The organism is Bradyrhizobium sp. 613_E4_N2_2 (genome assembly GCF_052075995.1).
GTDB lineage: Bacteria > Pseudomonadota > Alphaproteobacteria > Rhizobiales > Xanthobacteraceae > Bradyrhizobium > Bradyrhizobium barranii.
Genome location: NZ_CP197234.1, coordinates 5816403 through 5873422, shown reverse-complemented (window position 1 = coordinate 5873422; position 57020 = coordinate 5816403). Strand labels below are relative to the sequence as shown.

The window sequence follows — 57020 nt, the reverse complement described above, 5'->3', positions numbered from 1 at the left end:
CTCGTGCGCCTGGGGATAGCCGAAATAGGCAAGCACGCCATCCCCCATGTACCGCGCGATGACGCCCTCACTCCGGGCGATAACATCCGCGATGCAGTCGTGATAGGCGCCGATGACTGCGCGCAAGTCCTCTGGATCCAGTCGGGCCGCAAGTGCCGACGAGTCCACCAGATCGCAAAACATGACCGTCAGTTGGCGCCGCTCGGCGCTGTCCCGCGGCGCTGGTTTGGCGGCCGTTCGGACTGATACGAGGACTTCACTCTTGAGTTCTGCAATTGCGCGCAGAATTTTGCGCCGGTGCCCAAGCAGGACGCCAAGGTCCTTGAGGTCCTGCTCCGTGAGATCGCTAACGACCGAGAAATCGATGGCGTTCTCGGCGAAACGCTGGGCGTACTCCCCCAAACCGATCGATGCGAGCCACTCCGCAGTACCTGTCATGGGATACCTATGGCTTATGCGATAAGAATAGCACATTGGAATAGCCTGCGAAGGCGCATCTATCGCCGGAGGCGCAGATCGCCGGACCTCTCGCCCAATTGAAAGGGCTCCGGCGAAAACTGGATGCTGCCAAGCGATGTCGCAGTTGGGTCAAAAGTCGACATCAAGCAGACGGCCACGATAGGTCTGCCATGAGCCAATGGCGGTGCTCGGCGAGGCCGGACGTAATATGCACTTTGTGCCAAAATGCGGATTCAAGATGGAGCGCAACTGATGTTCGATTTATCGCGCCGATTAGAGCATCATTGATTAGCCTTTGCTGTCGCCCAAGATGTGGGCGCGCAGGCGACGCCATTTCATCGGGTGATGGTATGCTCCACCGTTCCCAATCGTCGCGGGCGGGCTTTAGCTTGCTGATCCCCTAGTAACTGGGATGTCCGAGTTGGCGATGGAAGCCATCGGCTATCCATGGGCAGCGATGATGGCATTGTGCCACTGTTTTGCCCGACGGATCAAGTTGATTTCGCTAAATCCGCAGTTGCTGGGTATCAAGCCATTGATATCGCTGTCGCCAGCTACTGTGCATGGGGTTGTTTTTCGATATTTTTGTTGTACGGCTCGCCGAGCCTGATCCGAACCAGCGCTAGTGCCCGCCGAGATAGGCCGTGATCAGCCTGGGATCGTGGATGAGGTCCTTGGCCGGGCCCGACTGCACGACCTCGCCCGTCTCGAGCACATAGCCATAGTCAGCCGTCTCGAGCGCGGCGCGGGCGTTCTGCTCGACCAGCAGGATGGAGACGCCCAAGTCGCGTAGCGACGCGATGGTGCGAAAGATCTCGCGCACGATCAGCGGCGCGAGGCCGAGGCTCGGCTCGTCCAGCATGAGCAGTTTCGGCTTGGCCATCAGCGCGCGGCCGAGCGCGAGCATCTGGCGCTCGCCGCCGGAGAGCGTGCCTGCCGCCTGGCGCTGCCGTTCCTTCAGCCGGGGGAAGCGGTCATAGACCTCGTCCAGCGTCTTCTGGACGCCCGAGCGGTCGCGCAGGCTGTAGGAGCCGAGCAGGAGGTTGTCCGCGACCGTCATGTCGGAGAACAGCTCGCGCTTCTCCGGCACCAGGCACAGCCGGCGCTCGACGCGGTCTTCGACCGACATCCTGCCGATGTCGTGACCCTGGAAGACCATGCGGCCGCGCGAGGCCAGCAGGCCGATGGCCGCCATCAGCAGCGTGGTCTTGCCGGCACCGTTCGGGCCGATGACGGTGACGATCTGACCTTCCTCGACCGACAGCGACACGTTGCGGACCGCTTCGACATTGTCGTAGCAGACCGTCACATCCGTCATGGACAGCATCTCGCTCACGCGACGCCTCCGAGATAGGCCTCTTGCACCCGCTCGTCGCTGCGGATCGCGGCTGGCGCGCCTTCGCAGAGTTTTGAGCCGAAATCGAGCACCACGATGCGGTCGACCAGCGACATCACGAACTCCATGTCATGCTCGACGATCAGGATGGTCAGATGGTCCGCCCGCAGCGACCTGAGCAGTTCCGCAAGCCGCAGCTTCTCCTGGCGGCGAAGGCCGGCGGCCGGCTCGTCCAGCACCAGCAGCGCAGGGTCAGCGGCGAGCGCACGCGCGATCTCGAGGATGCGCTGGTTGCCGAGCGGCAGATTGCCCGCGAGCTCGAACGGCTTCTCGCCGAGCCCGACCCGTTCGAGCTGCATCAGCGCCTCGTGCCGGGTACTGGCTTCCTCACGCCCGTTGAGGCGGAAGGCGCCGGCGAACAGGCCGGCGCTCGTGCGCGCATAGGTGCCGAGCATCACGTTTTCCAGCAGGCTCATGCGCGGCCTCAGCTTCACATGCTGGAAGGTTCGCGCGACGCCCGCCTTGGCGATGCGGGACTGCGCGTCATGCGTGATCGGGCGTCCCGCAAAGACGATCTCACCCTTGTTGACCCGGAGCGCCCCGGTCAGGCAGTTGAACATCGTGCTCTTGCCGGCGCCGTTGGGGCCGATGACGGCAAGGATTTCGCCGGCGCGGACCTCGAAGCTGACATTGTTGACCGCGACGAGGCCGCCGAACCGGCGCTCGGCACCATCCACTTTCAGAAGCAGCTCCCCGGGCGTCGGTTGCGCGCGACGGGGCAGGGGCGGCGCCGGTTGAGGTCGCTCGCGCCTGGCCTTGGGCAGATAGCGGGCGACGAAGGGAACGATGCCTTGCCGGGCCCATTGCAGGAACAAGATGAACAGTGCGGAGAAGGCGACGATCTCGAGCTGGCCGGAGGCACCCTTGGCGATCAGCGGCAGATAATCCTGCACGCTGTTCTTGAGCAGCGTGACGACCGCGGCCCCCACGACGCCGCCGAGCAGGCTGCCGGCGCCGCCGACCATCGACATCATCAGATATTCGATGCCCATGCCGGCATCGAACGGACCCGGGCTGATGAAGCGGCTCATATGCGCATAGAGCCAGCCGGAGAGCGAGGCGAGGAAGGCCGCGATCACGAAGGTCACGAGCTTGATGCGGAAAGCGTTGATGCCGAGGCTCTCGACCAGCGTATTGCCGCCGCGGAGCACGCGCATGGCGCGGCCGAGCCGGGAGTCCAGCAGGTTGTAGCCGAGGAAAAGCACTGCGGCGACGATGCCCCAGATCAGGAAATAGATCTGGGCGCTCGTGACCAGCGCAATGGAACCGAAGCTGATCGGCGGGATCGACGAGATGCCGTTGAAGCGGCCGAGCCCCTCGACATTGCCGAACAGGAAGCCGATCGCAAGGCCCCAGGCGACGGTCGAGAGCGACAGGAAATGGCCCTGAAGTCGCAGGGTGACGACGCCGAGAACGGTTGCGACGCCGCAGGTCAGCACCACGCCGAACACGAGGCCGAGCCACGGGGAGTACCCGTTCAACGCGGAGACCCACGCGGTTGCATAGGCCGCGACACCGACGAACGCCGCCTGTCCGAACGACACGATACCGCCGACGCCGGTGAGGAGTGCAAGACCAATGGCGACCAGCGAATAGATGCCGATATAGTTCATCAGCGTGATGCTGAACGGACTGAGCACGAAGGGAGCCACCGCGAGACACAGCACGGCGAGGACGGCGGCAAGCTGGATGTGGAGGCGCGTCATTCCTCGATCTCCTCCTCGGAATGCAGCGAGGCGAGAGATCGCCAGATCAGGATCGGGATCAGCAGCGAAAAGACGATGACGTCCTTGAGCGCGCTGCTCTCGAAGGAGGCGAAGCTTTCGAGGATGCCGACGCCGACGGCGCCGATCGCCGCACCGGGATAGCTGGTCATGCCGCCGACGATGGCGCCGACGAAGGCCTTGAGGCCGATCAGGAAGCCGGAATCGTAGAACACGGTGTTCACCGGCGCGATCAGGATGCCGGATACGCCGGCCATCAGCGATCCCAGCAGATAGGCGATCGTGCCGGCGCGGGCGGGGCGTATTCCCATCAGCCGGGAGCCGGTCCGGTTGACGGCCGTGGCGCGTAGCGATTTTCCGACCAGCGTGAAGTCGAAGAAGAGGTAGAGGAGGCCGCTGAAAACGAGGGCCGCGATCACGATCAGCATGGTCTGGCCCGAGATCAGCACGCCCGCGAACTCGGTCGAGAGCGAGGTCAGCGGCTCGGTTCGGACCCCTTCGGGCCCGAAGAACAACAGGCCGAGGCCGACCAGCGCAAAATGCAGCGCGACGGACACCGTCAGCAACAGCAGCACGGTGCCGTCAGCAATTGGACGGAAGACGATCCGATCCAGAAGCGGCGAGATCGGCGTGATCAGCATCAGCGCCAGCAGGAGCCTGACGGCAAGCGGCGGGTCCAGGCGCATGACAAGCCAGGCTGCACCGACCACGGCGAGCGGAAGCAGGAGATAGAAGGACAGCGCACGGGGCAGCAGCCGGAGTTCGCCGGAGCGCACCAGCGAGATGATCTCGATCAGGGTCGCAAGACAGGCCAGGATCACGACCAGCGCTCCCGTGCCCGGAAAGCGCTTCGCGTCGAGGGCGGCAAGCGTCAGCGCGGTGAAGGCCGCGATGTCGCCGAAGGGAATGAAGATGACGCGCGTCACCGTGAAGATCAGGACGGTCCCGATCGCCACCAGGGCATAGACGGCCCCGGTGGCGATCCCGTCGATCGCGAGAATGGCTGCAATGTCGCTCGTCATTGAGACGTCGTTGCTCCCTGTGATGCCGGGGCCATTGATCCGGTTATGGCGCGTACTTCCAGGCGCCGCCGGTCAGGCGCACCACGACGAGCGAGCGCTCGTCGACGCCGGTGACCGCACCGGGCTTGAAATTGTAGACGGCATGCACGCCCGGCAGCTCCTTGGTGCTGAGGATCGCGTCCCGCAGCGCCGCACGGAATTCCGCCGTTCCGGGCTTGGCGGTCTTGAGCGCGCGCTCGGCAGCGTTGGCGAAAATCAGCCAGGCGTCGAAGGAATAGGCGGAGAAGCCGTCGGTGGTCGGGATGTTATGGATCTTCTGGTAGACGCTGCGGAAATCCAGCGCGATCTTCTTGGCAAAGTGCTCGTCGGGAAGCTGCTCGGCGACGATCACGGGACCCGCGGAGACCTGAATGCCGTCGGCCGCCTTGCCGCCGACATTGACGAAGTCCGGATTGACGAGTGCCACCGTGCCGTAGGTGTTTCCCTTGAAGCCCCGCTCGGCGAGCGTGAGGAGCGGCAGCGCGCCTTGCGTACCCGAGCCGCCGTCCAGCACGGCGTCGGGACGCGCGGCCATCACCTTGAGAATCTGCGCGGTGACCGAGGTGTCGGTGCGGGCATAGCGCTCGTTGGTCTGAATCTTGATGTCACCGGCGGCTTCGGCGGCCTTGGCGCCGTTGTAGACGAGGTCGCCCCAGGCATCGGAGAAGCCGACATAGCCGATGTTCTTCATGCCGTCGCGCTTCATGCGGTCGGCGACGATCTTAACGAGGAGAGAGGCCGGCTGCGGCACCGACACCACCCACTGCTCCGGCGTATCCGGCAGCTTGCCGATCGGCGAGACCGCGATCATCGGCACTTTCAGCTCGCTCGCCACCGCCGCCATGGCGATGGTCGAGGGCGCCGTGGCCGTGCCGATCAGGAGGTCCACCTTCTCTTCTTCGACCAGCTTGCGCGCATTGCGGGTCGCGGCCGACGGGTCGGAGCCGTCGTCGAGCTGGATCAGGCGAATGGTCTCGCCGTTGATGGTCTTCTTGTACTCATAAGCGGCGTTGATGCCGCGCCCATAGGGGATGCCGATCGACGAGCCGTTGCCGCTCAGCGAGGTGACGAAGCCGATGGTGATGTCGGCCTGCGTAGCCGGCGCTGCGAAGAGTCCGGCGACAAGTGCGAGTAGGCTCAGAGTCTTGCGCATACGCGTTCTCCTCCGTTGGTGCTGGATAGGAATGCCTCGAAGCTGCCGTGCGGGGAGCCCGAACGACGAATGAACCGATTGAAAGCTTTGCTGCAGCGCCGAAATCCGGGCGCGACCGAAGAGGGTTTGCTCGGCCGGATCTCAGCGGCCATGGCGCTGGTTGCCGCTCGAACGACAGGCCCATCCGCAGATGCGGGCGGGACTTTCCTGAAGCAACGAAAGGCCGTTGGCCCGGCCGCGATGCGCGGCCGGCGATGCTGTTGCTGCCGGCTGTTCGAGCACGGCGACTGTCCACACGATCGAGTCTCTCAAAATCGGTGCCCTGCAACATCCACCGGTCCCTGGCCGGCGAGGAATTACTTAAAGCCTAAAGTATTGTTGGCGGAGCCGTCAACACGTGTCACGGCTCTGTCAGAAAAAATGTTGTTGCATACAATTTCGCCAGAGTGCGGCGCCTCAATGCCGATCGAGCGTACGAAAAGGCCGGGCTTCCCTTGCGGTGGCGGTGGCCGTCGGCGACGACGCCGAGCGCATTTGACGCGTGAATTAGTTTATGATTGAAATATATTTATCGGCCGTCGACGACCGATCCTCCGATCACCGCCTGAGGAGAAGGACGATGCGCATCTTCTGGCAGAGCTTCGTTGATGCGAGCGTGAACGCGCCCTACATGGCGCGGCTGTCGGAATACCTCAACAACATCGCCGCATCGGGCACGACAGTTCACGTCGAGGGCATTTCGCCGCCCGACCGGGAGTTCGGACGGCTCGCGGAATTGCGCTGCGCCGTCCAGGCGATCGACAACGGCATCGCGGCCGAGGAGGGCGGGTTCGACGCCTTCGTGATGGGACATTTCCAGGATCCCGGACTCTACGAGTTGCGTTCGACGCTCGACATTCCCGTGATCGGGACCGGCGAGGCGACATTGCTGGCGGCCTCTCAACTCGGCCGGAGGCTCGGCCTTGTGACGCTCGATCCCGTCTTCGAGGTCTGGCACTACGAGCAGGCCGAGCGCTATGGCCTCGGCGATCGCGTGGTCCATGTGACCGGCCTTGGCTGCAAGCCGGCGGATTTCGCCGATGCCTTTGACGGAGATCAGGCCGCGCAAGCCCGCATGATCAAGGACTTTGTCGCCTGCGCACGCCCGCTGATCGAGCACGGCGCCGACGTCGTGATCCCCGCCGGTGTACTGCCGGGCCTTCTGATCGGAAGGGAGCATGGCCTGAAGGTCGGGCACGCGCCGGTGGTCAATTGCGCGGCGGTGGCGCTGAAAAGTGCCGAGATGTGGGTGCAGCTCCGGCAGCTCAATGGCACCGAGCCCAGCCGCGGGCCGAGCTTCAAGCGGGCCAGCGCCCAGGCGCGCGACGATTTCCGCGCACTGCTTGCTCGCAACAGCCGCTAGGACTGGAGAATGAATGATGATGACTCCCGAAAAGATCCTGTACGAGACCGAGGTGACGGCGACCGGCGGCCGGGACGGCAAGGCCGCCAGCGCCGACGGCCTGTTGTCGGTATCGCTGTCCGTGCCGAAATCGCTGGGCGGTCCCGGGGGCGAAGGCACCAACCCCGAACAGCTCTTTGCGGCCGGCTACGCCGCCTGCTTTCTCGGTGCGGTCAAGCTCGTCGCGCGTACCCGGAAGGTCGTCCCATCCGCTGAGCCGTCAGTGACCGCGAAGGTTGCGATGGGTCCGGTTCCCGTCGGATATGCGCTCGCCGTCGAACTGAAGGTCAATCTGCCCGGTGTCGAGAGGTCGGTGGCCGAGGAGGTCGTCGCGGGCGCGCACGAGCGCTGCCCCTATTCGAATGCAACCCGCGGCAATATTGCCGTGAAGCTGACGGTCATCTGAGACAACGAACGAGGCGGACGGTTGGTGACCAATACCTTGCGCACACCGTACGACGGCGTCGTGATTGCGGCGCCCGTCACGATTCCCTATGCGCGCTACTCCATCGAGAGTGCGCAGTGGTGGATCGGCCGGGCACTGAGTACGCTCGTTGCGCAGGCCGGCATCAAGGCTTCCGACATCGACGGTCTGTGCGTCTCCAGCTTCACCATGGGCACCGACAGCGGGATCGGGTTGACGCAGCATTTCGGGCTCTGCGTGCGTTGGCTGGATACGATTCCGCTCGGTGGCGCCAGCGCCATCGCAGGCTTGCGAAAAGCGGCGCGCGCGGTTCAGGCGCGCGACGCCGACATCGTGGCGTGCATCGCCGGCGATACCAACCACGTCGATTCCTTCCGGCTGACGCTGGAGAACTTCTCGCGCTTCAACCAGGATGCCGTCTATCCCTATGGCGCCGGTGGCGCCAATGCGAGCTTCGCGCTGATCGCCCGCAACTACATGCGGAGCTTCGGCGTCACGCGTGAGGATGTCGGCAGGATCGCCGTCGCCCAGCGCGCCAATGCCCTGCGCAACCCGCATGCGCTGATGAAGACGCCGCTGACGATGGAGCAATATCTGGCGGCCCGGCCGATCTCCGATCCCATCCATCTCTTCGACTGCGTGATGCCATGCGCCGGCGCCGAAGCCTTCCTGGTGATGCGGGACGAGACCGCGGCTTCGCTCGGGCTGACGGCAGCACGGCTGCTTTCGACGATCGAGCGGCACAATGCCTTTGCCGACGATCCGATGCAGGTCCGCGGCGGCTGGGCAATGGACGTCGGCGAGCTCTACGCGATGGCCGGCGTGAGGCCCGACGATCTCGATATCGTACAGACCTATGACGACTACCCCGTCATCACGATGATGCAGTTCGAGGACCTCGGATTCTGCAACAAGGGGGAGGGGGCCGAGTTCGTGCGCCAGCACGATCTCACCATCGACGGCGACTTTCCGCACAACACGTCGGGCGGACAGCTCTCGGCCGGACAGGCCGGCGCCGCCGGCGCCTATCTCGGTCTCGTCGAGGGACTTCGACAGGTTCTGGGGACTGCAGGCCCCACGCAGGTCGAGAACGCGAGCCTCGCCTTGGCCTCGGGGTTCGGTATGATCAACTATGACCGTGGTCTCGCCTCGGGCGCCGCGATCTTTGCAGGGTCGTCGCGATGATAGAGCCGATCAAGCCGCCCCGGCGCAAGGACCCGCTGCTGCGGACGCGGCTGCCTGCTTCGCCGCCGCGACCGCGCAGCAGGACGTCGCATGGGTTTACGCGGGCAGCCGCCGAGGGCCGCTTCATGCTGCAACGCTGTGACGCCTGCGGTTCTTTTGCTTATCCGGCGCGGGAGGCCTGCCCGTCTTGCCTGTCGGCCGGCCTTGCCTTCGTCGATGCGCCACGACGCGGTGTTCTTCTTGCCGAAACGACTGCGCGCGTGCCGAGCGATGTCTATTTTCGCGAGCGGGCGCCCTGGCGCATCGGCCTCGTGAAGATGGAATGCGGTCCGACGATTGTGACGCACCTCCATGCCGACTGCGTGGAGGGGGCACCGGTCCGCATGTCGTTTCAACTCGACAAGAGCGGTCAGGCAGTGGCCTTTGCCCATCCCGAGGGGGAGACTCCCAACATGGCAGACGACAAGCAATGGCGGGAAATGACGGCCGATCCGAAATTCCGGCGCGTGCTGGTCACCAACGGTCGGAGCGTGATCGGTCAGGAGGCCGTCGCCGCCTTGAAGGCTGCAGGCGCCAAGACGGTGTTCGTCGGCATTGCCGAACCGTGGCGGCCTTTCGCCGGCGAGCAGCTGCTGCGCGGCCAGGACGGAGTCGAGATCGTGACTCTTGACGCGGCCGACGAGAAATCTGCGGCGGATCTCGCGGCCGACATCGGCGGCAAGGTCGATATCCTCGTCAACACGACGGAATATGTGCGGCCGGGAGGCCTGCTCGACCGCAGGGGCACGAGCATCGCGCGCGACGAGATCGACCAAGCCTATCTCGGCTTCATCAACCTCGCACAGGCCTTCGGCCCTGCCATGCGGATGCGGGGTGCCGATGGCATCAACAACAGTGCCGCGTGGGTCAACATTCTCTCGGTCCATGCGCTGGCGAACTGGCCTGCCTTTGGCGCCTACTCGGCCTCGCAAGCGGCGTGCCTCTCGCTCTCGCACTGCCTCCGCGCCGAGCTCAGGCCCGGCGGCGTCAGGGTGATGAATCTGTTCACCGGGCCCGTCGACACCGAGTGGTTCCAGACCGTACCGCCGCCGAAGGTCGCGCCGCGCGCAATCGCGCAGGCGATCGTGTCGGGTCTCAAAGGCGGGCTCGAGGAGATGTATGTGGGAGATGTCGCCGAAGAGATCCGGCAACGTCTCGCGGCCAATCCGAAAGCGCTCGAGCGCGAGCTCGACAGGTGACATCGGGATTTCAACCAAGCCGGAGGACGTGACGATGCAGAGCAACAATCTCCTGGAGCTGGCGGGTGCGGTTTCTTCCGGCGCGGTGCGCGTCGTCGATCTAACGTTTACGCTCAGTCCGGATTTTCCGGTCATCGTGCTGCCGCCGGAGTTCGGCCAGGCCGCGCCGGTCCGTATCCAGGAAATCTCGCGTTATGACGGTCGCGGTCCGGCCTGGTACTGGAACAACGTCACGTTTGGCGAACACACCGGCACGCATTTCGACGCGCCGATTCACTGGTTCACGGGCAAGAACCTGCCGAACAATGCCGTCGACACGATGCCGACCAAGGACATGATCGCGCCGGCCTGCGTGATCGACTGCTCCGCGCAGGCGGCGCAGGATCCCGATTTCCTGCTGACGGTCCCGCTCGTCGAGGCCTGGGAAGCAAAGCACGGCCGGATCCCCGAGCGGAACTGGGTGCTGCTCAGGACCGACTGGTCGAAGAAGGGCTGGCGCGACTACTCCAATCTCAGGGATGACGGCGCACATACGCCCGGCCCCAACGCGGCCGTCATGAAGTGGCTGGTGGAGGAGCGCGGCGTCATCGGGTTCGGCACCGAGACCATCGGTACGGATGCGGGCCAGGCCGGTCATTTCGAGCCGCCTTATCCAGCGCATCATTTCCTGCACGGCGCCGGACGCTACGGCCTGCAATGCCTGTGCAACCTGGATCAGCTTCCACCCACCGGGGCGGTCATCGTGGCCTCGCCGCTGAAGATCCAGAACGGCTCCGGCAGTCCGCTTCGCGTCATCGCGCTGGTTGCGTCAACCTGAATCCAATCCATGGCGCTTGCCAATCGGAACAAGACATCCTCACGAAAGACAGGTGCCATGAACTTGATCAAGAGCCTGCTGGCTTCCACCGCATTGCTTCTCGCCGTCCCGCAACTTGCGCAGGCCGAGATCCTCGTCGGCTTCGTCACCGGTCTCAGCGGGCCGGTATCCTCGATCGGCATCCCGAATGCGAAGGGCATCGCCGCGGGAGAGGCCTATGTCGGTGAGATCAGCGGCGAGAAGGTCCGCGTCATCCAACTCGACGACGCTTCCGATGCCACCGCCTCGGCGCGCAACGCGCGCAAGCTCGTCGAGCAGGAGAAGGTCGATATCCTGATCGGAACGTCGGGCGCGCCGCAGACCCTGGCGATGGCGACCGCCGCGATCGAGATGAAAGTGCCGATGATCGCGGTGTCACCGATCGCGCCGGTGCCGCCGGGCGACGGCGGCCCCTGGGTCGTCCAGACGCCGCAGCCGACGCCGCTTCTCGTGCAAGGCATCGTCGATCACATGAAGACGAAGGGCCTGAAGACCGTCGCGTTCATCGGCTTCTCCGATGCGTTCGGCGACCTCATGTACAACTCGCTCGAGCAGAGTGTGAAGACGACCGACATCAAGATCATTGCCAACGAACGCTACGCCAGATCGGATTCTTCGGTGACGGCTCAGGTGCTGCGTGCACTCGCCGCACGTCCCGACGCGATCATGCTCGGCGGCACTGGAACGCCCGGCGCGTTGCCGGTCATCGCCTTGTCCGAGCGGGGATATAAAGGGCCGCTATACGGCAATCATGGGCTGATCAGCGCCGATTTCCTGCGTCTCGCCGGCAAGGCCGCCAACGGCATCATCTGCCCGACTGGACCCGTGACCGCGGCGGAGCAACTTCCGTCGAGCAATCCGATCCAGAAGGTGGCCCTGGATTTCCGCACTGCCTTCGAGAAGGCGAACGGCGAGGCGCCGACGGATTCATTCTCGTCCTATTCCTTCGACGGCTGGCTCGTGTTCGCCGATGCCGCCAAGCGCGCGATGGCAACCGGTGCCAAGTCGGGTTCGCCGGAATTCCGCACCGCGCTTCGTCAGGCGCTGTTCACGACCAAGGAGGTCGTCGGGACGCAGGGCGTCTACACCTATACACCGGCGGATCGGCATGGCGTCGACGATCGCTCGCGCGTCATGGTCCAGATTGAGAACGGCAAATACAAGCTGTTGCCCTGAGACGGGAGCATGATCGTGACGGAGAACGCGCCGGTGAACGTCAGCGACGCGGTCGGCCGGGGGAACGTGACGCCGGCCTGGGCGTGTGCAGTGACGTTGTTTCCGGCGTCGGACCGCATCCTCTCAACGATCCTCACCCGGCAGGCCGAGCGCTACGGCGAGCGCGTGCTCCTCGTCGCCGGTGAGACGCGCTGGAGCTTTGGGCAGACCGCGGCGATCGCGGCCGCGTCGGCCCAGGCGCTCGTCGACGCCGGGATCAGGCCGGGCGATCGGGTCGCGCTGATGTGTTCGAACCGTCCGGAGTTCCTGCAGGTCTATCTCGGCTGCGCGTGGCTTGGTGCCATCGCGGTCCCGATCAATACCGCGCTGCGCGGCTTCCAGCTCTCCCACATCTTCCGCAACTCGCGTCCCGCGCTCCTTGTCGTCGAGACTCAGTTCGTCGACGCGATCGAGAGCGTCGAGGCGGGTGTTGAACTGCCACCCCGCACCTGGATCGTCGGAGCTGCCGCCGGTGCAGTCGATGCCCGGCTTTCCGCCGTACCGTTGCCGGCGCTGGGAGCCGCGGCCCCGGCGGGTGCCGTGCGTCCCGGCGACACCGTTGCGATCCTCTACACCTCGGGCACGACGGGGCCAGCGAAGGGTGTGTGCTGTCCGCAGGCGCAGCTGTTCTGGTGGGGCATTTATTCGGCGCGAGCGCTCGGCATCCGCGAGGGCGATGTGCTGTTCACGACACTGCCGCTGTTTCACACCAACGCGCTCAACGCGTTCTATCAGGCGCTCCTGAACGGCTGCACCTACGTGCTGGAGCCGAAATTCTCCGCGTCCGGATTCTGGGCGGCCGCGCAACGGCGCAATGCGACGGTCGGCTATCTGCTCGGCGCGATGGCGTCGATGCTGCTGGCGCAGCCGACGAATGCGAACGACAAGGCGCATCGTCTTCGCGTCGCGCTTGGCGGCGGCGTGCCGCCGCAAATCCACGGTCCGTTCCTTCAGCGGTTTGGCGTGCCGCTGGTCGACGGCTACGGGTCGACCGAGACGAACTTCGTGTTCGCGGGCACGATCCCGTCGGATCGTCCGGGAACGATGGGCTATCTGGCCTACGGAATCGAGGCGCGGATCGTCGATGAGAATGATTCAGCGCTTCCTGACGGGCAGGCCGGCGAGCTCGTGCTTCGCGCGGGAGAACCCTTTGCCTTTGCCACCGGCTATTTCGGCATGCCGGAGAAGACGGTCGAGGCCTGGCGCAATCTGTGGTTCCATTCGGGCGATCGGGTCGTTCGGGATGCTGACGGACATTATCGCTTCATCGACCGCATGAAGGATTCGATACGCAGGCGCGGCGAGAACGTATCCTCATGGGAGGTCGAGCAGACCATCCAGTCCCATCCCGCGGTCGCCGCCTGCGCGATCTACCCGCTGCCGTCGGAGCTGGGCGAGGACGAGGTTGCGGCTGCGATCCTGCTCGAACCGGGCCAATCGCTGGAGCCCGTCGATATCGTCAGGCACTGCGAAGGCCAGATCGCCTATTTCGCCATCCCGCGCTATGTGCGCATTCTGGGCCAGATGCCGTTGACTGAGAACGGCAAGATCAAGAAGGGCGTGCTGCGCGAGGCGGGCATCACCACGGATACCTGGGATCGCGAGGCGGCCGGAGTGAAGGTGCGGCGCTGACTGTCGGTCCGCTCAGGGTTTTTGCAGGGCGTCCCTGACGGCACCCTTGAGGTCGTCGAGCTCGCCGATCAATCCGTCGAACCGGTCCGCCGGGAAATCCGCCAGCAGCTCGGCAAGCCACGCGCCGTGGCTCTTTGCCATCCGTCTGAAGGTCTTGCGGCCTTCGACCGTCATGCAGACAATTTGCACGCGGCGGTCGAGGTTCGAGGGCGTGCGCGTGATGTATCCGTCCTCAACCAGGCGGTCCACGATCGGCGTGAGGTTCCCGGCCGAGACCATCAGGCGCTTGGGCAATTCTCCCAGCACAAGCCCGCTCGGTTCGCGGTCGAGCTGGGCCAGAACATCGAAGCGGGGCATCGTGAAATCGAACTCTTCGCGAAACCGGCGCCGCAACTCGCCTTCGATCAGGGTCGTGCAGGCGAGCAGCCGGAGCCAGACCCGCGTTTGAGCCCTGTACTCGGCGTCCTGATCCGCCCCATTCTTTGAAACAGGCGTGGACTCCTTCGCGAGTGCCAATCGAATCTCCCGGGCTTGGTGGCCTGACGAAAGCCGGCGCAGCTGTCGTGGTCATTGGCAAGATAGTTCGTGCCAAAAGTAAATTCAAGGCTGCGCCCGAGCGGCGCGGAATCGGCGCTGCCGTGTGTCCAATTTACACTGAATCTCCAGATCGACGCCGCGGAGACCAGCCCGTGGGCCGGGTCTTTGCAGAACCGCCTTGACAAGACGCGCGCCGAGGAAATATTTTATGCTTAAAATAATTTGGGTGAAAGCTCGGCACACGGCGCGACGCGCGAAAGCGAGGGATCATGCGCATAGTCTGTATCGGCGGCGGCCCGGCCGGTCTCTATCTGGGCCTGCTGATGAAGCGCCGGCACCCGGAGCATGTCATCACGGTCGTCGAGCGCAACAAGCCCTACGACACGTTCGGCTGGGGCGTCGTGTTCTCGGATGCCATGATGTCCGCGATGCGCCTTGCCGACCCCGAGAGCGCGGCCGAGATCGAGGACGCCTTCAATCACTGGGACGACATCGAGCTCGTCTTCAAGGGGACGCGCCAGCGCACGACGGGCCATGGCTTCATCGGTATCGGGCGCAAGCATCTGCTCAATATTCTTCAGCGGCGCTGTGAAGCGCTGGGTGTCGAGCTCGTCTTCGAGCGCGAGGTCGAATCCGATCTCGAATACCCCGACGCCGACCTGATCGTCGCCTGTGACGGCGTCAATTCCAGGATCCGCGCTCGCTATGCCGAGCAATTCCAGCCCGACATGGTGATCCGGCCCAACCGCTTCATCTGGCTCGGCACCAAGAAGGCGTTCGACGCCTTTACATTTGATTTTCAGAAGACCGAGCACGGCTGGTTCCAGGCGCACATCTACAAGTTTGATGCGGAGACCTCGACCTTCATCGTCGAGACCACGGAAGAAGCCTACAACGCCCACGGGCTTGGCGAGCTCGATCAGCAGGCCTCGATCGAGTTCTGCGAAAAAATCTTCGCCGAGACGCTCGATGGCGCGAAGCTCCTGACCAATGCGCGCCATCTGCGCGGCTCGGCCTGGCTCAATTTCAGCCGCCTGATCTGCGGCAAATGGAGCGTGTTCAACGGCAAGTCTCATGTCGTGCTGATGGGGGACGCCGCGCACACCGCACATTTCGCCATCGGATCGGGCACCAAGCTCGCGCTCGACGACGCCATCGAGCTCGCCAACCAGTTCGATCGCCATGGCCACGGTCGCGCCGGCATCGAAACCGTGCTGGACGCGTACGAGGAGGTGCGCCGCGTCGACGTGGCGCGCATCCAGAATGCGGCGCGCAACGCCATGGAATGGTTCGAGGTGGTCGGCCACCGCTATGCCGATACGCTCGAGCCGCCGCAATTCTTCTATTCGATGCTGACGCGCTCGCAGCGCATCAGCCACGAAAACCTTCGCCTGCGCGACCGCTCCTGGCTGGAAGGCTTTGAGCGCTGGTTCGCCGAACGCTCAGGGATCGCGGTCAAGGACGGCGAGCGGGTGCCGCCACCGATGCTGACGCCACACCGCGTGCGCGGCCTTTCGCTTGCGAACCGCATCATGGTTTCGCCGATGGCGATGTACTCGGCGCAGAACGGACTCATCGACGACTTCCACATCGCCCATCTCGGCGCGCGCGCCATGGGCGGCGCCGCGCTGGTCTTCGCCGAGATGACCTGCGTCTCGCCCGATGCGCGGATCACGCCGGGCTGCCTCGGGCTCTGGAACGATGCACAGGCGGCGCAGTGGCGCCGCTTGGTCGAGCTCGTCCATGGCGTCGGGCATGCCAAGGTGGGGATTCAGCTCGGCCACGCCGGCCGCAAGGGTGCGACCAGGGTGCCCTGGGAAGGGATCGATCAACCCCTTGAATCCGGAGACTGGCCGCTGATCTCCGCGTCGGCGTTGCCGTATCTGCCGCACAGCCAGATGCCGCGGGCGATGGACCGCGGCGACATGGACCGCGTGCGCGACGATTTTGTCGCGGCAACACGTCGTGCCGCTGCCGCCGGCGTCGAGTGGCTCGAGCTCCATTGCGCGCACGGTTATCTGCTGTCGAGCTTCCTCTCGCCGTTGACCAACCGGCGTACGGACGAATACGGCGGCAGCCATGAAAACCGCGCGCGCTTTCCGCTGGAGGTGTTCGAGGCGATGCGCGCGGTGTGGCCGTCCGACCGGCCGATGTCGGTGCGCCTGTCCTGCCATGACTGGACCGAGGGCGGCAACATTCCGGCCGATGCGGCGATCTTCGCCGCCATGTTCAAGGAGGCAGGGGCGGACCTGATCGATTGTTCGTCGGGGCAGGTCTGGAAGGACGAGCGGCCGATCTATGGACGCCTGTTCCAGACGCCGTTCGCCGACCTGATCCGCAACGAGGTCGGCATTGAGACCATCGCAGTCGGTGCGATCTCCGAGGCCGATCACGCCAATTCGATTCTCGCGGCCGGCCGCGCCGATCTCTGCGCCATCGCGCGGCCGCATCTTGCCGACCCGGCCTGGACGCTGCACGAAGCCGCGCGCATCGGCATCACCAAGGTCGAGTGGCCGAAGCAGTATCTGTCCGCCAAGGGACAATACGAAACCAATCTGGCGCGCGCCGCGGCTGCGGCCGGGCAATGAGCGGAGGAGGGATCAGATGAGCTCCACGGCGAAAGTGATCCGACGCGAATGGCTCGACTGGCCGTTTTTCGAGCCGCGTCATCATGCGGTCGGCGAGGCGCTCGATCGCTTCGTGCAGTCGGGGGCTCTCGACACAATCGATCACACTGATGTCGATGGCGCTTGCCGCAAGCTGGTGCGCGCGATGGGCGAGGCGGGGGTGCTCGATTGCGCCGTAGCGGCGCCCGACGGCGATGCGACGACGATCGATTCCCGCTCGATCTGCCTGTCGCGGGAGTCGCTCGCCTATGCCGATGGCCTCGCCGATTTCGCCTTCGCGATGCAGGGGCTCGGCTCCGGCGCAATCGCGCTCGGCGGTTCGGCCGACCTGCGCATGGCCGTGCTGCCGAAGGTTCGCTCCGGCGAATGGCTGGCGGCCTTCGCGCTGTCCGAGAAGGAGGCCGGATCGGACGTCGCGGCGATGTCTTGCACCGCGCGCGCCGACGGCGACGACTACGTCATCGATGGCGAGAAGACCTGGATCTCCAACGGCGGTATTGCCGACGTCTACACGCTGTTTGCGCGAACGGGCGAGGCGCCCGGCGCCCGCGGCATCTCGGCCTTTGTCGTCTTCCCGGATGATGCCGGCTTCGGCATCGCCGACCGCATCGACGTCATCGCGCCGCATCCGCTGGCGACGCTGCGCTTCACCAATTGCCGGATTCCGGCGAGCCGTCGCCTCGGCGCGCCGGGCGGCGGGTTCAAGCTCGCGATGCAGACCCTCGATATCTTCCGTGCATCGGTCGCCGCCGCAGCCCTCGGCTTTGCGCGGCGCGCACTGGACGAAGCGCTGTCGCATGCGCGCAACCGGCACATGTTCGGTGCGACGCTGGGGGATCTCCAGCTGACCCAGGCCGCGCTCGGCGACATGGCGACGGAGACTGACGCCGCCGCGCTGCTGACCTACCGCGCGGCCTGGCGTCGCGACGTCCAGAAGCTTCCGACGACGCGCGAAGCTGCAATGGCGAAGCTGACGGCAACCGAGACCGCGCAGCGCGTCATCGACCGCGCCGTCCAGATGTTCGGCGGCCGCGGCGTGCGCAAGGGTGAGATCGTCGAAAGCCTCTACCGTGAAATCCGCGCGCTGCGCATCTACGAGGGCGCGACCGAGGTCCAGAAACTGATTGTCGCGCGCGATCTCCTGAAGCCGCGCTGAGAGGATCGAGAACTCCGCATGAGTACGATGTCGAAATCAGAAGCCGCCGCTACAAGCGGCCTTCAAGTGCTTCAGCCCAGTGGCTGGCCGCAGCCGAAGGGATATGCCAACGGCATCATGGCCGATGGACGTCTCGTTGTGACGGGTGGTGTCGTCGGCTGGGATATCGCGGGTCGGTTCGCCGACGGGTTTGTCGCGCAGGTTCGGCAGACGCTCGAAAACATCGTTGCGATCCTGGCGGAAGGCGGCGCCCGGCCGGACCATCTCGTGCGCCTGACATGGTATGTCGTCGACATGGATGAATACACCGCGAATCTGAGGGCGCTCGGCAAGGCCTATCGCGAGGTGGTTGGCACCCACTACCCCAGCATGGCGCTCGTGCAGGTGGTGCGCCTCGTCGAGCCATCGGCGCGCGTCGAGATCGAAGCGACTGCCGTCGTCCCGCGCTGACGAGGGAGTGCGCGAAGGTGCTGCCGCCCATCGCGCGGGCTCATGGGCCGCTACGCGACCGGAATGAACGCATATCCTTTCGCGTCTTCGACCACTCTGCCGATGCCTGGTCGACCTAGATGAGCGCCGGCCAGCCACGTCTGCGCATTTGCTGCGTCCTGGAGCAGCCTGATCCGGCTGGCCCTCGCCACGGCTTCGTCATCGTCATAGGCCCAGGTAAGCTCGGGACGAGAAAACTGTGCGGCGGGAACGTGGATAAGGTCGCCGCAGAACAAGACATTGTCCTCGTCAGTGTTGAGGAGATAACCCATATGGCCCCGAGCGTGCCCAGGTATATCCACCGCCAGTAAATGATCGGCCAGCCGATCTCCTCCGTTAATGGGGGCAAGGAGCGAACGAAACTGCTCCAGCACGGGCTCGGCAAGAAACTCCCCGACGGCGTCTTCCCCAATCACGATCTTCCTCAGGCCATCAAACGCTCGTCGACCGTCAGGCATCAGGAGACCATTGATGTGGTCGCCATGAGCATGGGTGAGGGCGATCATCGTGATCGATGACGTGTCGATGCCTGCCTCCGCAATCGCCTCCGCGAGATGTCCCATGGACGGGTCCCAGCTCGCGCCCGCTCCACAATCGATCAAGACGCGATCCATGCCAGAGCGATCGAATAGGAAGCAGTTGACCGACAATCGAACCAGCGAAGCGTCCCGCTGAGGCGGTTCGGTCTGCCTGCCTACTTTGTCGTTTGGATATTTGAGGGCCTCGGCGGGCAGGTCGACATATCCATCAGAGAGTGACCAAATCCTCCATGATCCCGAAGCGCAGCCCAAGGTGTTGGCGCTTTGTGACAGAGCTTTCACGGACAACCTGACAAGCGTTTGATTCACTCTCTCAAAACGACAAAGAAGCCGTCAGAGCTTCGAAGTCATCACTTTCTGAGCGATCTTCCAGGTTCCGTCGACCCTCAAGCACGACAACATGTCGGTGAAGTAGCGCGGCGGAATTTGCAATTTCAGCTTCAAAAGCGCGAGCTCTCCCTCAACGTCAATTGAGAGGATCCGATCTTGGCGCTCCAGGCCCTGTTGCTTCGGAGCTTTCAAATTGCGGACAGCTGCCAGCCACGTCGCAATTGGCGTCACGCTCACGTTGCCATCGTCGCCGACCTTGGTCACGGAACTCGAGGGATGGAATATAGACGCGAATTTGTCGGCATCCATTTCATAGGCACTGTCGAAATAGGTCTGCGCCAGGGAGCGCAAGGCACGAGCATCGGTATCCATAGGCCTGTTATCCATAACGTTTGGAACGGGAAGAAACTGCGCGTGGCTGGAAAGCCTGGTCTCCGGCCGAAACCTGCAGAATGTTGCCTCAAGTCTTCCTTGCTGACCGAACCTAGGACAAAGTAGCTTATGAGGATAGGCATGTTGAACAACATGGAGTTATGAGGAATATTCATAAATCATGAGAAACGAACTGAACGAACTCGCTACGTTTGCAATCGTCGCCAGAGAACGGAGCTTTACGTGGGCTGCGGCAAAGATCGGTGTGTCTCAGTCTGCCCTGAGCCACACAATCCGGGGACTTGAGCAACGGCTCGAGCTGCAGCTTCTTGCTCGAACGACCAAGAGCGTCGCACCAACCGCCGCGGGGGCAGCTCTCTTGAAGGAATTGTCTCCGGCACTCGAGCAGATTGCTCGTGCCATCAACGAAGCCCGAAACGTTCGGCACCGGCCTGCAGGGCGCCTTCGGATTGTAATGTCCCGGTCGGCTGCCGTGATGGTATTGTTGCCGCGGCTCACGGCGTTCGCGGAAGCCTACCCCGATATCGTTCTTGACGTTGTTACCGTCACTGGCCCCGTCGACCTCGTTGCGGGTGAGTTCGACGCCGGTATTCAACTTGGCGAGTACATTCAGAAAGACATGATCGCGGTGCGGGTCACCCAGGAGTTGCGATTGGCGGTGGTCGGATCGCCCAGCTATTTTTCATCACGAAGCATCCCCCGGAAACCCAAGGATCTAAATGACCATCGATGCATAAGCCTGCGTCTTCCGGGCGGCCATACAGGTGGGAATTCGAGAAAGGACGAAAGGCGGTCACGGTCGGCGTGAATGGCCCGCTCATCATCGATGACACCCACCTGGTGATTCAGGCGGCACTCGCTGGCGCCGGCCTGGGACTCGCATTCGAAGAGCAGGTCGCGGAGCATGTTGCGAAACGTCGCCTTGTTCGTGTGCTCGAGGATTGGACGCTGCCAATTCCCGGGTTCTTCATGTATTACCCCAGTCGTCAGCATCAGCCGGCTGCGCTGTCTGCGCTAACGAACGCGCTGCGAGCCTCTTAACCATAATTCGACGCGACGAACTGTATAGTGGCGTAGATGCCGGCATGCGCGGCGTCGACGCAGGGAAGCCTGACGTCAATGCGGGCAAGCGAGCTGGCGTCAACGACCGTCGTGCTCTTTCAGGAGGCTTGCCTCGGGCTTTTGCGGTGGCTTAGGTACCGAACGGCCAATTTGATGAAATTGCGCACGACCATCGACGTCTCATCCTCTCGGAATACCAGAAACACATCGGCCGAGGGTGGCGAGGGTCTGATGGGCCGGAATACAATGTCGGCTGTCGTGAAGCGCGCAATGGACTGGGGCACCAGTGCCACGCCGAAGCCCGCCACGATCAGGCTCGGAATCGACTGGGCGTCGACGACCTGCTGGGATACCCGCGGCAAAAAGCCGGCATCGACGCAGCATTTCTGGATGTAGCGTGCGAACTCCGAGCTATTGGGGTCGAGGACGATGTGATCCTCCGATGCTAGTTCGCTAAGCGCAACCCGCTTGCGCCCGGCCAACGGGTGCGCGTGCGGCAGTGCGAGGACCACCTCTTCCCGCCAAGCAAGCTTGCTGGTCAGGCCGTGTTCGGTCGGAACGCTGCGAATGAGACAAATGTTGGTCGTGCGGTTGAGGAGTGCTGCGATCTGCAGTGCAGGCGCCTGCTCATGCACCGTGGTTTTCACCGACGGAGCAACCTTTCGGTAGGCGGCAAGCAGTTCCGCCAGCCGACCGCGCAGGATGGAGCCGGTTGCACCAACGTCAAGCGTGCCGATAAGGCCAGCGCCGATCGACTGAACTTCGTCTTCCGCGAGCTTGATTTGCTGGAGAATGGCGCGACCTCGGCCCAGCAGGGCTTCGCCGGCCTTAGTCAGTTCGACCCTGCGGCTGGTCCTGTGGAGAAGCTGCGTCTTGAGCTCGGCCTCCAGCGTCTGGATGTGCTGGCTCAGCGGTGGTTGGGAAAGGTTCAGTCGCCGAGCGGCGAGGGTGAAACTGCGTTCTTCGGCGACGGCGATGAAATATCGGAGCTGGCGGAGATCCATTTGGAAAACCTATCAATCGTGTCGTTCTATATATTGGACTTGAGATCCGCGATGGTCAACGAATGCCCGACGGAGCCCTCTGCGAGCCGGGCGCGGTCCGCGATCACGGCAAGCGCGCTCCTTTGTGCGTACGACGACACGTCACCACCAAACAACAAGATAGGCGGAGGCCTGAAGGCCCACCAAGCCGCGCCAGCCGAAGACCAGCCAAGCGAGGAAAAGCCGTGCCCAAGATCTTCAAGTCACTCTTCTTCCAGGTCGTCATTGCGCTCATGCTGGGCATCGCCCTCGGCATGGCTAATCCCGACCTCGCCCTTCAGATGAAGCCGCTCGGCGACGGCTTCATCAAGCTGATCAAGATGCTGGTGCCTGTGATCGTGTTCTGCGTCGTCGTGCACGGTATCGCCGCGGCGGGAGACCTGTCGAAGGTTGGAAGGGTTGGCATCCGCTCTCTCCTGTATTTCGAGATGGTCACCACCGTCGCACTGGTGTTCGGCATTGGGCTTGCCTACTATTTCGAGCCGGGCGCAGGAATGAACATCGACCCGAAGACCCTCGACGCCAAGGCCCTTAGCGGGTTCAGCCAAACCGCGGTTCAGGTCGCGGGAGGCGGCGTCTCCGAATTCCTGATGAAGCTCATCCCCTCGACGATTGTGGGGGCCTTCAGCTCCGGCGACGTCCTGCAGGTGCTGATCGTCTCGATCATGTTCGGCTGCGCCGTGTCCTTGTGCGGCGAGCGAGCGAAGCCGGTCGTCGAGTTCATCGAGCGCGTGAACGAGATCATCTTCAAGATGATGAATTTCGTCGTCCGGCTCGCGCCGATCGGCGTCTTCGGTGCCATCGCCTTCACGGTCGGGAAGTACGGCGTTGGTTCGCTCAAGCAACTCGGCGGGCTCGTCGGCCTGTTCTATCTGGCCGTGGTCCTGTTTGTGATCGTGGTGCTTGGCGCAATCATGCGACTGTCCGGCTTCAGCCTGTTCAAGTTGCTCGCCTACTTGCGCGAAGAGTTGATGGTCGTTCTCGGCACCGCCGCAGGCGACAGCGTTCTGCCGCAAACCATGCGAAAGCTCGAGCAGCTCGGCATCAAGCGGTCGACGGTTGGTCTGGTGATACCGACCGGATACTCGTTCAATCTGGACGCGTTCTCCATCTACTTGACCCTGGCCGCAGTCTTCATTGCACAGGCGACCAACACGCCGCTTGCGACAGGCGATCTCCTGGCGATTCTTGGCATCGCGTTGCTCACCTCGAAGGGCGCGCACGGCGTTCCGGGATCAGCCATCGTCGTGCTCGCCGCGACGCTTGCCGCTATCCCGGCTATTCCGGCGATCGGCCTTGTGCTCATCCTGTCGGTCGACTGGTTCATCGGCATTGCCCGCGCCCTCGGCAATTATGTCGGAAACTGCGTTGCCACCGTCGTCGTCGCGTCCTGGGAAGGCGACATCGACAGGGCAAAGGCGCATCGTATCCTGAACGGCGAGATTAATCCCTCAAGTGAGGCGCTGGTCGATGCCGTCGGCGGAGATGAGCCCGTCCCGAGTGCACAGACGGCGTGAAGCGCGAGTGTTGGTTGGAATATGGCGATGCTGACGCTTTCGATTGAGCCTCTAACGAGGAAGGCATTTGCGCCGTTTGGCGATGTCGTCGATACGGATGGGTTGACGCCCCTGCCGATCAACGAAGGCTTTGCCCGGCGCTTCAACGATCTCGCCACGATCGACGTCACCGCGCAAGGCGGACAGATCAACATCAGTTGGTTTGTCGCCTCCACCCGGCCTGCGCCGATCGCGATCCGGTTGATGGAGCGCCATCCGCTTGGAAGTCAATTGTTCATGCCCTTGAACCGCAAGGACTGGTTGATCGTCGTCTGCACGAATCCGCATATCGCCTCGACTTATCGGGCCTTCGCTGCAACGGGACACCAGGGCGTAAACTATGCCCGCAACTGCTGGCACCATCCGCTGCTTGTTCTGGAAGACTCCAGTCCGTTCTTCGTCGTCGACCGGAAGGGCGGGGGCGACAATCTTGAGGAATATTGGCTGGAAGAGGTGATGCAGCTCGATCTTGCGCCGGACAGCATTCTCGGAAAATGACGCGCGGCAAGCAGAGCCGCGCAACGACACACCACACGGGAAACCTATCGGAGGCCACGTCCATGCCATCGCAAACCTATCACGTGCCGCAGGGCGGCCATCCGGCCCAGACGGAGCTCTTGAGCGGCCGGGCGGTCTTCACGAACGCATATGCGGTCATACCCGGCGGTGTGCAGCGCGATATCGTCGTCAGCCATCTGCCGCATTGGGATAACACGCGTGTGTGGGTGCTGGCGCGACCGCTCTCCGGCTTCGCCGAGACATTTTCCCATTATCTTATGGAGGTGGCACCGGGTGGGGGAAGCGAGTTGCCGGAGCCGGACAAGGATGCCGAAGGCGCGCTGTTCGTCGCGGGTGGCAAATTGAGCCTCGAGGTGGCGGACAAGGAGCGGGAGCTGCGACCCGGGGGCTTTGCCTATCTTCCACCCGGCCGCGGCTGGAGCATTCGCAATCGCGGCTCGAGCCCCGCGCATTTTCATTGGATCCGCAAGCTGTATCAGGGCGTACCGGGGCTTGCTCACCCCGACGTCATCGTGACCAACGAGGACTCGGTCGCACCGACGCTAATGCCAGATGCGGATGGGAGATGGAGGACCACACGCTTCATCGATCCGGCCGATATCCGATATGACATGCACATCAATATTGTCACGTTCGAGCCGGGCGCATCTATCCCCTTCACAGAGACCCATGTCATGGAGCACGGTCTTTACGTTCTGGAGGGCAAGGCCGTCTACCGGCTCAACCAGGACTGGGTCGAGGTCGAGGCAGGAGATTTTATGTGGCTGCGGGCGTTCTGTCCGCAGGCGTGCTACGCCGGGGGCCCAAGTCGGTTCCGTTATCTCCTCTATAAGGATGTCAACCGGCACATGGATCTGCGGCCCTTCACGGCAGCGTAAGTTGGAGGCGCTTTTTGGCGAGCTATCGCGGATGGATCATCCGGACGATGCCGATAATTGCACAAAAGCTCGGGGTTACATCGGCTCGATGCCGATCTTCTTGATGACCGCGGCCCATTTCGTCGTTTCCGATGTCATGAAATCCTTCAGGCCTTGTGGGTCCATCACCATGGGCTCGGCGCCTTGCTCGACGAAGAGGGCACGCACCTTCGGATCGTTCACGGCTTCCGCCATTGCCGCATAGAGCCTGTCGAGCACGGCCTTGCCTGTGCTCGCGGGCGCGAGCAGAGCAAGCCAAGCGGCGCTCTCGTAATTCTTGAGGCCCGCCTCCGCTGCGGTCGGTACATCCGGCAGCGCGGTCATGCGCTTGTCGCTGGCCACCGCGAGCGGGCGTGCATCGCCGCTTTTGATCAGGCTGATGACGTTCGGCAAGAGCTGGAAGCCAAGCGGGACCTGGCCCGCGATGAAGTCCGGCGTATAGGCGGCGATATTGCGATAGGGAACGTGCGTGATCTCGGTGCCCGTGAGCTGCTCGAAATAGGCGGCAGCCAGATGCTGCGACGAGCCGACGCCGACCGTTCCGTAGTTCAGCTCCCGCGGATGCGCCTTGGCATAGTCGATCAGCTCGTTCAGTGATTTCGGTGGCAGCCTCGAATTGATCACGATGACATTCGGTAACGTCGCGAACAGGCCGATCGGGACGAGATCCTTCTGCGGATCGTAGGGCAGCTCCTTGTAAAGCGACTTGTTCGCGGCCAGTGGACCGGAGGTGCTCATAAGGAGCGTGTAGCCGTCGGGTGCGGCATGCGCCGCAGCCGCGGTGCCGTTATTGCCGCCGGCGCCGGGGCGGTTGTCGACCACGAAGGCCTGCCCGAGTGACATGGACATGCGGTTGAGCAGGATGCGGGTGATGACGTCGCTGGCGCTGCCGCCGGCGAAGGGCACAAGCACCTGGACCGGGCGGGTCGGATAGTCTTGCGCGTTTGCATGCCGCATTCCCGTTGCTGCGAGCAGGGCGCCACCACCGAGCGTGAGCAGCGACCTCCGGTCAGGACGAAATCCCTCGCTCTCCTGGTGAGCGCCATCTGTGATCTTGCTGCGACCGAACCGTGCCATCTCGGACTGAATCTCCCGACTGTGTCTTGTTCTGCGAGCCCAGGGAGCGTCCGGGACGGGAGTCGTCGGGGATGAGCGCCAGGTCGCGTTTTTCTGCGCCTGGACCGTAGTTAGCAGGCCGCTACGACCGTCATGCCTGCACGTCTCAAAACTTACCAACCCGTCTCATTTTGCAGTGGGCGCGACATCTTGTCCGAGCAGAAATCCTGCACTCAAGAGATCGCTTTCCGCCGCGTCTTGCTGCGCGCCTTGCGGGGCGATGAGGTCGTGCTGCCGATGAATGGCTCCACAAACTCTCTCGCGACGGCGGCCGCTTGCGCAAGATCGTGGCTGATGACATCGAGCACCGCCTTGGCCGCGACCGACACCGCTCGCCGCGGGTGATGCACCCAGGCAATCGAGCGCACGATCCGTTGCTGGTCGAAGCGATGCGCCCGGATGGCGCCGCTCGCGAGCGATTGCCGGAGCGCGATGGTCGGCAGCACTGTGGCAAAGTCGGTGGTCGCGATCACGTCGCAGAGCGCGGGGAGGGTGTCGAGCTCGAGCCGCGGCCGCAGGTCGATGCCGACGGCGGCGGCGTGCTCATCCAGGATCAGCCGCAGGCCGTGGCGCTTGGACGGCAGCACGAGGTCGAAATTCGCGATGTGGTCGAAGCGCAGCTTTGCCGGTGGCCTGACCGGGCTGTCCTTGCGGCAGGCGAACACCATCTCCTCATCCATGATGTGATGCGCGGCCAGCGGCGTCTTCCGGCGCGGCACGTTGATCAGCGCGAAATCGAGCTGGCCGGTGTTGACCCAGTCGACCAGCGTCTCGGTATAGCCCTCGCAGGCGGACAGCGTGATCTCGGGATAACGACTGGCGACCGTCGCCGACGAACTGGCCATAGTGCTCTGCGCCACCGACGTGATGAGGCCGACCGAGACCCGCCCCGAAATGCGCCCGCCGAGCTGCGCCATCTCCTGCCGCGCGTACTCGGCGTCACGCACGATCGGCGCGGTCAGCCGCACCAGCGCCTCGCCGGCGCTGGTCAGATTCATGCCCTGGGCGCTGCGGTCGAACAGCTTTTGGCCGAGCTCGGCCTCGAGCTTGGCGATCTGCATGCTCAGCGCCGGCTGCACGATGTTGAGCTGGCGCGCGGCGCGGGTGACGTTCTTTTCCTCGGCCAGGCAAAGGAAATATTGCATCTGCCTGAGTTCCACGGAGCTGTCCTTTGTTCGCTGTTCCTTGCGCGAGGCCATCATCACAGATGATGGATGATATAATCAATCATTATTTGTAGTGATGGGTGGGATTGCCTAGTCTCGTGGCGGACCGCGAGGCCTCGAGGGCCGCGCCGTCTGGGAGCGAAATCAGATATATGCAGGACGCCACACCCAAGCGGATGATCATCGGCATTTCCGGCGCCTCCGGCGTCACCTATGGCGTGCGCCTGCTGCAGCTCCTGCGCAATGCCGGCGTCGAGACGCATCTGGTGATGTCGAAGACCGCTGAGCTGACCTTTGCCTACGAGACCGACCTGAAGATCGCGGAGGTGAGGGAGCTCGCCAATGTCTGCCATGCGATCGACGACATGGCCTCGGCGATCTCCAGCGGCTCGTTCCGCACCGCCGGCATGATCGTGGCGCCGTGCTCGATGCGCTCGATGTCCGAGATCGCCTCCGGCGTGACCACGACGCTTTTGACCCGCGCTGCCGACGTCGTGCTCAAGGAGCGCCGGCGGCTGGTGCTGATGGTGCGCGAGACGCCGCTGCACACCGGGCATCTCAGGACGATGACGGCCCTGTCGGAGATGGGCGCGATCATCGCCCCGCCCGTGCCGGCCTTCTACGCAAAACCCGAGAACCTCGACGACATGGTCGAGCACACCGTCGGCCGTGTGCTCGACCTGTTCGACATCGATATCGGCGTTGTGCGCCGCTGGGGCGAGGACGAGGCGCTCAAGCGCCGCTCGCCGCCGCTGCGCAAGATCGTGCCTTGACCTGAAGACCTGAGGAATGACCCGTATGCGAATGGAAAATGTTGCGAGGAGAGGCGCGAACGCGCCCGCCGATCTGCGCGCCTGGCTCGCGTTTCTCGCCGAGCGCGGCAAGCTCGCGATCGCCCGCGAGGGCATTGGGCTGGCTGACGAGCTCGCCGCCGTCGCCAAGCGGCTGGAGCGCGATAGCGCCGTGCTGTTTCCGCGCCCCGACGGGCACGAGATTCCTGTTGTCGCAAACCTCTTTGCTGGCCGCGACTGGGTCGCCGATTCCATCGGCGTGACCGAGGACCAGTTGCTGCCACGGTTCCTGGCTGCCGCAAGCCATCCGCTGCCGACGCATGAGGTCGCGAGCGGACCGGTGCAGGACGTCGTCCACGAGGACGTCGATCTGCTGCGCCAACTCCCGGTGCCCAAGCACAATGAGCGCGACAGCGGCCCCTACATCACGGCCGGCCTGCTGATCGCGCGCAACCCGAAGACCGGCGTACAGAACGTCTCGATCCACCGCTGTCAGATCAGCAGCAAGAACCGCATCGGCGTGCTGCTGCTGCCGCGGCACACCTTCTCCTACTACCGCCTCGCGGAGGAGCTGGGCCAGGCGCTGGAGATCGCGATCGTGATCGGCGCGCATCCGGCCTTGATGTTGGCCTCGCAGGCGATCGCCGCGCTTGACGAGGACGAGATGGCGATTGCCGGTGCGTTGCTCGGAGCGCCCGTCGACGTCGTGAAGTGCCGCACCAATTCAGTCCGCGTGCCCGCCCACGCGGAGATCGTCATCGAGGGACGCATTCTTCAGGGCGTGCGCGAACCGGAAGGTCCGTTCGGCGAATTCCCCCAATATTATGGTCCGCGCGCCAATCGCGAGGTGATCGAGGTCGATGCGATCACGCATCGTGCGAAACCGATCTTCCATACCATCGTGGGCGGCGGTTTTGAGCACCTGATCCTCGGCGGCGTGCCGCGCGAGGCGACGCTGCTCCAGCATCTGCGGCGCAGTTTTCCTGGCGTGATCGACGTTCGCCTGACGCGCGGCGGCACCTGCCGCTACCACCTCGCGATCAAGATCGACAAGGCGAACGACGGCGAGCCGAAGAACATCATGATGTGCGCCTTCGGCGCCCATTACGACATCAAGCAGGTGATCGTGGTGGACAAGGACGTCGACATCTCCTCGTCCGAGGAAATCGAATGGGCGGTGGCGACGCGCTTCCAGGCCGACCGCGACCTCATGGTCGTCGCCGGCGCGCTCGGCTCCAAGCTCGATCCGACCACCGACAACGGCATCAGCGCCAAGATGGGTCTCGATGCGACCGCGCCGGTCAACGCGCCCGAGCTCGCTTTCAAGCGCATTCGCGTCAAGGGCGAGGAGGAGGTCGATCTCGCCACTGCCTTGCAGGCCGAGCCCGGCGCTGCGGTCGCGCGGTTTCTTTCGGAGACGCGCGCATGAGCGGATTACCGCTCGGAAGCAACTTGCGTCGGTTTGCGCCGTTGGAATATGAAGCGGGTGCTGCCTATAGTGCCGCGCCGATGAAGCAATCATTTTGCAGCGCAACGCTGCCAGGAGGAAGGAACTGATGTCGACGGCCCTGCGCATCGCTCATGGCGCTTTCGGCAGGGTCGCTCTGCTCGACATGGACCGTTCGCTGGTCCGCCACGCTCATCATCACTGCCACGTCCTGCTCAAGGTCGAGGGCTCCGACACGCAGTTTCTTGTGGGCGACCGGGTCACGCCGCTGACGGACACCGCCGCCGTGCTCGTCGACGGCTGGAAGCCGCATGCCTATGTGCACGACGCCAATCGCCCGCGCACGCTGATCATGGCGCTCTATATCGAGCCGGAATGGCTGAAGGAGTTCCGTCCCGGCTGGGCGGCCAGCGGTGCGCCGGGCTTTTTCGAGCGGCCGTCGGGCGAGGTGTCGCCGCGCATCCGTCAGCTCACGCTGCATCTGGCGGCCGAAATGATGGCGAATCCGGATGCGGTGCGGACCCACGAGCAGACGCTCTCGGATCTCATGATCGCGGTGATCGAGCGATTCACGCCCTGGCGCAGCTTCCCGACCACGATCCGCGGCATGAGCGCGGTGAGCTGCGATTGGCGCATCCGCCGCGCGATGGACGCGATGCGCGTGCACGATTCCTATGCCAACGTCGATCAGTTCGTGAGGGGCGCAGGCCTCTCGCGCGCGCAGTTCTTCCGCCTGTTCGAGACCTCGCTCGGCGTCTCGCCAAAGCTGTATCTCAATGTCGTCCGCATGGAGCGCGCGCTCGACGCCGTCATGCGCGAGGACACGCCGCTCGGCGAGCTCAGCGAGCGATTTGGGTTTCCGGAACCGGCGCATTTCACGCGCTTCTTCCGCGATCACGCCGGCGTCAGCCCGCGCGAGTTTCGCAACGTCTCGCGTCTTGCGGGTTGAGTCTTGCGGGCCGATATTGCGCTGCACGCTCTCGAATGAGACGATTTGGTAAGTCGTGAGAGCGGGCGGTATGGCTCCCGCACCCCCAGTCCTGACAAACGTCATCGTCGCGTCAAAGAACGCGTCGGGAGGTATGCCGGGACATGTTGCAGGCGGTCAAATCCGCAAATCCGGGAAGTGGCGATGAGCCGTGGGTCGGGCGTTCGATCGAGCGCGTCGAAGACGCCGCGCTGCTGTCTGGCCGCGGCCGCTTCATCGACGATCTCGGTGTCCAGCCCGGCACGCTACACGCGACGATCCTGCGCTCGCCGCATGCGCATGCCGATATTCTTTCGATCGACGTTGAAGCCGCCAAGCGTCTGCCGGGCGTTGCCGCGGTTCTGACCGGCAGCGACGTCAAGGCCGTCACGACGAGCCTCGTCGTCGGCGTGAAGGCGCCGGTGGAGTGTTGGCCGATCGCGATGGACCGCGTGCGCTATGTCGGCGAACCGGTCGCTTTGGTCGTCGCAACTGACCGTGCGCGCGCCGAGGATGCGGCCGAGCTGATCAACGTCGAATATCGGCCGCGTGCCGCTGTCGTCGATCCGCTCGGGACGCTCGTATCGGGCGCGCCGGTGCTGCACGAAGGCTTTCCCGGCAATCTCGCCAGTGACCGCCATTTCCGCTACGGCGATCCTGAAAAGGCCTTTGCGGATGCGCCGCATCGCTTCTCCATCGACATCCGCTATCCCCGCAATTCCTGCACGCCGATCGAGACCTATGGCGTCGTCGCCTCGCACGATGCCGGCGAGGATGCCTATGAGGTGCTCGCCAATTTCCAGGGCCCGTTCAGCATCCACACGGTGATTGCGCGCGCGCTAAAAGTGCCGGGCAACCGGCTGCGGCTGCGTACACCGCCGGATTCCGGCGGCAGCTTTGGCGTCAAGCAGGGGGTGTTTCCCTACATCGTGCTGATCGCGGCGGCCGCGCGCGTCACGGGACGGCCGGTGAAGTGGATCGAGGACCGGCTCGAGCATCTCACTGCCTCGGTGTCGGCCACCAACCGCGCGACGACGTTGTCGGCGGCGGTCGCAGCAGACGGAAAGATCCTCGCGCTCGACTGGGACCAGGTCGAGGATTGCGGCGCGCATTTGCGCGCGCCCGAACCCGCGACGCTCTATCGCATGCACGGCAATCTGACCGGTGCCTACGACATCCGCCACGTCAAGATCCGCAACCGCGTCGTCGTCACCAACAAGACACCGACCGGTCTCAACCGCGGCTTTGGCGGCCCGCAGGTCTATTTCGCACTGGAGCGCCTGGTGCAGCGGATCGCGATCGGCCTTGGCCTCGATCCGCTCGATGTCATCAAGCGCAATCTGATCGACGCCGGCGCGTTTCCGTATCGCACGGCGACCGGTGCCTTGCTCGACTCCGGCAACTACCAGGAAGCCGTCGCGCTTGCGGTCGAGCAAGGCAGGTTCGCTGAGCTCAAGGCGAAGCGGGACGAGGCGCGAGCGCAGGGGCGGCTCTACGGGATCGGCTTCACCGCGGTGGTCGAGCCCAGCGTCTCCAATATGGGCTACATCACCACCGTGCTGACGGCGGCCGAGCGCCGCAAGGCAGGTCCCAAGAACGGCGCGCAGGCAACCGCAACCGTCGGGCTCGACCCGGTCGGCAGCGTCACGGTTCACGTCGCCTCCGTGCCGCAGGGGCAGGGCCATCGCACGGTGCTGTCGCAGGTCGTCGCCGACGTCTTCGGTCTCCAGCCTAGGGACATCCGCGTCAACACCGAGATCGACACCGCCAAGGACGCCTGGTCGATCGCGTCCGGCAATTACGCCAGCCGTTTTGCGGCGGCGGTGGCGGGCACCGCGAAGATCGCCGCCGAGCGCGTCGCCGGCAGGCTCGCCCGCATCGCCGCAAGCCAGTTGAACGTCGAAGCCGCCGACATCGTGTTTGCGAAAGGCTTCGTTGCCTCCAGGCACAATCCGGAGAACCGGATCGCGTTCTCGCGCGTCGCGGCGCTCAGCCATTGGTCGCCGGGCTCGCTGCCTGATGATGCCGGCCAGACCATCCGCGAGACCGTGTTCTGGACGCCGCCGGAACTGACGCCGCCCGACGACGAGGACCGCATCAACTCCTCGCTCTGCCACGGCTTCATCTTCGATTTCTGCGGCGTCGAGATCGATCCGACGACGCTGGAGACGCGAATCGATCGCTACGTCACCATGCACGACTGCGGCACCATCCTGCATCCCGGCATGGTCAACGGCCAGATCCGCGGCGGCTTTACCCAGGCGCTCGGCGCCGCGCTCTTTGAGGAATATGCCTACGCCGAGGACGGCAGCTTTCTGACGGGAACGCTCGCCGACTATCTGTTGCCGACCACGACCGAGGTGCCGGAGCCGCAGATCATCCACATGGAGACGCCGTCGCCGTTCACGCCGCTCGGTGCAAAGGGCGTCGGCGAAGGCAATTGCATGTCCACACCCGTCTGCCTCGCCAATGCAGTCGCGGACGCGCTCGGCATTGCCGATATCACCTTGCCGCTGGTGCCGGCGCGACTTGCAGAGCTGGTGCGCGGTGCCGAACCGCCGCCTCCCGCTGGCGGCGCGACGGCTGCGCCTGTGCGCGAAGGCGACCGGCGCTTGCGCGGCGAGGGACAGGCCTCGGTAAAGGGGGCGCCCGAGCAGGTCTGGGCGATGCTGCTCGATCCCGCCACCCTGCAATCGGTCATTCCTGGCTGCCAGCGCGTCGACAAGATCACCGACACGCATTTCCGCGCCGATGTCACGCTGGGCATCGGCCCCGTCAGCGGACGCTATCGCGCCGATGTTGAGCTGTTCGATCTCGACCCGCCGCGCGCCGTCACCTTGCGCGGAGGAGCCACCGGCGCACTCGGCTTCGGCAACGCGGAGGGACGCATTACGCTGGAACCGGACGGCAACGGTGGCACGCGGCTCAGCTACAGCTACGACGCCGCGATCGGCGGCAAGGTGGCGAGCATCGGCGGTCGCCTGCTCGATGGCGCGACGCGCGTGATCATCGGCCAGTTCTTCACCGCACTGGCCCGCAAGGCTGGCGGCGGTGGTGCGAAGGGCGGCTTCTCGCTGTTCGCGCTGCTGGCAAAGGTGGCGAGCCTGTTCGGGGGGCGCCGATGAAGCCGCCCGCATTCGACTATCTCCGCGCCGAAACCGTCGGCGAGGTCCTCGAAGGCCTCGCGCAGCAGGGTGGCGATGCCCGCGTGCTCGCGGGCGGGCAGTCGCTGATGGCGATGCTCAACATGCGTCTCGCCAAGCCGAAGCTGCTGATCGACATCATGCGTCTGAAGGAGCTCCGCCGGATCGAGCGGAAGACCGATGCCGTCATCATCGGCGCCGGCGTGCGCCAGGCCGACCTCCTGGCATGGCCTGACCTTGCCGAGGCGCTGCCGCTTGTCGCGCTGGCGCTGCCTTGGGTCGGGCACGTGCAGACCCGCAGCCGAGGCACCATCTGCGGCTCGCTCGCGCACGCCGATCCCAGCGCCGAGATGCCGCTGACGCTGGTTGCGCTCGGCGGCGAGGTGTTGCTGCGCAGCGCCAAGCGGCGGCGGCGCGTTGCCGCCAAGGACTTCTTCGCCGGCATGATGCTGACCGCGCGCGCCGATGACGAACTGATCGAAGGAATCTCGCTGCCCGCCGTCAAGGGATCGCGCTTCGCCTTCCGCGAGGTCGCGCGACGCCATGGCGATTTCGCCATTGTCGCCTGCGCGGCAATGAAGATACCGACGGGCGTCCGTATCGCCGTTGGCGGCGTCGCCGACGTTCCGACCGTGCGCGACTGGCCGCGGCTGGAGGGCAGCGCGCTCGATGATGCCCTCAACGCGTTCGCTTACGAGCTTGGCGCCCGTGACGACGTCCACGCCACCGCGCGCTACCGGCGCGACCTCGTGCGCATGATCGGCCGCGACCTGATCGGCGAGGTGCTGCAATGACGCGTCTCAAGGCAGATCAGCGCCATGCCGTCCGTTTCTCGCTCAACGGCAAGCCGGTCGAGGGCGAGGCGGAGCCGCGCATGCTGCTCTCCGATTTCCTGCGCCACCAGCTGGGCGCGACCGGCACCCATGTCGGCTGCGAGCACGGCGTCTGTGGCGCCTGCACTGTTGTCGTCGACGGCATGCTGACGCGGTCGTGCCTCACGCTCGCTGCGCAGGTCGATGGTTGCGAGCTCAGGACCGTCGAGGGCCTCGCACCGTCGGCGGACCGGCTCGGCGTGCTGCAGCAGGCGTTCCGCCGCAACCACGCGCTCCAGTGCGGCTTCTGCACCGCTGGCATTTTGATGTCGCTCGACCACTATCTCGCCAGGAACCCGGTGCCGACCGAGGCCGAGATCCGCGACCTCCTCAGCGGGCATATCTGCCGCTGCACCGGCTACACACCGATCATCCAGGCGGCGCTCGAAGCCGCCGCCGAACTCGCTTCATCCAAAAAAGAGACGTCCGATGCTTGATCTCGCCAGCAGCTTCATCGCCAGCGCCGCGCGCGATCCCCATGCGATTGCGCTTGTCGACGGTGATCTGCGCCTGACCTACCGGCAATGGTACGGCGAGATCTCCGCACTGGTGGCGTCGTTCGACCGCCTTGGCCTCAAGCCCGGCGATCACGTCGTCACGCTGCTGCAAAACCGCTGGGAGGCGGCGACGCTGCACTGGGCCTGCCAGTTCGCAGGCCTGGTGATCACGCCGATCAACTGGCGCGCCAAGGCCGACGAGCTCGATTACTGCATCGAGAACGCCGAAGCCTGCGCGATCGTCTATCAGGATATCTCTGCCGAGGCGGTGCAGGGCTCGGGGTTGGCAGGCAAGCTGCTGCGTGTTTCCGTCGATCCCGGGACGGGGGAGGCCACCAGCTTTGCCGATCTGATCAGGGACGGCGCGCCGGACGCCGAGCCGCGCGTCGGCACCGATGCCTGGTCGATCATGCTCTACACGTCGGGCACGACCTCGCGGCCAAAAGGCGTGCCGCGGCGGCATCGGGCCGAACGCGCCGCGGCGATCGCCCATGTCGCGCAGAATCTCTACGGCCGCGGCGAGCGCACGCTCGGCGTGATGCCGCTCTACCACACCATGGGCGTCCGCTCGCTGCTGGCGATGTCGCTGATCGGCGGCAGCTTCATCTGCCTGCCGCGCTATGACAGCCGCCAGGCGCTGGCGCTGATCGAGGAGGAGGAGATTACCAACCTCTATCTGGTGCCGACGCTCTATCACGACCTCGTTCATCACGAGGCCTTCTCCAAAACCGACGTCTCCAGCGTCCGCAAGCTCGGCTTTGCCGGCGCGTCGATGACCGACGGTTTGCTGAAGAAGCTGAACGAGGCATTCAAGCCGGAGCTGTTCGTCAATCACTACGGCAGCTCCGAGATCTACACCTTTACGATCGACCAGAACGCCGCCGCAAAGCCCGGCTCGGCCGGCAAGGCGGGGCTGAACCAGCACGTCAAGGTCGTGCGCATCGGCGCGAAGTCGGTCGCGGAGCTTGCTGCGGTCGGCGAGGAGGGCGAGATCATCGCGACGCTCGCTGGCGACGAGGCCTTCGAGGGCTACTGGCGCCGCCCTGAAGCCGACGCCAAGTCGCTGCGCGAGGGCTGGTACTTTACGGGCGATACCGGCTTCGTCGATCCCGACGGCGACCTGTTCGTCACCGGGCGCGTCGACGACATGATCATCACCGGCGGCGAGAACGTCTCGCCGGTCGAGATCGAGAGCTGCCTGTCGCTGCATCCGGCGGTCGACGAGGTCGCAGTGGTCGGCGTCGCCGACGAGAAATGGGGCAAGGTCGTTGCCGCCTTCGTCAAGCGCAATCGCCCCGTGTCGGACGTCGAGCTGGAGCAGTTCTGCCGGACCACGGGCCTTGCCAATTTCAAGCGGCCGCGACGCTACGTCTTCGTCGACGCCATTCCCAAATCGCCGGTCGGCAAACTGCTGCGGCGACTGCTCGTCGCCGGTGAATACGAAGCCGAGCGCCTGCCACCATCAGACGCCGCCTGATCATCAATCATCAACAGAAGGAAGCACCGATGCCATCACCCTACACATTTGCCGATCCGCGGCTCGCCAAGCTCGACGGGTTCAAGGTCGAAATCGACGAGGCGCATGAGCGCGCCGACATCATCTTAGGGAGGCCGCCCTACAATGTCGTGGCGATGCCGCAGCGTGACCAGCTGCGCCTGACCTTCGAAACGCTGGACGAGGATCCGCGCGTGCGCGTCATCGTGGTGCGCGGCGAGGGCGAGCATTTCTCCAGCGGCGGCAATATCGGTGGCTTCATGGAAGCGAGCCCCGAGCACGTCTCCAAGCTCGCCTGGAACATCGCCGCGCCTGCACGTTGCGCCAAGCCCGTGATTGTTGCCAATCGCGGCTATTGCTTCGGCGTCGGCTTCGAATTGTCACTCGCCTGCGACTTCCGCATCGCCTCGGAGACCACGCAATACGCGTTGCCGGAGCAGAAGCTCGGCCAGATCCCGGGCTCGGGCGGCTCGGCTCGCTTGCAGAAGATGGTCGGCATCACCCGCACCAAGGACATCGTGATGCGCTCCAAGCGTATCTCGGCCAAGCAGGCGTTCGACTGGGGCATCGCCACGGAGTGTGTGCCGGATGCCGAGCTGGAGAAGGCGACCGACAAGCTGGTCGACGAGCTCCGCACCTTCTCGCCGCTGGCGCAACGTACCGCCAAGAAGCTCCTCAACGACACCGAGGATTCGACGCTCGCTATCGCGATCGAGCTCGAAGGCCATTGCTACAGCCGCCTGCGCCAGTCGGAAGACTTCAAGGAAGGCGTCGAAGCCTTTAACGCCAAGCGTCCGCCGAAGTTCACCGGGCGCTGATGCGCGACAAAACTGCCGCGGTTCGCAATGACGCGAGCCGCGGCTCTATCAAAACGGGGGAGGTAAAACAGCATGGCTGAGATGGATATGCCGGCCGCGGGCGCACAGGCGTCGGCGGATAACAAGCAGATGGTCAATGCGATCATCGCATCGGTGCTCGGATGGGCGCTGGATCTGTTCGATTTGTTCATTTTGCTCTACGTGGCGCCGGTCGTCGGCGCGCTGTTCTTTCCGTCGAGCAACCCAGCGCTGTCGCTGGCTGCGGTCTACGGCTCGTTCGCCGTGACGCTCCTGATGCGGCCGCTGGGCTCGGCGGTGTTCGGGCATTATGCCGACGTGCACGGCCGCAAGCAGGCCATGCTGATCGCCATCATCGGCGTCGGCATCAGCACGGCGGCGTTCGGCCTGCTGCCGACCATCGCCCAGGTCGGCGTGATCGCGCCGATCCTCTTCCTGATCCTGCGTCTGGTGCAGGGCATCTTCGTCGGCGGCGTCGTGGCCTCCACGCACACCATCGGCACCGAGTCGGTACCGGCGCAATGGCGCGGCGCGATGTCCGGCCTGGTCGGCGGCGGTGGCGCCGGCATCGGTGCGCTGCTCGCGTCCTTCATCTTCCTGATCACGTCCTCGATCTTCCCCGGCGATGCCTTCGCGGTATGGGGCTGGCGCTTCATGTTCTTCTCGGGGCTGCTGAGCTCGCTGCTCGGCTGGTTCATCTTCCGCAACCTCGAGGAGTCGCCTTACTTCAAGGAGCTCAAGCGCCAGCAGGGCAACAAGCAGGCGAAGGTCTCGAAGGCGCCGGTCAGGGACGTGTTCTCCGGCGAGTATCGCGGCGTACTGCTGGTCAACCTTCTCATAACCTTCGGCGGTGGTGCCGGCTATTATCTGACCTCGGGTTATCTGCCGAGCTTCCTGAAGGTCATCAACGCGGTCCCGAACCAGACCTCGTCGCTGATCCTGATGGGTGCGAGCGTGTCGGCGTTCTTCTCCGCGGTGCTGGTCGGCGCGCTCAGCGATCGTATCGGCCGCAAGAAGACGTTCCTCATCATCGGCGTCCTGGCCGCGGTGCTGCTGCCGCTGTGCTACCTCAATCTCGCGGCGACCAAGGACACGACCCAAATCACGCTCTATGCGCTCGCCATCGCCTTCATCGGCAATGCCGGCTATGCGCCGGTGCTGATCTTCCTCAACGAGCGTTTTCCGACCGCGTTGCGCGCGAGCGGCACGGGTCTGTCGTGGAACATCGGCTTTGCGCTGGGCGGCATGATGCCGACCTTCGTCTCGCTGGTGAGCGGCAGCCCTGCGGAGATCCCGATGTCGCTGGCCTACTTCGCAGTCGGCGTGTTCGTGATCTACCTGATTGGTGCGGTCGTGATCCCCGAGACCAAGGGTAACTTCCGCTGAGCCAAATCGGCGCGGCCGCTTTCGTGGGCGCGCCGATCCATCGAATTGCGCGATGAGACGGGAATGGATGGGCTGCATTTCGACGACGTGATCGTCGGTGGCGGATCGGCGGGCTGCGTGCTCGCCAACCGGCTTTCCGCAGACGGAAGCCGCCGCGTGCTTCTGATCGAAGCCGGGATGGACACGCCGCCCGAGGCGACGCCGCCGGAAATACTCGACAGCTATCCGATGACGCTGTTCTTCGGCGACAAATACATCTGGCCGGGCCTGTCAGCGGCCGCCGGCCGCAATGCCGAGGGCAAGCCGGTCGTCCGCGCCTACGAGCAGGGCCGGGTGATGGGCGGTGGCTCCAGCATCAACGTGCAATCGGCCAATCGCGGCCTGCCGCGCGATTATGACGAATGGCGCGATCTCGGTGCGCGCGGCTGGGGCTGGGCGGATGTGCTGCCGTACTTCCTCAAGCTCGAAACGGACCTGGATTTCCACGGCCCGCTGCATGGCAAGCACGGCCCAATCCCAATCCGCCGCATCGCGCGCGAGGCGATGCCGCCGTTTGGCCACGCCGTCGGCGAAGCGTTGTCGGCGACCGGCCTGCCGTTCCGAAAGGACCAGAACGGCGAGTTCGAGGACGGCATCTTTCCGCCGGCCTTCTCCAATCGCAACGACCGGCGCGTCTCGACCGCCGCCGGATATCTCGACGCGGCAACGCGCGCGCGGCCGAACCTGACCATCTGGGCGGACAGCGAGGTCGAACAACTCCAACTCGATGGCCGCCGCGCGACGGGCGTCGTGGTCGCGCGGGGCGGGCAGAAGCTCGCCGTCGCCGCCGGCCGCGTGATCCTGACCGCAGGCGCGCTGCAATCGCCGGCGATCCTGATGCGGGCGGGCATCGGCGCGGGTGCGGCGCTGCAAGCGCTCGGCATTCCCGTGGCGATCGATCTGCCCGGCGTCGGCAGCAATCTGCGCGATCATCCCGCACTGACCTTCTGTCAATATTTGCCGCGCCGGTTGCGGTTGCCGCTTGCCCGGCGGCGTCCCAATTTCGCGGCGATGCGCTTCTCGTCCGAACATCCCGGCTGCGACGCCTCCGACATGTACATCACTGCCTCGGCGCGCGGCGGGTGGCATGCGCTGGGCACGCGGCTTGGTCTCTACTTTCTCTGGTGCAACCGGCCGTATTCGAGTGGCTCGCTCACGCTGGCGAGCCGCGACCCGAAAACCTATCCTGTTGTCGATTTCAACCTGCTGTCCGACCGACGCGATCTCGAACGGATGGTCGCGGCCGTCCGGCTGCTCGCGAAGCTTGTCGTTCATCCCGCGCTCAACCCGGAGGCGGGCGATTTCTTCCCGGCCTCCTTTTCTCCGCGGATCAAGCGGCTGAGCCGGTACGGCACCGTCAATCGCATTGTTGCGTCCATCCTCGGGCCAATGCTCGACATACCCGCGGGCCTCAGGGCGCTTGTGATCCGGCTCGTGCTGCTCAACGGCACGGCCTTCCAAGCGACGCTTGCCGACGACCGTGCCCTCGAAGCCTTCGTACGGCAAAGCGTGTTCGGAGTCTGGCATCCAGTGGGGACATGCCGCGTGGGCGATCCCGCCGACCGGATGGCGGTGGTCGATCCCGGGGGCCGAGTGATCGGCAGTGAGAACATCTTTGTGGCGGATGCCTCGATCATGCCGCGGCTGCCGACGGCCAATACCAACATCCCCGCGATCATGGCGGCCGAGAAGATCAGTGATGCCCTGCTGTCGCGAAATTAAGCTTTGTGCTGCGCCAGCGCGGAAACGCCCTCCTGCGTTAGGTATTCGAGTTCCACGAGGTCACTCCATTGGATTCGACTCCTGAACAGGAAGCGCCGCGACGACCGACTGCGGCATCGAGCGGTTCACGTTAGACCGGGCTCGCTCTTCTTCGCTGTTGTTAGCCGAAAGTGGCCCGTGATGGATTGGAGCGAGGGTTAGATTGTTTCAATCAGTTAAAGGGCGGCGTGTGCATGACGTGTGCACCGGGAGATCGAGAAAATCTTGCGCAGGCCAACGTGAGCAGGCGTTTTGAAGCAGGCGGATTGGTCGCGGAAAGCGCAGCTGCTTTGCACTCACGCAGCTAACTGCGACCTATTCGATCAATGACGCGACGTCTTGGGATGGGACCAACTGGCTCTTAATCAGCGGGGCTCGGGTTCGAGCCTTTGCCGCGTCGGGCGCGAGCCCCCGCAGAGACGCCAGGGCTCCAGAGACAAATCCTTTTGTCTTGCCGAAGCGCGTCGTCCTCTTGTTGCAAGACACCCGTCATCTTTGAAAGGACTATCTTGCCGCAAACGCCTAGCATATCCGGATCGTTGCCATCGTGACTGCGTGACATGAACACTCCCCGAGTTGAAAACCAGCGCGCCTCCACCAGCGTGCGATCGCCGATCATCGTCAATCAGCTTGGCCCGGACATTCGTGCGGCGCTGGTCGATCACTGGTCGCGCCCGCTGATCATCGATCATCCCGCCGATCGCGCGCCCTGGGATGTTGCTCCCGAAGCCGACGTGCTGCTGACGCGGCCGCTAGTGGGCTGGCACAAGGCGCCTGCGGAGAAGCCGGCCGGCTGGCCGTTCGGCCTGCGCTGGATCCAGACCGCTTCGACGGGCGTCGATTTCTTTCCGGCATGGCTGCTCGACGGTCCGGTGGTCACGGTCGGCCGCGGCATCTCGGCTGATCCGATCGCGGAATATGTCCTTGCGGCGATTCTCGGCTTCGAGAAGCGTATCCATGACATCCGGCCGCGCAATCGCGAGCAGTGGAAGATCGGCCCGCTGGGCTCGCTCACCGGCAAGACGATCGGGATTGCCGGCTTCGGCGCGATCGGCCGCGCAGTCGCCGAGCGGGCCAAGCCGTTCGGTGTCAACATCAGGGTTCTCAGGCGCTCGGCCTGGCCATATGTCCTTCCGGGCATCCAGCCGGTTGATAGCATCGAGGAACTGGTCGCGGTTTCCGATCATCTCGTCCTTGCTCTGCCGGCGACGACCAAGACCGCGCGTCTGATCAACGCCGATGTGCTGGCGCGGGCCAAGACGTCGCTGCACCTAATCAATGTCGCGCGTGGGCGGATCGTCGATCAGAGTGCGCTGTTGCAGGCGCTCGACGAGGGGCGGATTGCCGGCGCGACGCTCGACGTCACCGATCCCGAGCCGCCGCCGGAGGGCGATCCGATCTATCGCCATCCCAAGGTCGTCCTGACCCCGCATGTGTCATGGACGGGTGGCGAGGATGCCAAGCGGCTGGCCGACAAGACGCTGGTCAACCTCGACGCCTATGCGCATGGCGTGGCGCTGGCCGACGTCTTCGACAAGAATCTCGAGTACTAGAGAAGGAAACCGCAGCAATGAACAAGGTCGTCGAGAAGCCCAAGAAATACTCTCTGGTCGAGCGCACGCCGGCCGCGACGTTCGAGGAAGAGCGGCTGCACCGCAAACAGCGGCTTGCCGCAACATTCCGCCTGTTCTCGCGCTACGGTTTCGATCAGGGGCTCGCAGGCCATGTCACCGTACGCGATCCGGAGTTTCCCGAACGGTTCTGGATCAATCCACTGTCGAAGCATTTCAGTCAGATCAAGGTCTCCGACCTTCAACTCGTCGACCATGACGGCAACATCCTGATCGGTGACAAGCCGATCAACCAAGCCGGCTTCGTGATTCACTCCGCGATCCACGCCGCGCATCCTGAGGTGATCGCGGCCGCGCACACCCATTCGACCTATGGCAAGGCCTGGTCGGCGCTCGGCCGCCTGCTCGATCCGCTGACGCAGGATTCCTGCGCCTTCTACGAGGATCACGTGCTGTTCGATCCGTTCTCCGGCGTCGTGCTGGAGGCGGAAGAGGGCCGCAAAATCGCGCAGGCGCTGGGATCAAAGAAGGCGGCCATCTTGCAGAACCACGGCCTGCTCACGGTCGGACCGACCATCGAGGCCGCCGCCTGGTGGTACATCGCCATGGACAATGCTGCGCGCGCCCAGCTGCTTGCGGAAGCCGCCGGTACGCCAAAGCCGATCCCGCACGAGATCGCCAGCCTGACCTCGCGGCAGGTCGGAACGCACAAGGGCGGCTATTTCAGCTTCCAGCCGTTGTGGGACTGGATCACCGAGGCGGAACCGGATCTATTCAATTAGGGATCGAGGCTTCCAAGCCGGGCCGATGACCCGGCTAGCCGAATTGCGCCACGCTCTAACATCGTGAGATATAGCGGCAAGCGGCTTGTCACGCTTGTGCAGGCTGCCGCAGCAACGGTGAGGAGCAGGGCGACATGGTCAATGGTCTGCCAAGCGAAGTTGAAGTCATCACATTGTTCGTCGATGACATTGTCTCGTCGAAAGCGTTTTACGCCAAGGTTTTCAAATCTGAGACGGTCTGGGAGGATGAGGTCTCATCCGTGCTTCGATTTGGTGGGCTCCTGGTCAATCTTCTCGACGCGTCTCAGGCACCGCCGCTTGTCGAGCCGCTGCGTGTCGCGCTGTCCTCCGCAGGGGCGCGCGCACTCCTGACGATCAGGGTCGTCGACGTCAATCAGGTCTGTTCAGCCCTGCGGGAGATTGGCGTCGATCTGCTCAATGGCCCGATCGACCGTCCGTGGGGGCGACGAACTGCGTCCTTTGCCGACCCCTCAGGCCATGTCTGGGAGATCGCGCAGCTGATTGAGCGGAAGTAGCAGCCTGCTGCCGGCCCGCCGATCGCTACAGCGTCCCACAGACGCGATTGACCAGTTCGATGAACCAGCGCAGCGCCGGATTGGCCATGGCGCGGCGCGTGTGGAGAAGGTCGATGGTGAATGGCTCCACATCATAGGGAACCGGAACGACAGATACGCCGGCGGCTGTCGCGAAGCGGCGCGCGACGCGCTCGGCCATGGTTGCCACGAGATCGGTGCCGGCGACGGCGAACGGCACCGCGACGACATGGGCGAGCGTGATCGCGGTCCGGCGCTTGCGTCCGTGCCGGCTCAGCATCGTGTCGATTGCGCCGGGAAGCCCGTCGCCGCCGGCGGAGGAGAACAGCACATGCGGAAGCCGCGTGTAATCGTCCTTGGTGAGACGGGCTTTCAGTTTGGCGCGTTTGGCGTCGCGAATGCAGACGAAACTCTCCGTGAAAAGCGTGGATCGGATGATGCGCGGGGAAGCGGGAAGATGGCCACCTATCAGCGCGTCGACATCGCCGTGTTCCAGGCTTGCGACACTCGCGGCCGGATCAATGATGGGGCGCACCACGAGATCGATACCAGGCGCCTCCCGCCGCAACGCCTCGACCAGTCGCGGCACCACGACGAGGTCGCCATAGTCGGTCGCCGCAATAGACAGGCGATGGCGGGCTGTTGCCGGATTGAAGGCTGATGTGGGTTCGAGCACGCCCCTGATCTGGCCCAGAGCGTCGCTGATCGGCCGCGCCAGCGACAGCGCCTTGGCCGTCGGCTGCATGCCGGAGGCCGAGCGCACGAAGAGCTCATCGCCAAACAGCGCACGCAGCCGCGTCAGCGTGCTGCTCATGGACGGTTGCGCCAGGCCGATGCGCTGGCCGGCGCGGGTCACATGGCGTTCCTCCATCAGCGCCTCGAAGGCGACCAGGAGGTTGAGGTCGACGGAAGCCAAATTCATTTGAACGATGATAGATATAGTAATAATCGATTTCAAGAATGATGCGGGGTGTGGTCTCCTGGCGGAGACGACATGATTGGGCGCGGCGTATGCGATCCTCACTCCTGCACTTCATCCCGCGCGGACCGACCTTGCTGGCGCTTGGCGTCCTGCTTGGATTGGTCTTTCCGGCTCTTGCGGACCTCGCTCGCCCCCTGATGCCAACCACGATCTTCCTGATCGTGCTGGGAACGCTGTTGCGGATCGACAGTCAGGCCGTCGTCGCAACGCTGCGACGGCCATCGCTTTCCGTGCTCTTGCCGGCCGTCGTCATGGTGGCCTGTCCACTCGTCGTCGGTGTTGCCGGTCACGCCTTGAACCTTGGTCCGGAGATCGCGCTCGCGGCGGTGCTCGCCGTCTCGGCGCCGCCATCGAGCGGAACGGCAGCGGTGGCACGCATGCTCGGGCTCGACGGAGCGGTGCCGCTCGTGGTGACGGTGTTGTCCATGGTGCTGGCTCCGGTCACCGTGCCGCTTCTTGCAGGCTGGTTCGGCGGACTCGAGATCAGCGCGCTCGAGCTCGCGCTTCGTCTGGCGCTGTTGATCGGCGGCGCCGAAGGGGTGGCCTTCCTGGTCCGCCGGCATGCAGCCCCGGTGCTGGCGGCCCATGGCAGGATGGTCGACGGGATCATCGTCGCGGCGCTCCTCGTCTTTGCGGTGGCGACGATGGCTGACATTCGCGCGCAGATCGCGGCGGATGTGCGGGCCGCCACGCTCTGCCTCGGGCTCGCCTTTGCATGCAATATCGCCCTTCAAGCAGCTGGTGTCGTGCTGCTGCCGGGCAATTTGAGCCAGCGGCTGACCGTCGGGCTCATCCTCGGCAACCGTAATGTCGGCCTGGTCTGGTCGGCGCTGGGTGCTGCCGCCTCGCCACGCATGGCGCTATACTTCGCCGCGACGCAATTTCCGATCTACCTCCTGCCGCGCCTGATCGAGACATTGATCGGCCGGGACACTGGAAAGGCCAAGCCGTGACCACGCCCCGTCTTACCCGCGAACATGCCTCGCATTTTGCCAACATCGCGCTCGGCCATGTCGGGCGCGAATATCCCAATAACGTTGACCACGCGCTGGCTGAACCTGCGGATGCCCGCACGCCGAGCCAGCTGCATCCGATCTTCTACGGCAGCTATGACTGGCATTCCTGCGTCCACAGCTATTGGATGCTGGCGCGACTGCTGCGCAGGTTTCCCGACTTTGCGGCAGCCTCCGACATTCGCGCTCTCTTCGATACGCAATTCGTGCCCGAGAAGGTCGCCGCCGAACGTGCTTACTTCGCCCGCCCGACTGCCCGCGGCTTCAAGCGGCCGTATGGCTGGGCCTGGCTCCTGAAGCTCGCGACTGAACTGGCGCTCCACCCTGACGATCGCTGGAGTCGCAATCTCGCGCCGCTGGCCGAAATCATCGCGCAACGCTTTCGCGACTTCCTGCCGTTGGCGTTCTATCCCGTACGCGTCGGCACCCATTTCAATACGGCGTTTGGCCTGCGGATGGCGGCAGACTACGCCGGCATCAAAAAGGATGAAGCGCTTGCCAGGTTGCTGCACGAGACTGGCCAGCGCTGGTATGGTGAGGACACCGACTGTCCCGCCTGGGGTGAGCCGAGTGGCGACGACTTCCAGTCCTCGGCTCTTATCGAGGCCGAATGCATGCGGCGGCTGTTGCCCTCGGACGCGTTCCTTCCCTGGTTTGATCGGTTTCTGCCGCGGCTGGTCGAACGACGGCCGGCAACGCTGTTCAAGCCTGCGACGGTCACCGATCGCACCGACGGCAAGATCGCTCATCTCGACGGACTCAATCTCAGCCGCGCCTGGTGCTGGCGTTCTCTCGGCGACGCCTTGCCGGCAAGCGACCCCCGCCGCGTCGTTGCTCACGAAGCGGCGCGCGAGCATCTGGCCGCAGGCCTCCCCCATATCGCCGGTCACTACATGGGAGAGCACTGGCTCGCGAGCTTTGCCGTGCTTGCATTGGATGATGAGAACTGAGCGGGCAGGGGCCTTCCGCGGCTCATTCAATCCGCGGTCATGATCAACCGAAGGCGCGCGTGCGCATGTGTGCGACATCGTCGCCACCCGACGGGATCGACGCCAGCAGCGACCTTGTATAGGGCTGCTGAGGGTTGTCGAAGATGTCGGCGACGGTCCCGTGTTCGACGATGCGTCCGCGATGCATCACGGAGACGGTGTGGGCGAGCTGACGCACCAGCGCCAGGTCATGAGACACGAACACGTAGGTCAGGCCCAGAGTAGTCTGTAGCGAGAGCAGGACTTCGACGATGCCGGCCTGGACGCTGACGTCGAGCGCGGAGGTGGGTTCGTCGAGCACGATCACGTCGGGCTTGAGGACCAGCGACCGGGCGATGGCCACGCGCTGGCGCTGGCCACCTGACAGGGCTCCGGGCTTGCGGGAGAGCAGGTGCTCGCCAAGTCCGACATCGGCCAACGCTTCGCGGACGCGCTCATCCCGTTCTTTTTGCGTTCCGATCTTGAATCGATCGAGCGGCTCGCGCACGAGCCGCTCGATCGTCCAGGTCGGATCGAGCGAGGTGAACGGGTTCTGGTAGACCAATTGAAGGTGGCGCCACACCGTCCGCAGTGCCTCGGGCGAGCGGCCGGTGATTTGTTCGCCTGCGACCGAGATGCTCCGGGTGTCGGGTCCCTCCAGCCCAAGCAGCAACCGGACCGTCGTGGTCTTTCCCGAGCCCGATTCGCCGACCAGCGCGTGCGTGGTGCCAGCAGGGACGCTGAACGACAAATCGTCGACGGCCGTCAGCGCCTTGCCGTCGACTGTGAACGTCTTCGTGACGGCGCTGACCTCGATCTTCGGTGCCTGGCCGGTCTTGAGGGAACGGAAGCCCGTGTCGCGCAGTGCGGCGTAACGGTCGGGGTTGAGGGCCGGGACATCCGCGCGCAGCTTCCTTGCGTAGGCCGACGCCGGCGAGGAGAAGACGGAAGCGGTCCGGCCAGCCTCCTGGATGACGCCGTCCTTGAGCACCACGAGCGAGTCCGCTCGCTCGGCGGCGATTGCAAGGTCGTGCGTGATGAGCAGCAGACTGATCTTGAGATCGTGCTGCAGCCGCGTGAGCAGGTCGAGGATCCGCTTCTGGATCGTGACGTCGAGCGCGGAGGTCGGCTCGTCCGCGACCAGCAGTGCCGGCCGTGGCAGGATCGCAAGGCCGATCAGCACGCGCTGGAGCATGCCGCCGGACAGCTGGTGCGGGTAGGAGTCGTAGACACGCAGGGGGGTGTCGAGCCCAACCTGGGCGAACGTCTCCAGGATGAGCTGCTTGCGGATCGTCTTGTCGGGCTCGTCGAGCAGCGCAGCCGCCTCCTGCGCCTGGGCACCGATTGTCCGTACCGGGTTGAGTGAGTTGGCGGGATCCTGCGGGACGAACCCGATGGCTCGTCCCCGCAGCGGCCGGAAGCCGCGCTCGGAAATCCCCAGCACCTCCTGGCCGTCGAACGCGACGCGGCCGGTGGCGTGCCCGCCGCTGGGGAGCAGCCGCAGCACCGCGCGGGCGATCGTCGACTTGCCGGAGCCGGACTCCCCGATGAGGGCGAGGCTCTCGCCGCGGCCGAGTTCAAAGCTCACGTTGGTCACGACCTCGTGCGGCCCATAGGAGACCGACAGGCCGTCGACCCGGAGCTGCGGAATCGACCGCAGCGGCGTCGGCGCGACGCGCTCGGCGCGGGTGAACGTGGCGGTCAGTCTGTCTTGCGGAGCCATCGGCTGATCCTGTTTGCGGAGAGGACGGTCGCGATCGTGACGAAGGCGGGGGCGTACACCAGCCACGGCCATTTGAGGTAGTCCTTGCCGATCGAGATCAGCAGGCCCCAGTCGGAGGCGGGAGGCGGATCGCCGTAGCCGAGGAAAGCAAGGCTGGCGATCACCAGGATCGACAGGCCGAACTGCAGCACCGCGAGCGGGAGCACCGAGCGCGATGCATTCGGCAGCACGTGCCGCAACAGAATGTGCCGGCGCGAGCCGCCCATCAGGAACGATGCCTCGACGAAAACGGCCTGCCGGGTCTTGATCACTTCCGAGCGCATCACCCGCGCGAACACGGCGACCGCCGAGACGCCGGTCGCAACCGCAGCGTTCGTGGTGTCGAAACCTATCGCGGTGACAACGATGACCGCCAGCAGGAAGTTCGGGATCGCCAGCAGCACATCCACCAGGCGGGCGAGCACGATGTCCATCCAGCCGCCGAGGAAGCCGGCCAGGAGGCCGATGAGCCCGCCGGCAACCGCGGCGATGACGACCGCGATGAGCGCGCTCGTCACCGAGGAGGCCGTGCCATAGACGACCCGGGTATAGAGGTCGCGACCGAGGTGATCGGTACCGAACCAGTGTGCTGCGCTGGGGCTGAGCAGCTTGTCAGCGGGGACGCCGTTGGCGGGATCATGACTCGTGAACAGGCCAGGTGCGAGCGACCAGGCGATCACGAGCGCGATGACCACGAAGGCGAGCGCGACGGTCGGCGGCACCCGAAGGGCTGTCAGCCGGCTGATCGCCGCGATGCGCGAGGCCGGCGAGACGGAGGCGACGGTCATGGCGTCACCGCCTGGGAAAGATTGGCGGAGCTCTCGTCGGCGGTGGTCGGGCAGACCTTGCGACCGCCGATCAGCTTCACGCGCGGGTCTAGCAGGGGGTAGACGAGGTCGGCGATCAGGTTAACGAGCACGAACACCACTGCCGCAAGCGAGACGACCGCTTGCAGGACAGGCAGGTCCTGCGTGCTCACCGAACGCTGCACCAGGCTGCCGATGCCGGTGCGTCCGAACACTGTCTCGGTGATCAGCGAACCGCCGAGCAGTTCGCCGATGGCGAGTGCGATGACGGTGATGACCGGGAGCGAAGACGGCTTGAGCAGGTGCTTGGCAAAGAGGCGCATCTGCCCGAGCCCACGGCTGCGCGCAACGGCGGCGTATTCCTGCTCGGACTCGTTGTCGAGGTTCGCGATCAGCACCTCGGTGATCCGTGCGGAGATGGGGATGCCGAGCGCGACCGCGGCGAAGAAGGTCGCCCAGAAGCTGTCCGGCGCGATCACGCGAAAGAACCCGAGCTGGAAGCCGAAGATGTGGATCAGCACCAAGCCGATCACGAAGTTCGGCACTGACAGGAATAACGATGGGAAGCCACGCAGCAAGCCCTGGCCGAACCGTTTCGGAAGGAACTGGGTGCCGTAGGCGATCGTGGCCGCCAGCAGCAGCGCGATGGCGAAAGCTGCGGATGCAAGGATCAGTGTCGAAGGGAGAACCTCGGCGATCAGGGTCGTCACAGGCCGGTTGGATCGCATCGACAGGCCGAGGTCGCCGGTCACGAAGTTGGACAAGGACGCCCACAGCTGGATCGGAATTGGCCGGTCCAGGCCTTGGGCGGCGATGATCTCGTTGATCTGATCCTCGCTGAATCCATTCTGCGGGTCGCGCAGCACATTGGTGATGGGGTCACCAGGCAAAATACTCACGACGACGAAAGTGAAGACGTAAGCCAGCAGGATAACGACGACGGCTTGGGCGAAGCGCTTCGCGGCATAGGACAGGTAGGCGCTTCTCATGCCGGTCGCCTCCTCACGCTGCTTGTTTGCACTGCGGATTACTCGCCGATCGTTGCCGTGTAATAGCTGGCGTAGGCGATGCCGTTGTAGACCTCCCCCTTGAGCTTCGGGGACTGCACGTAGATCCGCTGGACGATCTGCGTGCGCGGGATGAAATAGCCCTGCTGGAGAACGTAGGTCTGCAACTCATCGAGCAGCGGATTGCGAATGTCGAGAGAGGCCGCGCCGGCGATCTTGTCGCGCAGTTCATTGAGCTTCTTGTCGCTGTCGCCGAGGTTGAACCAGTTCTCGCCGTTGTTGGCGTCGGTGAGGATGCTGGCCACCGTGCCGGCGTCAATGAAGCTGCGCGTCACCTCGTAGGCCGGCACGGCCGGCCCGCCGAACCGGACCTTCTCGCCGAACGTCACGACGTCGTAGGCGCGAATGGTGACCTTCCAGCCGAGCTTGCCGAGTTGCTGGGCGATGAGCTCGTCGATCGACTTTGCCGTCGCAAGATAGGGGTTGGAGTGGAGCGTCAGCGACAGCTGCTTGCCGTCCTTGGCACGGACGCCGCCAGCACCCTTGATCCAGCCGGCCTCGTCGAGAAGCTTCTCCGCCTTGCCGGGGTTGTAGGCCAGGAGCTCGCTATGGTCGGTCGCACCCGGCACGTTGCTCTGGATGAAAGACGTCGCCAGCTTCCAGTCAGGCGTATAGACGGTGTCGATGATCTCCTTCCGGTTGATGCCGGCTTGAAGAGCCTGGCGCACTTTCACGTCATTGTATGGCTCCAGCTTGGTGTTGATCGCGAGGCCGTTGACGAAACCGAGATAGCGCGGGGTTGCGACCGTGAAGCCCGCTTCCTTGAGCGATTTCAGTTCCTGCGGTGAGGGGCTGTAGGCGACATCGGCCTGTCCCGACTGGACAGCGGCGACCCGCAGCGACGGCTCGGTCACGAGTTTGTAGGCGATAGAGTTGAGGTAGGCCGGACCGGTGTGGCCGACGGCTGCCGGCCCCCAATTGTAGTCCTTGCGCTTGACCAGCTTGACGAAGTCGCCCTCTTTCCAGGAAGCGACCACATACGGGCCGCTGCCGGATGTCTTGGCCAGATCAGCCTGCTGGGCTGCGGGCTGCGCGATCGTTTTCGGGGAGATGAGGATCGAGCCGTGATAGCCGAGCGTCGGGATAAACCCGAGCGTCGGCGCCTTGAAGACAACCTTCACTGTGGTGGCATCGACCGCCTCAGCATGGTCGTAAGTCTTCGGGAAGAGGCCAATCGGATTGATCCCCTCGTTCCGCCGGCCTGCGTGCCAGATGTCGAGATTGGCGACCACGGCTGACGCGTCGAGCGGTGTTCCGTCGGAGAAGGTCACACCCTTCTTGAGGTGCAGGGTGAACTGTGTGGCCTCGCCGTTCTGCTCCCAGCTTTCGGCGATCCAGGGGCTAACCTTGCCGTCAGCATCGACATAGACGAGCTTGTCGGCTACGTGGCCCCAGATGTGGCCCTGGAAGCTGGAGATCGCGCTGTTGTTCGGAATCCAGGTGCTGCCGAGCGAGTCGATGAGGAAGGTGATGTCGCCGCCGTTCGGTGGAGCGCCAGCACTTTGAGCCGGAGAGAGACCTGCCATTGCCGTCACGGCGACGGCTGTTACCACGGAGGTCGCGACCAACAGCCGACGTCGGGTGAGCAAGAGCGAAAAGAAGCGCGCAGACATGGATAGCCCCTGGCGATTGGTGGCGTTGGTCGGAGCACCCATTCATAGAGATGTTTGGGCACGATCGACATTTCTGCGTAGGAGAGGCGAAACGAACGGACCTGGCCATTCCAAATTTCGCTGGAGATGGACAACAAATGCCTCGGGATCAGGACGATGTGAGTGACGGTTATCTTGTTGCCAGCGCGAACGCACTCGACCGAGGTCGTCTTGCGGCCAAATACCCGTCGATTGCCGCTCTTGGTCGTATGCCAATTCGAGTCCGGCGTCGAAACGATCTTCTCGAGCTCGTCAACTCTCGTGGTGTGTCGCCGGCTTGAAAGGACATTCCGCAAGACCCCGCGCGGAGTAGAGTGGCATTGATGCCGGCGCGCGAAGAATGAATTTTTCTACCATCGAAATGCGCGCTGCAGTCTGTGGAAGGTTCCGGTAAAGTTCGGAGGATCGAAAAACAGCGCACCTTTCCCGAGCGCAGTTGTGGTGTTCGAGCCGTCGAACGACAACGAGCCAGTCACTCGCCGCGCGGTCGGTGTGTGAGCTTGTATTCCGGTGCAGGCAGACCAAGTGGTGTGTAGAGGTAACTCACCATCAGCGATGGGACGCCTCTGCTGGCAATCTCCACCAGCGGGCCGTACCCAGGGTTTTCGCTCAGATCCTTGGTGACGTGAGCGAGTCCTTTGTTCGTCACGTGAAATACAGCGAGCAAGGCGTTTTCCGCTTCATCGCTCGGCCCTGGGTACAGGCGCAGCACCTTATCTGGCGTGACTTTCTCCAGCGACCCTTCTGATGTGCTGAAGTGCTCAATTCCAACGTCGGTGGGGCGACGTGGTCGGCTGATGTTACCGAGCCGCCCGTTGTCGTTGCATAGCCCAAGAAACTCCAGCAGCGCACGACAGTGCATTATTCCGGCTTCGATTGCTGGGTTGATGAAGGCGAGCAGGTTTCCTTCGACTACCAGCTTATCGCCTGCATAGGAGATTCATCGGCGCTACGCCATACGTAGCGTAGAGCTTTAGCGCGAGATTGAGCGTGGCAACTGCCTGCATCCGATGCGGAAGCAGATCATTCAGCAGGCGATCACGATCCATCGTCGATTTTCCTGTTTACTTTCCGATTCAAATATTCACGCCGAGATGGATATTGTCGCGCTCAAGTAGTGTGAGTTTGTTGTACGACCCAGAGAGAATCACGGCACTTCCGGCCGACGGACTGGCATTACGACCGCGAAAAAGAAAGCAAAACGCGGCCAATCGCTTAGATGTGCGGTACAACATTTGCGCATGCGGCACCTCATGTTGTACCGCTGGCGGCCAACTATCTCCGCCGCAAATAAAAGCGTTGCGGATCAGGGCCTTGCGACTTCAGGAATACATTCATTGGCTGAGATAAGCGCTTGTAATTACTGGAATTTTTCCGTGGCGCCCATGATGGACCGGAGCGAGAATTAAAGTCCTTCAATAGGTTAGATAGTGGCGTGTGCACGACGTGTGCACCGGGGGATCAAGAAAAATCCCATCAAAGCCAGTGTGAGCAGGCGTCCAAAGGTGGATCGAAGCGCTCAGCAGGCGCTACGATACGAATGTCTGAGATCGGGTACATGTGGCGTAGCGGCGGGCGATTGCAGTAGTGCGCAGATAGTAGCGCCAAATCTCACCACGCACTCCAATCCAACCAGAAACGAGAGGATTTGCGGCGCCGTCGTCTAAGGATGCCTCGGTTCGCGATCTGTCAATTCGTCGCGTGGAATTGGCTCGTCTTTTGTTGGCTCTTATTCCACGGCAATCGGCGGCACTGGCAGCGCCGTGATCGACTTGATCTTCTCCATCGCGAAGCGCGAGGTGACGTTCTTGAGCGGGACGGCGTGGATCAGCTTCTTGTAGAACACGTCGTAGCTCGGCATGTCCGGAATGACGACGCGCAGCATGTAGTCGACGTCGCCGGCCATCCGGTAAAATTCCATCACCTCTGGCATTGCGCTGACTGCTGAGGCGAAACGCTTCAGCCAGACGTCGGAGTGATCCGCGCTCTCCACCGAGACGAACACCGAAAGGCCGAGGCCGATCTTGTTCTGGTCCACCAGCGCAACGCGCTTGAGGATGACACCGTCGGCTTCGAGCCGCTGAATGCGCTTCCAGCAGGGCGTGGACGACAGGCCGACCCGGTCGCCGATTTCGGCCACCGAGAGCGAAGCATCCTCCTGAAGCACCGTCAGGATCTTGCGGTCGATGGCGTCGAGGCGGCGTCCAGTCTCGGCGAGCTGCAACGCAGCGTCGGTCATGTCATAAACCTCAGTGTGATGAAAAGTTGGACGCGTTGCCGGGCGTCAGCCGTGGGGCCCAAACAGGAAGATCTCGTAGAGATCGTCCTGCGTGTTGTCCGAGCCGCCTGTCCGTGGCCGCAGCGAGCGCCGGAACCATCCACGTGCCTGTTCGATCAAACGAGCGAAGCCTGAATGCAGCGAGATGACGTAGCTCATGTTCACTCCGGACGACGGTGTAGGACGAGAACCCGGAAAAGCTATCACGGCGGGGGTGGAATTGAACATTGCTACACACTCGTCGGAATCAGTTTGGTTGAATCATGCTGGCGTCGTCGCGAGCGCGGCTGGAAAATTCCACGATGCTCGGCTGAGATGGATGATTTTGATATCCATCGCCGCGCCGAAAGCATGGAAGGCATAGTCTTGCCGCTAGTCGGCCGTCAGTAGCGCAAGCACTTCAGCCTGCCGGAGCCGCGGCAGGGAACCGAGGTTCGATGGCCTGCGACAGGACTCCGATGCGGGATAGAGCATGGGCATACCCATGCCCCCCGACACGAGATACGGCAAAGCGTGGTTTGCTCGTCTGTTCAAATGAGCTCCTGTCATGATGCCCAGTGCGAACAGGAAGATGATCAGCAAGACCAGCGGGAGGACGAAAGCCTCCTGGAAACGAAGCTTACTGGTCATCGCTCGCGCGTCGATCGCGCGCTCGGCGGTGGAACGGCGGCTGGCCCATTCAAGCGTGAAATCGAACATGCGATTCCCTCACTTCATGTAATCGGGCAAAGTGAACCCGTCATAGAACCGGTCGGCCCGGATTGCCGTCTTGAACGTCGGCGACTTGTAACCGGCGACGATGTCCTGGGCCCATTCGGCATTGGCGTTAGCCTTCTTCACCGCGAGCACGTTGATGTAGGGCGTGGTCATCTTCTCCAGCGCAAAGGCATTGGTCAGCTTCAGCCCGCTGAAGATCGCGAAATTGCCCTGTACGGCGGCGAAATCGACGTCGTCGAGCGCCCGTGGCGCCTGTGCGGCCTCGAGCGGCACGATCTTGATGCCGCCGGGATTTTTGATGACATCGAGCTCGGTGACGTCGACCGACTTGCTATCACGGATCTCGATCAGGCCGAGGTCACGCAGCACCCACAGCGCGCGCTGCAGATTGACCGGATCGTTCGGCACGGCGACGCTCGAGCCCGGCTTGATCGGCGTGCCCAGCGGATGCTTCTTCGAATAGAGGCCCATCGGCGGGGTGGGGACGTGGACGATGCCGACGAGATCGGTCGTCTGCCGCTCGTTGTAGGAATCGAGAAAGATCGTGTGTTGCATCACATTGGCGTCGATCTCGGATTTGAATACCGCATTGTTGGCTTCAAGGCCGGTCGAGAACTCGACATAGCGGATCTTGTAGCCCTTCTTCTTCAGCTCGGGCTCGACGCCGATCTTGAACTCGTCGATATACGGTCCCGGCACGAAGCCGACCCGGAGCTCCGGCTTCGCGGGCTGCTGTGCCAAGGCGTCTTCGGCGGCGAAAGGGGAAAGAGCCAAAAGGCCGGAGAGGAGAAACAACGCTGTCTTCATGTCTTCTTACTGGTCTCGAGTTGGGATGTCAGTGCGGAAGCGGTGTCAGGCGATCGCCTTGACCGCGTTGGAGTAGATGCTGGCGGGACGCGCCAGGCCGTAATGCTCGCGCAGGGTCGTTCCGGTGTAGTCCTCGCGGAACAGGCCGCGCTTGCGCAGGATCGGGACGACCTGCTCGGCGAAGACGTCGAAGCCGCCGGGCAGCCAGGGTGGCATCACGTTGAATCCGTCCGCCGCACCGCCCTCGAACCAGCTCTGGATGTTGTCGGCGATCTTTTCCGGCGTGCCCGCAATGACCCAATGGCCGCGCGCGCCGGCGAGGCGCTGCACCAGCTGGCGGATGGTCGGCTTCTCGCGGTCGACGATGTCGACCACCAGCTTGAAGCGGCTTGCAACGCCGCGCGCGCTCGCGGTGTCGATGAGATGGCGCGGGACGGGGCCGTCGAGATCATAGCCGGAGAGATCGACGCCGATCATTTGGCGCAGCTGGGTCAGGGAATATTCCGGTTGGATCAGCGCGTTGAATTCGTCCTGGAGGCGATCCGCCTCCTTTTGCGTGCTGCCGATGAAGGGACTGATACCGGGCAGGATTCTGATCTCGTCAGGACTACGGTCGAAGGAGCGGGCCTGGCGCTTGATGTCCGCATAGAAAGCCTGAGCCGAGTCCAGGGTCTGGTGCGCGGTGAAGATTGCCTCCGCGAAACGGGCGGCGAAGGCACGACCGTCGTCGGAGGCGCCGGCCTGCACATAGACCGGCCGGCCTTGCGGCACGCGCGAAATGTTGAGCGGGCCGCGCACGCGAAAGTGTTTGCCGACATGGTCGAGCGTGTGGATCTTGCTGGTATCGGCAAAAATGCCCGAGATGGGGTCGTTGACGAGCGCGTCATCCTCCCAGCTGTCCCAGAGCCGCGAGATCACGTCGAGATATTCGCGGGCGCGCTCGTAGCGTTCGTGATGCGGGGGGTGTTCGGGCAGGCCAAAGTTCTGCGCTGCTTGTGGCGCACTGGTCGTCACGATATTCCAGCCGGCGCGGCCCTGGCTCAGATGGTCGAGCGAGGCGAACAGGCGCGCGAGGTTGTAAGGCTCGGTATAGGTCGTCGATGCCGTTGCGATCAGGCCGATGCGCTTGGTCACCGCGGCGATAGCCGCGAGCCATGTGATCGGCTCGAAGCGAAAGCGCTGGGCGTAACGGACATTGTCCGCCAGCGCCGGTCCGTCGGCAAAGAAGATGGCGTCGAACTTGCTGGCTTCGGCGCGCTGCGCAAGCTCTTGATAGTGGGTGATGTCGAGAATGCGATCTGGTTCAGATCCCTTGTAGCGCCACGCGGCTTCGTGATGGCCGCCGGGATAGATGAAGAGGTTGAGAACAAGCTGCCGTTGATTGCCCATGGTTCGAATGTCCAGATGCGAGAAGAGGCGGAGCGGCTACGAGACGGAAGTGACGGTGCGTGACCTCGGCTTTCGCGCGAAGGCGAAACGCAGATATCGCTCCAGGCGAAGGCCCTCCGGAGTGCGCTTCGCCTCGACGAGCGCGGCAAAGGCAGCGTCAATCGCTGCCCGTTCTTCCGAGGAGAAGCTGCCAAGGAAGTTGCC

Annotated in this window: 50 protein-coding genes and 2 pseudogenes (2 of these 52 cut by a window edge); 29 read left to right on the top strand and 23 right to left on the bottom strand. The window is 64.0% G+C overall.

Translation table 11 applies throughout. From position 1 onward, the window contains the following. The 5 genes from AB7290_RS28315 to AB7290_RS28295 form a co-directional block, all read right to left on the bottom strand. Window positions 1-438 carry the beginning of an adenylate/guanylate cyclase domain-containing protein gene (locus AB7290_RS28315; protein ID WP_441254217.1) on the bottom strand. The gene continues 2922 nt to the left of window position 1, outside the view, so 438 of the gene's 3360 nt are visible here — the first part of the coding sequence; it begins with the start codon at window positions 436-438; the stop codon falls past the left edge of the window. Window positions 439-1081: 643 nt separating this feature from the next. After that, on the bottom strand, window positions 1082-1795 hold the full coding sequence (locus tag AB7290_RS28310) for an ABC transporter ATP-binding protein (protein ID WP_014496276.1): 714 nt from the start codon (window positions 1793-1795) through the stop codon (window positions 1082-1084). After that, on the bottom strand, window positions 1792-3561 hold the full coding sequence (locus tag AB7290_RS28305) for a branched-chain amino acid ABC transporter ATP-binding protein/permease (RefSeq protein WP_085404202.1): 1770 nt from the start codon (window positions 3559-3561) through the stop codon (window positions 1792-1794). The genes AB7290_RS28310 and AB7290_RS28305 overlap by 4 nt, the downstream gene beginning before the upstream one ends. Next, a complete protein-coding gene (locus tag AB7290_RS28300) occupies window positions 3558-4601 on the bottom strand; it encodes a branched-chain amino acid ABC transporter permease (protein ID WP_085404201.1) in 1044 nt (347 codons plus the stop codon). The genes AB7290_RS28305 and AB7290_RS28300 overlap by 4 nt, the downstream gene beginning before the upstream one ends. Window positions 4602-4644: 43 nt before the next feature. Then, window positions 4645-5793 (bottom strand): ABC transporter substrate-binding protein, encoded by a 1149-nt coding sequence (locus tag AB7290_RS28295; protein WP_085404200.1) that lies wholly within the window; start codon window positions 5791-5793, stop codon window positions 4645-4647. Between the two features lie 619 nt (window positions 5794-6412). Here AB7290_RS28295 and AB7290_RS28290 point away from each other — a divergent pair. Genes AB7290_RS28290 through AB7290_RS28260 form a run of 7 tightly spaced genes read left to right on the top strand, consistent with a single transcriptional unit; the run spans window position 6413 to window position 13784 of the window. Beyond that, complete coding sequence (locus AB7290_RS28290) at window positions 6413-7195, top strand: aspartate/glutamate racemase family protein (protein WP_063984212.1); 783 nt, start codon at window positions 6413-6415, stop codon at window positions 7193-7195. 16 nt (window positions 7196-7211) lie between these two features. Then, a complete protein-coding gene (locus tag AB7290_RS28285; protein ID WP_094184397.1) occupies window positions 7212-7640 on the top strand; it encodes an organic hydroperoxide resistance protein in 429 nt (142 codons plus the stop codon). Between the two features lie 24 nt (window positions 7641-7664). Then, window positions 7665-8843 carry a thiolase family protein gene (locus AB7290_RS28280; RefSeq protein WP_085404221.1) on the top strand — a complete coding sequence of 393 codons (1179 nt, stop codon included), beginning with the start codon at window positions 7665-7667 and terminating at the stop codon, window positions 8841-8843. Further along, window positions 8840-10081 (top strand): SDR family NAD(P)-dependent oxidoreductase, encoded by a 1242-nt coding sequence (locus AB7290_RS28275; RefSeq protein WP_085404199.1) that lies wholly within the window; start codon window positions 8840-8842, stop codon window positions 10079-10081. The genes AB7290_RS28280 and AB7290_RS28275 overlap by 4 nt, the downstream gene beginning before the upstream one ends. Before the next feature lie 34 nt (window positions 10082-10115). Then, window positions 10116-10898 (top strand): cyclase family protein, encoded by a 783-nt coding sequence (locus AB7290_RS28270; RefSeq protein WP_085404198.1) that lies wholly within the window; start codon window positions 10116-10118, stop codon window positions 10896-10898. Window positions 10899-10955: 57 nt separating this feature from the next. Next, window positions 10956-12113 (top strand): ABC transporter substrate-binding protein, encoded by a 1158-nt coding sequence (locus AB7290_RS28265; RefSeq protein WP_085404220.1) that lies wholly within the window; start codon window positions 10956-10958, stop codon window positions 12111-12113. A 9-nt stretch (window positions 12114-12122) separates the two neighbouring features. Then, complete coding sequence (locus AB7290_RS28260) at window positions 12123-13784, top strand: ATP-dependent acyl-CoA ligase (protein WP_085404197.1); 1662 nt, start codon at window positions 12123-12125, stop codon at window positions 13782-13784. A gap of 12 nt (window positions 13785-13796) precedes the next feature. Here AB7290_RS28260 and AB7290_RS28255 read toward each other — a convergent pair whose 3' ends face one another. Beyond that, the gene (locus AB7290_RS28255) at window positions 13797-14300 is read right to left on the bottom strand and encodes a MarR family winged helix-turn-helix transcriptional regulator (protein WP_028149405.1); all 504 of its coding nucleotides are present in this window, start codon (window positions 14298-14300) and stop codon (window positions 13797-13799) included. 290 nt (window positions 14301-14590) lie between these two features. Here AB7290_RS28255 and AB7290_RS28250 point away from each other — a divergent pair, with 290 nt between their 5' ends. From AB7290_RS28250 to AB7290_RS28240, 3 genes are read left to right on the top strand one after another with little or no spacing between them, the layout of a single operon-like run. Beyond that, the gene (locus tag AB7290_RS28250; RefSeq protein ID WP_085404196.1) at window positions 14591-16909 is read left to right on the top strand and encodes a bifunctional salicylyl-CoA 5-hydroxylase/oxidoreductase; all 2319 of its coding nucleotides are present in this window, start codon (window positions 14591-14593) and stop codon (window positions 16907-16909) included. 16 nt (window positions 16910-16925) lie between these two features. Continuing rightward, the gene (locus AB7290_RS28245; RefSeq protein WP_085404195.1) at window positions 16926-18104 is read left to right on the top strand and encodes an acyl-CoA dehydrogenase family protein; all 1179 of its coding nucleotides are present in this window, start codon (window positions 16926-16928) and stop codon (window positions 18102-18104) included. Between the two features lie 18 nt (window positions 18105-18122). Next, on the top strand, window positions 18123-18554 hold the full coding sequence (locus AB7290_RS28240; RefSeq protein ID WP_085404194.1) for a RidA family protein: 432 nt from the start codon (window positions 18123-18125) through the stop codon (window positions 18552-18554). 50 nt (window positions 18555-18604) lie between these two features. Here the strand turns inward: AB7290_RS28240 and AB7290_RS28235 are convergent, their stop codons facing one another. Both AB7290_RS28235 and AB7290_RS28230 read right to left on the bottom strand, forming a co-directional pair. Next, a complete protein-coding gene (locus AB7290_RS28235) occupies window positions 18605-19414 on the bottom strand; it encodes an MBL fold metallo-hydrolase (protein ID WP_275552122.1) in 810 nt (269 codons plus the stop codon). 51 nt (window positions 19415-19465) lie between these two features. Continuing rightward, window positions 19466-19834 carry a nuclear transport factor 2 family protein gene (locus tag AB7290_RS28230; protein WP_085404219.1) on the bottom strand — a complete coding sequence of 123 codons (369 nt, stop codon included), beginning with the start codon at window positions 19832-19834 and terminating at the stop codon, window positions 19466-19468. A 181-nt stretch (window positions 19835-20015) separates the two neighbouring features. Here AB7290_RS28230 and AB7290_RS28225 point away from each other — a divergent pair. Beyond that, a pseudogene (locus tag AB7290_RS28225) lies at window positions 20016-20896 on the top strand (LysR substrate-binding domain-containing protein). 119 nt (window positions 20897-21015) lie between these two features. On the opposite strand, the gene AB7290_RS28220 reads toward AB7290_RS28225, so the two are convergent. Further along, window positions 21016-21921 (bottom strand): LysR substrate-binding domain-containing protein, encoded by a 906-nt coding sequence (locus AB7290_RS28220; RefSeq protein ID WP_063984203.1) that lies wholly within the window; start codon window positions 21919-21921, stop codon window positions 21016-21018. A gap of 224 nt (window positions 21922-22145) precedes the next feature. Here AB7290_RS28220 and dctA point away from each other — a divergent pair, with 224 nt between their 5' ends. From dctA to AB7290_RS28205, 3 genes are all read left to right on the top strand, one after another. After that, on the top strand, window positions 22146-23477 hold the full coding sequence (gene dctA, locus AB7290_RS28215) for a C4-dicarboxylate transporter DctA (RefSeq protein WP_085404192.1): 1332 nt from the start codon (window positions 22146-22148) through the stop codon (window positions 23475-23477). Window positions 23478-23498: 21 nt separating this feature from the next. Further along, window positions 23499-24014: an ureidoglycolate lyase gene (locus tag AB7290_RS28210; RefSeq protein ID WP_354114255.1), complete on the top strand. Its 516-nt coding sequence runs from the start codon at window positions 23499-23501 to the stop codon at window positions 24012-24014. A gap of 62 nt (window positions 24015-24076) precedes the next feature. Beyond that, window positions 24077-24913, top strand: coding sequence for a bifunctional allantoicase/(S)-ureidoglycine aminohydrolase (locus AB7290_RS28205; protein ID WP_085404217.1), 837 nt, complete (start codon window positions 24077-24079; stop codon window positions 24911-24913). A gap of 75 nt (window positions 24914-24988) precedes the next feature. Here AB7290_RS28205 and AB7290_RS28200 read toward each other — a convergent pair whose 3' ends face one another. Beyond that, window positions 24989-26029 carry a Bug family tripartite tricarboxylate transporter substrate binding protein gene (locus tag AB7290_RS28200; protein ID WP_085404191.1) on the bottom strand — a complete coding sequence of 347 codons (1041 nt, stop codon included), beginning with the start codon at window positions 26027-26029 and terminating at the stop codon, window positions 24989-24991. Between the two features lie 212 nt (window positions 26030-26241). Beyond that, complete coding sequence (locus AB7290_RS28195) at window positions 26242-27213, bottom strand: LysR family transcriptional regulator (RefSeq protein WP_085404216.1); 972 nt, start codon at window positions 27211-27213, stop codon at window positions 26242-26244. A 173-nt stretch (window positions 27214-27386) separates the two neighbouring features. Here AB7290_RS28195 and AB7290_RS28190 point away from each other — a divergent pair, with 173 nt between their 5' ends. The 13 genes and pseudogenes from AB7290_RS28190 to AB7290_RS28130 all read left to right on the top strand — a co-directional run bounded on the left by AB7290_RS28190 (window position 27387) and on the right by AB7290_RS28130 (window position 43357). Then, a complete protein-coding gene (locus AB7290_RS28190; protein WP_085404190.1) occupies window positions 27387-28007 on the top strand; it encodes a UbiX family flavin prenyltransferase in 621 nt (206 codons plus the stop codon). 25 nt (window positions 28008-28032) lie between these two features. Then, entirely contained in the window at window positions 28033-29454 is a 1422-nt protein-coding gene (locus tag AB7290_RS28185; protein ID WP_085404189.1) for a UbiD family decarboxylase, read from the top strand. Between the two features lie 127 nt (window positions 29455-29581). Next, on the top strand, window positions 29582-30421 hold the full coding sequence (locus AB7290_RS28180) for a helix-turn-helix transcriptional regulator (RefSeq protein ID WP_085404188.1): 840 nt from the start codon (window positions 29582-29584) through the stop codon (window positions 30419-30421). A 143-nt stretch (window positions 30422-30564) separates the two neighbouring features. Continuing rightward, a complete protein-coding gene (locus tag AB7290_RS28175) occupies window positions 30565-33564 on the top strand; it encodes a xanthine dehydrogenase family protein molybdopterin-binding subunit (protein WP_085404187.1) in 3000 nt (999 codons plus the stop codon). Further along, on the top strand, window positions 33561-34376 hold the full coding sequence (locus tag AB7290_RS28170) for an FAD binding domain-containing protein (protein ID WP_085404186.1): 816 nt from the start codon (window positions 33561-33563) through the stop codon (window positions 34374-34376). The genes AB7290_RS28175 and AB7290_RS28170 overlap by 4 nt, the downstream gene beginning before the upstream one ends. Then, entirely contained in the window at window positions 34373-34891 is a 519-nt protein-coding gene (locus AB7290_RS28165) for a (2Fe-2S)-binding protein (protein ID WP_085404185.1), read from the top strand. Before AB7290_RS28170 ends, AB7290_RS28165 begins: the two co-directional genes overlap by 4 nt. Further along, entirely contained in the window at window positions 34884-36428 is a 1545-nt protein-coding gene (locus AB7290_RS28160; RefSeq protein ID WP_085404184.1) for an AMP-binding protein, read from the top strand. The genes AB7290_RS28165 and AB7290_RS28160 overlap by 8 nt, the downstream gene beginning before the upstream one ends. Window positions 36429-36457: 29 nt before the next feature. After that, the gene (locus AB7290_RS28155; protein WP_085404183.1) at window positions 36458-37264 is read left to right on the top strand and encodes an enoyl-CoA hydratase/isomerase family protein; all 807 of its coding nucleotides are present in this window, start codon (window positions 36458-36460) and stop codon (window positions 37262-37264) included. A 72-nt stretch (window positions 37265-37336) separates the two neighbouring features. Then, the gene (locus AB7290_RS28150; protein WP_085404182.1) at window positions 37337-38668 is read left to right on the top strand and encodes an MFS transporter; all 1332 of its coding nucleotides are present in this window, start codon (window positions 37337-37339) and stop codon (window positions 38666-38668) included. A gap of 63 nt (window positions 38669-38731) precedes the next feature. Next, complete coding sequence (locus AB7290_RS28145) at window positions 38732-40429, top strand: GMC family oxidoreductase (RefSeq protein ID WP_085404181.1); 1698 nt, start codon at window positions 38732-38734, stop codon at window positions 40427-40429. A gap of 599 nt (window positions 40430-41028) precedes the next feature. Further along, complete coding sequence (locus AB7290_RS28140; RefSeq protein WP_135215581.1) at window positions 41029-42021, top strand: NAD(P)-dependent oxidoreductase; 993 nt, start codon at window positions 41029-41031, stop codon at window positions 42019-42021. Continuing rightward, window positions 42015-42821, top strand: a pseudogene (locus AB7290_RS28135) (class II aldolase/adducin family protein); the annotation flags it as partial. The gene AB7290_RS28140 and the pseudogene AB7290_RS28135, both read left to right, overlap by 7 nt. 134 nt (window positions 42822-42955) lie before the next feature. After that, complete coding sequence (locus tag AB7290_RS28130) at window positions 42956-43357, top strand: VOC family protein (RefSeq protein ID WP_135215579.1); 402 nt, start codon at window positions 42956-42958, stop codon at window positions 43355-43357. 25 nt (window positions 43358-43382) lie between these two features. Here AB7290_RS28130 and AB7290_RS28125 read toward each other — a convergent pair whose 3' ends face one another. Next, window positions 43383-44297 carry a LysR family transcriptional regulator gene (locus AB7290_RS28125; RefSeq protein ID WP_085404178.1) on the bottom strand — a complete coding sequence of 305 codons (915 nt, stop codon included), beginning with the start codon at window positions 44295-44297 and terminating at the stop codon, window positions 43383-43385. A gap of 89 nt (window positions 44298-44386) precedes the next feature. Between AB7290_RS28125 and AB7290_RS28120 the strand changes: the two genes are divergently transcribed. Together AB7290_RS28120 and AB7290_RS28115 are read left to right on the top strand one after the other, a co-directional pair. Further along, on the top strand, window positions 44387-45310 hold the full coding sequence (locus AB7290_RS28120; protein WP_085404177.1) for a hypothetical protein: 924 nt from the start codon (window positions 44387-44389) through the stop codon (window positions 45308-45310). Then, entirely contained in the window at window positions 45307-46320 is a 1014-nt protein-coding gene (locus tag AB7290_RS28115; RefSeq protein WP_085404176.1) for a DUF2891 domain-containing protein, read from the top strand. The genes AB7290_RS28120 and AB7290_RS28115 overlap by 4 nt, the downstream gene beginning before the upstream one ends. A 43-nt stretch (window positions 46321-46363) precedes the next feature. Here the strand turns inward: AB7290_RS28115 and AB7290_RS28110 are convergent, their stop codons facing one another. The 11 genes from AB7290_RS28110 to AB7290_RS28060 form a co-directional block, all read right to left on the bottom strand. Continuing rightward, on the bottom strand, window positions 46364-48061 hold the full coding sequence (locus tag AB7290_RS28110; protein WP_085404175.1) for an ABC transporter ATP-binding protein: 1698 nt from the start codon (window positions 48059-48061) through the stop codon (window positions 46364-46366). Further along, the gene (locus AB7290_RS28105; RefSeq protein WP_085404174.1) at window positions 48040-48888 is read right to left on the bottom strand and encodes an ABC transporter permease; all 849 of its coding nucleotides are present in this window, start codon (window positions 48886-48888) and stop codon (window positions 48040-48042) included. The genes AB7290_RS28110 and AB7290_RS28105 overlap by 22 nt, the downstream gene beginning before the upstream one ends. Next, complete coding sequence (locus tag AB7290_RS28100; protein ID WP_085404173.1) at window positions 48885-49895, bottom strand: ABC transporter permease; 1011 nt, start codon at window positions 49893-49895, stop codon at window positions 48885-48887. Before AB7290_RS28100 ends, AB7290_RS28105 begins: the two co-directional genes overlap by 4 nt. 38 nt (window positions 49896-49933) lie before the next feature. Further along, a complete protein-coding gene (locus AB7290_RS28095; protein WP_085404215.1) occupies window positions 49934-51586 on the bottom strand; it encodes an ABC transporter substrate-binding protein in 1653 nt (550 codons plus the stop codon). Window positions 51587-52097: 511 nt separating this feature from the next. Further along, window positions 52098-52487 carry a hypothetical protein gene (locus tag AB7290_RS28090; protein ID WP_085404172.1) on the bottom strand — a complete coding sequence of 130 codons (390 nt, stop codon included), beginning with the start codon at window positions 52485-52487 and terminating at the stop codon, window positions 52098-52100. Between the two features lie 867 nt (window positions 52488-53354). After that, window positions 53355-53864 (bottom strand): Lrp/AsnC family transcriptional regulator, encoded by a 510-nt coding sequence (locus tag AB7290_RS28085; protein WP_063984182.1) that lies wholly within the window; start codon window positions 53862-53864, stop codon window positions 53355-53357. Window positions 53865-53909: 45 nt separating this feature from the next. Next, window positions 53910-54062, bottom strand: coding sequence for a hypothetical protein (locus AB7290_RS28080; RefSeq protein ID WP_155795282.1), 153 nt, complete (start codon window positions 54060-54062; stop codon window positions 53910-53912). Window positions 54063-54275: 213 nt separating this feature from the next. Then, window positions 54276-54602 carry a hypothetical protein gene (locus AB7290_RS28075; RefSeq protein WP_085404171.1) on the bottom strand — a complete coding sequence of 109 codons (327 nt, stop codon included), beginning with the start codon at window positions 54600-54602 and terminating at the stop codon, window positions 54276-54278. Window positions 54603-54611: 9 nt separating this feature from the next. Next, on the bottom strand, window positions 54612-55427 hold the full coding sequence (locus AB7290_RS28070; RefSeq protein WP_085404170.1) for a MetQ/NlpA family ABC transporter substrate-binding protein: 816 nt from the start codon (window positions 55425-55427) through the stop codon (window positions 54612-54614). Between the two features lie 45 nt (window positions 55428-55472). Continuing rightward, on the bottom strand, window positions 55473-56816 hold the full coding sequence (locus AB7290_RS28065; RefSeq protein ID WP_085404169.1) for an LLM class flavin-dependent oxidoreductase: 1344 nt from the start codon (window positions 56814-56816) through the stop codon (window positions 55473-55475). Between the two features lie 36 nt (window positions 56817-56852). Further along, on the bottom strand, window positions 56853-57020 hold the final stretch of the coding sequence (locus tag AB7290_RS28060; RefSeq protein WP_085404168.1) for a class I SAM-dependent methyltransferase. The gene runs 669 nt beyond the window's last position; the window shows 168 of its 837 coding nt (coding positions 670-837); the start codon falls outside the window, past its right edge; its stop codon occupies window positions 56853-56855.

What these genes read in the sequence shown, in the direction of transcription:
- AB7290_RS28295 (WP_085404200.1), bottom strand. Translation starts at nt 5,793, where the DNA reads ATGCGCAAGACTCTGAGCCTACTCGCACTTGTCGCCGGACTCTTCGCA.
- AB7290_RS28265 (WP_085404220.1), top strand. Translation starts at nt 10,956, where the DNA reads ATGAACTTGATCAAGAGCCTGCTGGCTTCCACCGCATTGCTTCTCGCC.
- AB7290_RS28180 (WP_085404188.1), top strand. Translation starts at nt 29,582, where the DNA reads ATGTCGACGGCCCTGCGCATCGCTCATGGCGCTTTCGGCAGGGTCGCT.
- AB7290_RS28270 (WP_085404198.1), top strand. Translation starts at nt 10,116, where the DNA reads ATGCAGAGCAACAATCTCCTGGAGCTGGCGGGTGCGGTTTCTTCCGGC.
- AB7290_RS28160 (WP_085404184.1), top strand. Translation starts at nt 34,884, where the DNA reads ATGCTTGATCTCGCCAGCAGCTTCATCGCCAGCGCCGCGCGCGATCCC.
- AB7290_RS28220 (WP_063984203.1), bottom strand. Translation starts at nt 21,921, where the DNA reads ATGGATCTCCGCCAGCTCCGATATTTCATCGCCGTCGCCGAAGAACGC.
- AB7290_RS28095 (WP_085404215.1), bottom strand. Translation starts at nt 51,586, where the DNA reads ATGTCTGCGCGCTTCTTTTCGCTCTTGCTCACCCGACGTCGGCTGTTG.
- AB7290_RS28145 (WP_085404181.1), top strand. Translation starts at nt 38,732, where the DNA reads ATGGATGGGCTGCATTTCGACGACGTGATCGTCGGTGGCGGATCGGCG.
- AB7290_RS28300 (WP_085404201.1), bottom strand. Translation starts at nt 4,601, where the DNA reads ATGACGAGCGACATTGCAGCCATTCTCGCGATCGACGGGATCGCCACC.
- AB7290_RS28285 (WP_094184397.1), top strand. Translation starts at nt 7,212, where the DNA reads ATGATGACTCCCGAAAAGATCCTGTACGAGACCGAGGTGACGGCGACC.
- AB7290_RS28230 (WP_085404219.1), bottom strand. Translation starts at nt 19,834, where the DNA reads ATGGATACCGATGCTCGTGCCTTGCGCTCCCTGGCGCAGACCTATTTC.
- AB7290_RS28175 (WP_085404187.1), top strand. Translation starts at nt 30,565, where the DNA reads ATGTTGCAGGCGGTCAAATCCGCAAATCCGGGAAGTGGCGATGAGCCG.
- AB7290_RS28125 (WP_085404178.1), bottom strand. Translation starts at nt 44,297, where the DNA reads ATGAATTTGGCTTCCGTCGACCTCAACCTCCTGGTCGCCTTCGAGGCG.
- AB7290_RS28245 (WP_085404195.1), top strand. Translation starts at nt 16,926, where the DNA reads ATGAGCTCCACGGCGAAAGTGATCCGACGCGAATGGCTCGACTGGCCG.
- AB7290_RS28305 (WP_085404202.1), bottom strand. Translation starts at nt 3,561, where the DNA reads ATGACGCGCCTCCACATCCAGCTTGCCGCCGTCCTCGCCGTGCTGTGT.
- AB7290_RS28200 (WP_085404191.1), bottom strand. Translation starts at nt 26,029, where the DNA reads ATGGCACGGTTCGGTCGCAGCAAGATCACAGATGGCGCTCACCAGGAG.
- AB7290_RS28155 (WP_085404183.1), top strand. Translation starts at nt 36,458, where the DNA reads ATGCCATCACCCTACACATTTGCCGATCCGCGGCTCGCCAAGCTCGAC.
- AB7290_RS28190 (WP_085404190.1), top strand. Translation starts at nt 27,387, where the DNA reads ATGCAGGACGCCACACCCAAGCGGATGATCATCGGCATTTCCGGCGCC.
- AB7290_RS28110 (WP_085404175.1), bottom strand. Translation starts at nt 48,061, where the DNA reads ATGGCTCCGCAAGACAGACTGACCGCCACGTTCACCCGCGCCGAGCGC.
- AB7290_RS28210 (WP_354114255.1), top strand. Translation starts at nt 23,499, where the DNA reads ATGGCGATGCTGACGCTTTCGATTGAGCCTCTAACGAGGAAGGCATTT.
- AB7290_RS28080 (WP_155795282.1), bottom strand. Translation starts at nt 54,062, where the DNA reads ATGAGCTACGTCATCTCGCTGCATTCAGGCTTCGCTCGTTTGATCGAA.
- AB7290_RS28065 (WP_085404169.1), bottom strand. Translation starts at nt 56,816, where the DNA reads ATGGGCAATCAACGGCAGCTTGTTCTCAACCTCTTCATCTATCCCGGC.
- AB7290_RS28170 (WP_085404186.1), top strand. Translation starts at nt 33,561, where the DNA reads ATGAAGCCGCCCGCATTCGACTATCTCCGCGCCGAAACCGTCGGCGAG.
- AB7290_RS28185 (WP_085404189.1), top strand. Translation starts at nt 28,033, where the DNA reads ATGCGAATGGAAAATGTTGCGAGGAGAGGCGCGAACGCGCCCGCCGAT.
- AB7290_RS28085 (WP_063984182.1), bottom strand. Translation starts at nt 53,864, where the DNA reads ATGACCGACGCTGCGTTGCAGCTCGCCGAGACTGGACGCCGCCTCGAC.
- AB7290_RS28290 (WP_063984212.1), top strand. Translation starts at nt 6,413, where the DNA reads ATGCGCATCTTCTGGCAGAGCTTCGTTGATGCGAGCGTGAACGCGCCC.
- AB7290_RS28090 (WP_085404172.1), bottom strand. Translation starts at nt 52,487, where the DNA reads ATGCACTGTCGTGCGCTGCTGGAGTTTCTTGGGCTATGCAACGACAAC.
- AB7290_RS28250 (WP_085404196.1), top strand. Translation starts at nt 14,591, where the DNA reads ATGCGCATAGTCTGTATCGGCGGCGGCCCGGCCGGTCTCTATCTGGGC.
- AB7290_RS28075 (WP_085404171.1), bottom strand. Translation starts at nt 54,602, where the DNA reads ATGTTCGATTTCACGCTTGAATGGGCCAGCCGCCGTTCCACCGCCGAG.
- AB7290_RS28240 (WP_085404194.1), top strand. Translation starts at nt 18,123, where the DNA reads ATGAGTACGATGTCGAAATCAGAAGCCGCCGCTACAAGCGGCCTTCAA.
- AB7290_RS28195 (WP_085404216.1), bottom strand. Translation starts at nt 27,213, where the DNA reads ATGCAATATTTCCTTTGCCTGGCCGAGGAAAAGAACGTCACCCGCGCC.
- AB7290_RS28120 (WP_085404177.1), top strand. Translation starts at nt 44,387, where the DNA reads ATGCGATCCTCACTCCTGCACTTCATCCCGCGCGGACCGACCTTGCTG.
- AB7290_RS28150 (WP_085404182.1), top strand. Translation starts at nt 37,337, where the DNA reads ATGGCTGAGATGGATATGCCGGCCGCGGGCGCACAGGCGTCGGCGGAT.
- AB7290_RS28100 (WP_085404173.1), bottom strand. Translation starts at nt 49,895, where the DNA reads ATGAGAAGCGCCTACCTGTCCTATGCCGCGAAGCGCTTCGCCCAAGCC.
- AB7290_RS28205 (WP_085404217.1), top strand. Translation starts at nt 24,077, where the DNA reads ATGCCATCGCAAACCTATCACGTGCCGCAGGGCGGCCATCCGGCCCAG.
- AB7290_RS28140 (WP_135215581.1), top strand. Translation starts at nt 41,029, where the DNA reads ATGAACACTCCCCGAGTTGAAAACCAGCGCGCCTCCACCAGCGTGCGA.
- AB7290_RS28130 (WP_135215579.1), top strand. Translation starts at nt 42,956, where the DNA reads ATGGTCAATGGTCTGCCAAGCGAAGTTGAAGTCATCACATTGTTCGTC.
- AB7290_RS28275 (WP_085404199.1), top strand. Translation starts at nt 8,840, where the DNA reads ATGATAGAGCCGATCAAGCCGCCCCGGCGCAAGGACCCGCTGCTGCGG.
- AB7290_RS28070 (WP_085404170.1), bottom strand. Translation starts at nt 55,427, where the DNA reads ATGAAGACAGCGTTGTTTCTCCTCTCCGGCCTTTTGGCTCTTTCCCCT.
- AB7290_RS28165 (WP_085404185.1), top strand. Translation starts at nt 34,373, where the DNA reads ATGACGCGTCTCAAGGCAGATCAGCGCCATGCCGTCCGTTTCTCGCTC.
- AB7290_RS28105 (WP_085404174.1), bottom strand. Translation starts at nt 48,888, where the DNA reads ATGACCGTCGCCTCCGTCTCGCCGGCCTCGCGCATCGCGGCGATCAGC.
- AB7290_RS28260 (WP_085404197.1), top strand. Translation starts at nt 12,123, where the DNA reads ATGATCGTGACGGAGAACGCGCCGGTGAACGTCAGCGACGCGGTCGGC.